We start from the raw sequence: 56013 nt of genomic DNA, 5'->3' as shown, positions 1-56013 counted from the left end.
CGCGCAGCAGGGCGAGGTTTTCCGGGCTCTTGAAGGTATTGAGCAGGTGCTGTTGCTGGGCGCTGAAGGTATCCAGCTTGGCCAGCACGCCCTGCGCCGCCGTATCGTCGCCGCTGGTCAACATGTATTGCAGGCGCGCTACCCGCAGGTTGGTCAGGTCGCTGTTGAGCTTGGTGATGTCGCTCATCCAGTTGCTGCGATCGATCAGCCCGGACACGCTGGTCCAGCCGGTCAGCGCCAGCAGGCCGGTCAGAAGCAGGACCAGGCCGAAGCCCAGCCCGAGTTTGAGGTTGATGCCGAGGTTGGCAAACCAGGTATTCATGCACGCTCTCCCGAGTGATTCGTCTTGTTCGGAATCGCCGGGCATTGTTCTTTTCCTTGAGGCCCGCGCTTCGTGGAGGCTGTATCGGCATCAAGGGCTGGAGCTGAAACGCTTTTTCACCTGGTGTGGCTGGTCACTGGCCGAACGGTCGCCGTCGCGCCGCGGCGCGATGCTCAGAGCGTCCTGGCATTGAACGTGTCGCAGCGCTCTGCCTCGCCGTTCTCGAAACCGGCCTTGAACCAGCGTACCCGCTGCGCCGAGGTGCCATGGGTGAACGAGTCGGGCACCACGCGGCCCTGGCCCTGCTGCTGCAGGCGGTCGTCACCGATGGCATTGGCGGCATCGAGGGCTTCCTCGACGTCGCCTGGCTCGAGCCAGTTCAGGCGTTTCTGCGCCTGGTAGGCCCAGACGCCGGCGAAGCAGTCGGCCTGCAGCTCCTGGCGCACCAGCAGGCCGTTGGCGCCTTCCATGCGCTGGCCACGCTGACGCGCCTGCTCGACCTGGCGCGAGACGCCCAGCAGGGTCTGCACATGGTGACCGATCTCGTGGGCGATGACGTAGGCCTGGGCGAAGTCGCCGGCCGCGGCGAAGCGGGTCTCCATTTCGCGGAAGAAGCTCATGTCCAGGTAGACACGCTGGTCGGCCGGGCAATAGAAGGGGCCGACCGCGGACGAGGCGAAGCCGCAGGCGGAATTGACCTGGCCGCTGAACAGCACCAGCTTGGGCTCGCGATACTGGGCGCCGTTCTGGGCGAACAGCGCCTTCCAGGTATCCTCGGTATCGCCAAGGATCGAGGCGACGAACTGGGCCTGCTGATCGTTGGCCGGTGGCGCTTCGCCCTGGGGGCTGGTCGATGCCTGGCGTTGTTCCATCTGCCCGGACAACTGGCCAAGCAGCTGCAACGGGTCCTGGCCGGTGATCCAGCCGATGCCGAGAATCAGCAGTACGGCACCGAGCCCCAGGCCCTTGCCACCACCAAAGCGCATGCCGTCGCCACCGCTGCCTCGGGCATCCACCACATTGTCGCTGCGCCGGCCTTTTCGCCAATCCATCAGTGTTCTCCAGGGCGTTCAAGCATATCGATGAAGGAAATGGGACAGGCAAGACCAGGTCGCAGCCTGCCTGCAGCACGATCATGCGAGTATGGACAGCCGAAGCGCTCGCGATATCCCTCGGCCTGCGCGAGAAGCGCTGCGCGGTGACATCGACGGTCGCGAGGGCCTGGACGAGGGCTTGGCCTGGCCCGTCCAGGCGTTTGGGGATCAACGACGGACCAGCAGGACGCCGCTTTCCATGTGCTGGGTATAGGGGAACTGATCGAACAGCGCACAGCGCTCGATCCGATGGCTGTCTTGCAGCTGGGCGATATTGGCCGCCAGGGTTTCGGGGTTGCAGGAAATGTACAGGATGCGCTCGAAACGCCGGGTCAGCTCGCAGGTGTCCGGGTCCATGCCGGCGCGTGGCGGGTCGACGAACACCGTGCCGAAGTCGTAGCGCTTGAGCTCGATGCCTTCCAGGCGACGGAACGGGCGCACCTCGTTGAGTGCCTGGGTCAGCTCTTCGGCCGACAGGCGCACCAGGCGCACGTTGTCCACGCCGTTTTCCTCGAGGTTGTGCAGCGCGGCATTGACCGAGGTCTTGCTGATCTCGGTGGCCAGCACCTGGCGCACGCGCGTGGCCAGCGGCAAGGTGAAGTTGCCGTTGCCGCAATACAGTTCCAGCAGGTCGTCGTCGCGCTGGCCCAACGCATCGTACGCCCAGGCCAGCATCTTCTGGTTGACCATGCCGTTGGGCTGAGTGAAGGCGCCTTCGGGCTGGCGGTAACTGAACGTACGGCCAGCGATCTCGAGCCGCTCCACTGCATGATCACGGCCGATCACCAGGCGCTTGCCCTTGGAGCGACCGATGATGCTCACGCCCAGGTCGGCGCTCAATTGCTGCGCAGCGGCTTCCCACGCCTGATCCAGCGGACGGTGGTAGCACAGGGTGATCATGCCGTCGCCGGCCAGGGTGGTGAGGAACTCGACCTGGAACAGCTTGTGGCTAAGCGCTTCGCTGGCCTGCCAGGCGGCCTTGAGCCTGGGCATCAGCTGGTTGATCCGGGCGCTGGCGATCGGGAAGTCGTCGATCAGGATCGGCGTATGCTTCTCGCCCGGGGCGAACATCGCATAGTGACGCTGGCCGTCTTGGCGCCACAGGCGGAACTCGGCGCGCAGGCGGTAATGCTCGCGAGGCGAGTCGAAGACCTGCGGCTGCGGTGCCTGGAACGGTGCCAGCAGCTCGCGCAGGCGTTCGACCTTGGCTTGCAGTTGCGAGGCGTAGGAGGAGGTATCCAGAGCATTCATGCGTTGAACCAGCCCAGCTTGATCACGAACAGGATGGAAAGGATCACCAGCGCCGGGTTCAGGTCACGGTAGCGCCCCGAGATCAGCTTGATGGCGGTCCAGGCGATGAAGCCGAAGGCGATGCCGTTGGCGATCGAATAGGTCAGCGGCATGGCCAGGGCGGTGACTACCACGGGCGCCGCCTCGGTGACGTCATCCCAGTCGATCTCGGCCAGGCCCGAAGCCATCAGCACGGCGACGAACAGCAATGCCGGCGCGGTGGCGAAGGCCGGCACGCTGCCAGCCAGGGGCGCGAAGAACAGCGCCAGCAGGAACAGCACGGCGACCACGATGGCGGTCAGACCGGTACGCCCGCCGGCGCTCACGCCCGCGGCCGACTCGATGTAGCTGGTGGTGGTCGAGGTACCGAGCAGCGAGCCGGCCATGGCGGCCGTGCTGTCGGCGATCAGCGCGCGTCCCATCTTCGGCATGTGGCCGTCCTTGCCCATCAGGCCAGCTCGCTTGGCCACGCCGATCAGGGTGCCGGAGTTGTCGAACAGGTCGACGAACAGGAAGGCGAAGATCACGCTGACCAGGCCCACGTCGAGCGCGCCCTTGATGTCCAGCTGCAGGAAGGTCGGTGCCAGCGAGGGGGGCATGGAAACCACCCCGGCAAATGGCGTGACGCCCAGCAGGATCGAGGCCAGGGTCACCGCCAGGATGCCGATAAGCACCGCGCCACGGACCTTCAGCGACTCGAGGCCGACGATCAGGAAGAAGCCCAAGGTCGCCAGGATCGGCGCCGGCTGGGCGAGGTCGCCCATGCCGACCAGGGTCGCCTCGTTGTCCACCACGATGCCGGCATTGTGCAGGGCGATCAGCGCCAGGAACAGGCCGATGCCGGCGGCGATGGCCGAGCGCAGGGGCAGCGGGATGCTGTTGACGATCCATTCGCGGATGCGAAAGATCGACAGCAGGAAGAACAGCACCGCCGACAGGAATACCGCGCCCAGCGCCACCTGCCAGGTGTGGCCCATGTGCAGCACCACCGTATAGGTGAAGAAAGCGTTCAGGCCCATGCCCGGTGCCAGGGCGATCGGGTAGTTGGCGATCACGCCCATGATCACCGAGCCGATGGCCGCTGCCAGGCAGGTGGCGACGAAGATCGCGCCCTTGTCCATGCCGGTCTCGCCCAGGATGCTCGGGTTGACGAACAGGATGTAGGCCATGGCCAGGAAGGTGGTGACGCCCGCGAGGATCTCGGTGCGCACGTTGGTATTGTGTGCTCTTAGTTGAAACAGCCTTTCCAGCATGCCTGCTCTCCAAGGCGCGATGGCGCCGTGAAATGATCGTCCCATCGACACAAGCACAGACCCTGCCAGAGGGCCGGCATTGCGCGGGGCGGAAAAAGCCGCGCATCATACCAGCAAGCTAGGCACCGGCCTATGGCCGTCAGGCCGGCTGCCGGAGCGGCCTGCGCACGCATCGCGGATCAGCCTTCATGCAGCCGATCGCGCCTGGCCAGCGTCGGGAACAAGCGGACCCACACCCCCGTGACCACCAAGGTCCCAGCGCCACCGAGCAGCACCGCCGGGACCGTGCCGAACCAGTGGGCCGTCACCCCCGATTCGAATTCCCCGAGCTGGTTCGACGCGCCAATGAACAGCCCGTTCACCGCGCTCACCCGACCGCGCATCTCGTCCGGTGTCTCCAGCTGCACGAAGGCGCCACGGATGACCATGCTGATCATGTCGGCGGCGCCCAGCACCACCAGTACCGCGAGCGAGAACCAGAAGGACGTCGACAGGCCGAAACCGATGGTCGCCACGCCGAACACGCCCACGGCGGTGAACATCACCCTGCCGACATTGCGCTCGACCGGGAAGCGCGCCAGCCATAGCGACATCAGCAGGGCGCCAACCGCCGGGGCCGAACGCAACAGTCCCAGGCCCCAGGCACCGGTCAGCAGGATGTCCTTGGCGAACACCGGCAGCAGGGCCGTCGCACCGCCAAGCAGCACGGCGAACAGGTCCAGGGAAATGGCGCCGAAGATGTCCCGGCGGCTGCGAATGAAGCGAATCCCTGCCAGCAGCGATTCCAGGCTGGCACGGCCACGCTGGGGCACTTGCTGGCGTGCCTCGAGGCTGAGGGTCAGCAGGCAGGCGATGGCGTACAGGGCCACGGTCGGGCCATAGACCCACAGGCTGCCGAACGCGTAGAGAAAGCCACCCACCGCCGGCGCGACGATGGTGGCCGACTGGGTCGCCGATGCCGAGGCGGCCACGGCGCGGGGAAACAGGCCTGGCGGCACCACGTTGGGCAGCAGTGCCTGGGTGGCTGGCATTTCGAAGGCGCGGGTAGAGCCGAGCAGGAAGGCCAGGATGAAGATCATCTCGCGGCTGACGTTGTCCGATGCGCTGCCCAGAGCCAGGGCCAGCGCGATCAGCCCTTGCATGGCCTGGCACAGCGCGGCGACCTTGCGCCGGTCGTAGCGATCGGCCACATGACCGGTATGCAGCATGAACAGTACGCGCGGAGCGAATTCCACCAACCCCACCAGACCCAGGTCCAGCACGTTGCCAGTCAGCTGATAGAGGTGCCAGCCGATGGCCACGGTCAGCATCTGGAAGCCGCTGGCGGTAAACACCCTGGCCAGCCAGAAAGCGACGAACGGGCGGTGATGGCGTAGCGGTAAGGAAGCGGATTCAGGCATCGGATTCGCGACTTCGGGAATGGGCGTTGCAGCGTAGCACCGCTTTGTAACAAAGGGTTACGCAATTTGCAGGCGAAACGGCAACCCTGCCAGGCCCCTTGGCACATCGACGCACCGTTTATCCTGCGGCATTCAACCACACGGTCTGTCGGACCATACGGGACTATTCTTGCCTCGAACCGTTGATCTGGATCAATGCGCCAGATCGCAACGATACGACCCCTGGGCCGGATTGTCGGAATCAGATCGAACAATCCGCAGGTGGCGTACTCGATAACCGTGACCAGGAAGTCATGTCGTGGCGCCCGGGCATCGGACAACCAGACTGAGGAAGCAGCATGTTCGGCTTAGAAGCACTCGATCTTGCGCGAATCCAGTTCGCCTTCACCGTTTCCTTCCACATCCTGTTCCCGGCCATCACCATTGGCCTGGCGAGCTACCTGGCGGTGCTCGAAGGCTTGTGGCTCAAGACCGACCAGCAGGTGTATCGCGACCTGTACAACTTCTGGTCGAAGATCTTCGCGGTGAACTTCGGCATGGGCGTGGTTTCCGGCCTGGTCATGGCCTACCAGTTCGGTACCAACTGGAGCCGCTTCGCTGACTTCGCCGGGGCCATCACCGGACCCCTGCTGACCTACGAGGTGCTGACCGCATTCTTCCTCGAGGCTGGCTTCCTGGGCGTGATGCTGTTCGGCTGGAACCGGGTCGGCCGCGGGCTGCACTTCTTTTCCACGGTGATGGTCGCCCTCGGCACGCTGGTCTCGACCTTCTGGATCCTGGCGTCCAACAGCTGGATGCACACGCCGCAGGGGCACGAGATCATCGATGGGCGAGTGATCCCGGTCGACTGGCTGGCGGTGATCTTCAACCCTTCGTTCCCGTTCCGTCTCATGCACATGGCCATCGCCGCGTTCGTCGCCACCGCGTTCTTCGTCGGTTCGTCGGCCGCCTGGCACCTGCTGCGCGGGCGTGACAACCCGGCCGTGCGCAAGATGCTGTCGATGGCCATGTGGATGGCTCTGGTGGTGGCGCCGATCCAGGCGGTGGTCGGCGATTTCCATGGTCTCAATACCCTCGAGCACCAGCCGGCGAAGATCGCCGCGATCGAGGGACACTGGGAGAACCCACCCGGCGAAGCGACGCCACTGATTCTCTTCGGGTTGCCCGACATGCAAGCCGAGACCACCCGCTTCAAGGTCGAGATCCCCGCGCTGGGCAGCCTGATTCTGACCCACAGTCTGGACAAGCAGGTGCCCGCGCTCAAGGAATTCGCCCCTGAGGACCGGCCCAACTCGACGATCATCTTCTGGTCGTTCCGGATTATGGTCGGGCTCGGCCTGCTGATGATCTTCACCGGCCTTTGGAGCCTGTGGCTGCGCAAGCGCGGCACCCTCTACCACTCGCGTCCTTTCCTGCACCTGGCCCTGTGGATGGGGCCGTCCGGACTGATCGCCATCCTGGCCGGCTGGTTCACCACCGAGATCGGCCGGCAACCGTGGGTCGTGTATGGCTTGATGCGCACGGCCGATGGCGTGTCCAACCACAGCTACGCGCAGCTCGGGCTGACCCTGGTGATGTTCGTGGTGGTGTACTTCGCCGTGTTCGGCATCGGCTTCGCCTACATGATGCGGCTGGTGCGCAAGGGCCCACACACCGGCGAAGGCGACGAGCGCAAGCCTGGCGGCCCGGGCCGGAAACGCACGCCTGCACGACCATTGTCCGCCGCCTATGAAGGCAAGGGCAGCGAATCGGCCAGCCTGAACGAGAGGAACTGAGTCATGGGTATCGATCTTCCGCTGATCTGGGCCGTGATTATCATCTTCGGCATCATGATGTATGTGGTCATGGACGGTTTCGACCTGGGCATCGGCATGCTCTTTCCCTTCGTCAAGGCCGAGCGTGACCGCGATGTCATGATGAACACCGTCGCTCCCGTCTGGGATGGCAACGAGACCTGGCTGGTACTGGGCGGGGCGGGGCTGTATGGCGCTTTCCCGCTGGCCTATTCGGTGGTGCTGCCGGCCTTGTACCTGCCGCTGGTATTGATGCTGGTGGGGCTGATCTTCCGTGGCGTGGCCTTTGAGTTCCGCTTCAAGGCCACCGAGGAAAAACGTCATCTATGGGATAAGGCGTTCATCGGCGGCTCGCTGGTCGCGACCTTCTTCCAGGGCGTGGCGCTCGGTGCGTTCATCGAAGGCTTCAAGGTCGTCGACCGCAGCTATGCCGGCGGCTCGCTCGACTGGATCACGCCGTTCAGCCTGTTCTGCGGGCTGGGCCTGATCGTGGCCTATGCGCTGCTGGGCTGCACCTGGCTGATCATGAAGACCGAAGGCCCACTGCAACGGCAGATGCACGACATGGCTCGGCCGCTGGCCCTGGTGCTGCTGGCGGTCATGGCGGTGGTCAGCCTGTGGACACCGCTAGCCTGCCCGCAGATTTCCGAGCGCTGGTTCAGCATGCCCAACCTGCTCTGGTTCATGCCGGTGCCGATCCTGGTCCTGCTGACGCTCTACGGCCTGATCCGGGCAGTGGCACGCAATGCCCACTACACACCGTTCCTGCTCACCCTGGTGCTGATCTTCCTGGGCTACAGCGGCCTTGGCATCAGTCTATGGCCGAACATCATCCCGCCCTCGATCTCGATCTGGGAGGCCTCGGCACCACCGCAGAGCCAGGGCTTCATGCTGGTCGGCACCTTGCTGATCATCCCGTTGATCCTCGGGTACACCTTTTGGAGCTACTACGTGTTCCGCGGCAAGGTGACCCACGAAGATGGCTACCACCACTAAAAAGGCCGACCCATGGACAAGCATGCCAGCGAAGCAGGGAAACGACCGCTCTGGAAGCGCCTGGGCTGGCTGGCGCTGATCTGGACGGCCAGCGTCGCGACCTTGGGCGTGGCGGCCTGGGCGATGCGGCTGTTCATGAGCGCGGCAGGCTTGACCACCCACTGAGGTCCGGGAGGGCCAGGCAGCCGTCATGCTGCCCGGCCCCGCAAGCAAGGCCGGGCGAGGCGCCAGGGATTACTTGCGCGCCTTGAGCACCACAAACTTCGGCGTGGCGGCGACCTGTTCGACGCTGCGGAACAATCGGGCCAGCTTGCTGTGATAACCCAAGTGACGATTGCCGACCATGTACAGCGAGCCGCCGGTGACCAGGGTTTCGCGGGCCTGCTGGAACATGCGCCAGGCGAGCAGGTCGCCGACCACTTGTTGCTGGTGGAACGGCGGATTGCACAAGACCACGTCCAAAGACTGCTTTTCCATGCAGGCCAGGCCGTCGGCGGCGTGTATGGTCACCGGCCGTGCGCCGAAGGCTGCCTGCCAGTTCTGCCTGGCCGATTGCACGGCCATGTAGGATTCGTCCACCAGCGTGTAGTCGGCCTCCGGGTTGGCCAAGGCGCTGACGATGGCCAGCACGCCATTGCCGCAGCCCAGGTCGGCGACCCGGGCCTGGCCCAGGTCGCGCGGCAAGTGTGGCAGGAACGCCCGGGTACCGATATCCAGCCCTTCGCGGCAGAACACATTGGCATGATTGACCAGTTCCAGGGCCGGCGCCTCCAGCTGGTAACGGGTCGGATAGGGTGAAGTGGTCGCCGGCCGTGGGCTGGCGCTGGCTATCAACAGGCGGGCCTTCTTCTGCGCCAGCGAGGCACTGACCGCGCCCACGTGACGCTCAAGCAGGTCGCCGGCGGCGCGTGGCAGGTGCTTGATCATCGCGCCGGCGATCACCTGCGCGTCCGGCGCCAGATGCCCGCGCAGGCGGATCAGCTGTTCTTCCAGCAACGCCAGGGTCTTGGGCACACGCAGCAGTACCCGCTCGAACTGTCCTTGCCAGGGCTCGCTGGCCGGCACGAAAGGTACGCAGTCGAAAGGCTTGCCGTTGCGCGCCAGGTTCTTTTCCAGGGCCAGCCGCGCCAGATGCGAGTCGCCGCTGCTGGTCACCGGCAGGTGTCCCGCCAAGCTGACGGCCAGCGCGCCAAAACTGTCATTGAGTACCAGGACCCTGCATTGGCCGTCGGGGCGATGCTGTGCCAGATGATCGAGCAGGTACTGGTCGGCGGCATCGAAGGCTTGCAGCGGATCGTTGGCTTGTTCCGGCTGGCGGATCAGGTCGAGTTCGGCGAAGGGGCTATTGAGCAGGGGCATGTCGGGACTCTGGACGTGTTCATCCGCCCTGGCCGGGCGATTGGAGTCCGCGATTCTACAGAGGTTTGAGGCTCGGAGTCGCCAAGCCGGTCAGATCAGGCCTTCGCTCATGGCGATGGCGATGGCGGCCGGCTTGTTGGCGGCGTTGGTCTTGCCGATCACGCTGCGGATGTGGAAATTGACCGTGCTCAGCGACAGGCTCAGGATGCAGGCGATGTCCGCGGCGGTCTTGCCGGCGGCCGACCACTTGAGCACTTCCAGCTCACGCTCACTGAGCTTGGGCAATGGCTGGCGGCGTGCCAGATGGCGAGTGGCCAGACTCGTGTGCAAGGCCTTGCACAACCAGCTGACATGGACGCTCTTCTCGTAGAACTCCGCTGCCGAGATCGCACCCTCGGGCCTGGCAACGCTCAACTGGCTTTCATGATGGTGCAAGTCGTACTGCGACTGGGTCCAGCCATGGCGCAAGCCATGCGCATGAGCCTGCTGCCAGAACGAGGGAGCCTGGGCGAACAGCGCCTCTTCCCACAGCAGCGGCAGGGTGCAGTGACGGCATGCCCGTGGGATCGGGTCCAGGCCTGACAATCGCTCCTGATAGAGCTGGTTCCAGGCGCTGGGGTAATTGTTGTATTGGGTGCTGGCCGGTCGACTTCCCGGTGCATTGAAGAAGAAGGTCCAGCCGAGATAGGGCATGTCGAGCGCTTGCACCAGCTCGACGGCCTGGTCGAACATTCGTTGCGGGTCTTGTTCGCTGGCCAGGCGTTGTATCTGCTCCATTTTCCAGTTTTGCATTCCGAACTCCCCGTACGCATGAAGGGATCCAATTCGCGGGCCTTGGGAAGTGTAGGAAAGCATTAATAAGTGAGTGTAAACATTTCGCTATTGCCTGATGCCTTTCTATTCCATCGACGACACGCCGTGGAGACCCTACAGCGTATCGGTGTTCATTCCCGGCGCTTTGCGCGAAACTGACATCATTCGATAGAGGGAGCGCAACATGACCGCCAGTGCCGACAAATTCACCCAGCAGACTTTGCTCGACGTGCAGTCGTTGACCGCGAACCTGTTCACCTTGCGGGTGACCCGTGATCCAGGCTTTCGCTTCCGGGCCGGGCAGTTCGCCCGTCTTGGCGTGACCAAGGCCGATGGCAGCGTGGCCTGGCGGGCCTATTCGATGGTGTCGGCGCCGCATGACGAATACCTGGACTTCTTCTCCATCGTCGTGCCTGGCGGGGAGTTCACCAGCGAACTCAGCCGGCTGGGTGAAGGCGACCGCCTGCTGATCGACCGGCTAGCCTTCGGTTACCTGACCCTGGACCGCTTCATCGGCGGGCGTGATCTGTGGCTGTTGGCTACCGGCACCGGGATCGCCCCGTTCATGTCGATCCTGCAGGATTTCGAGGCCTGGGAGCGGTTCGAGTCGATCAAGCTGGTCTACTCGGTACGCGAGGCCAAGGAGCTTGCCTACCTGGACCTGATCGCCGGTCTGGAAAGCCGCGACTACCTGGCCGAGCATGCCGGCAAGCTGCAGTTCATTCCGGTGGTGACCCGAGAGGCCCATCCAGGCGCACTGAACGCGCGCATCACCACCCTGATCGAGAGCGGCGAGCTGGAGCGGGCCGCGGGCGTGCAGCTGAGCCCGGAGCATTCGCGCATCATGCTCTGCGGCAACCCGCAGATGATCGAAGACACCCGCGCGGCGCTCAAGCAGCGTGACCTGCAGCTGGCACTGAGCCGTAGGCCGGGGCAGGTGGCGGTGGAAAACTACTGGTAGGCCCGGCGTGGCCCATCGGCCAGCGAGCCGGGCAGGCCAGCGCTGGCCGCGTTCACGATTGCCGATTCTGGCTCTGAGCCTTGAGCAGATCGCGGATTTCCGTCAGCAAGGTCTCCTGGGGCGAGGGTGCCGGTGGCGCGCTTGGTGCCACGGCTTCTTCACGCTTGAGGCGATTGATCACCTTCACGCCCATGAAGATGGCGAACGCGATGATGATGAAGTCGATCACCGTCTGGATGAACTTGCCGTAGGCCAGCACCACGGCCGGCACGTCACCCTGCGCGGCCTTGAGGGTGATGGCCAGGTCGCTGAAGTCCACCCCGCCGATCAACAGGCCGAGCGGCGGCATGATCACGTCGCCGACGAAGGATGAGACGATCTTGCCGAAGGCCGCGCCGATGATGATGCCGACGGCCATGTCGACGACGTTTCCCTTGACCGCGAAGGCCTTGAATTCCTTGAGCATGCTCATGGTGTATTCCCTGTAACAGTTTGAAGGTATGGCGATTCGCGCCAGGCCGCATGCATGATGTGGCACCGAGCAGTTAATGACTGCGGCCAGACTCAATAGTTTTGTCGACCTCCTGCAGGTTCGAGACACATCAGGGTCGGCTATCATGGCGGTTTTTCCGGGGAGGACCATCCATGGCCAAGGCCAAGCGCTTGTATGGCTGCACCGAGTGCGGCGCTACCTTTCCCAAGTGGGCCGGTCAGTGCGGCGAATGCGGCGCCTGGAACACGCTGGTGGAGACCATGCTCGAAAGTGGCGCCGCGGCAGCGCCTAGCGGGCGTGCCGGGTGGACCGGACAACAGGCCCAGATCAAGACCCTGGCTGAAGTCAGCGTAGAGGAAATCCCGCGTTTCACCACCAGCAGCACCGAACTCGACCGGGTGCTCGGCGGTGGCCTGGTGGACGGTTCGGTGGTGCTGATCGGCGGTGACCCGGGGATCGGCAAGTCGACCATCCTGCTGCAGACCCTCTGCAACATCGCGACCCGGATGCCGGCGTTGTATGTCACCGGCGAAGAGTCGCAGCAACAGGTGGCGATGCGCTCCCGGCGCCTGGGCCTGCCGCAGGACCAGCTCAAGGTCATGACCGAGACCTGCATCGAAACGATCATCGCCACCGCGCGTCAGGAAAAGCCCCGGGTGATGGTGATCGACTCGATCCAGACGATCTTCACCGAGCAGTTGCAGTCGGCGCCTGGCGGCGTGGCCCAGGTGCGCGAAAGTACCGCCTTGCTGGTGCGCTATGCCAAGCAGAGCGGTACGGCGATCTTCCTGGTCGGCCACGTGACCAAGGAGGGATCGCTAGCCGGCCCTCGGGTACTGGAACACATGGTCGATACCGTCTTGTACTTCGAAGGCGAGTCCGATGGCCGCTTGCGCCTGCTGCGCGCGGTCAAGAACCGCTTCGGCGCGGTCAACGAGCTGGGCGTGTTCGGCATGACCGATCGTGGCTTGAAGGAAGTGTCCAACCCATCGGCGATATTTCTCAACCGTACCCAGGAGGAGGTGCCTGGCAGCGTGGTGATGGCCACCTGGGAAGGCACCCGGCCTATGCTGGTCGAGGTGCAGGCACTGGTCGACGACAGCCACCTGGCCAACCCGCGGCGCGTGACCTTGGGCCTGGACCCGAACCGGCTGGCCATGCTGCTGGCGGTGCTGCATCGGCATGGCGGGATTCCGACCCACGACCAGGACGTGTTCCTCAACGTGGTCGGTGGCGTCAAGGTCCTGGAGACCGCGTCCGACCTGGCGCTGCTGGCGGCAGTGATGTCGAGCCTGCGCAACCGGCCATTGGCCCATGGGCTGCTGGTGTTTGGTGAAATCGGCCTGTCCGGCGAGGTACGGCCGGTGCCCAGCGGCCAGGAGCGTCTCAGGGAAGCGGCCAAGCACGGCTTCAAGCGGGCGATCGTGCCCAAGGCCAACGCGCCCAAGGAAGCCCCGTCAGGCTTGCAGATCATTGCCGTCACGCGCCTGGAACAGGCGCTGGATGCTTTGTTCGAGTGACCTATCGCGGCCGGTCCGGCATCCCGGCCGCGATAGGCCGCAAAGCGGCCTCAGGATCCGACAGTCGGCAAAGCCTCGAGCGGGTTCGAAGGGTCGTTGCTGTGCCAGTCCAAACTCTCAAACCTCCATCAACACCCCCAGCTCCCGCCTCAGCTCCTGTTCGTCCGCCAGGTTCAGTTCCACCAGGCGATGCAGGTGGGTCAGCGAGTCGATGTCGATGTGCTTGCAGACGAAGCCCAGCCGGGTGGCTTCCTGGTGGCGCAGCTCCACCTGCATCGCCACCTGCCGGTGCAGGTCGAGATGGATGATGGCGTCGAACGGCTTGCCCGGCTCGGCATCCCAGCCAGCCGGACGTTCCACCAGCAGCCCCTTGAGCGACAGGTCCAGCAGCTTCACCGGCCAGGCGCGCTCGCCCTGGCGCAGTTCCATGGGCGCGTCGAAGGCGATGCGGCGGAATCGGCGACGTTCGTCATGCTGGTTCATGTGACAGATTCTCCAGATGTTTCCATGGGCAGGACCGAGGCGCGGCGCCCCGTCGATCAGGCGGCGCGCGCGCTAGACCAAAGCAAGTGTGGCATTGGGCGATGACAGGCCCTAGACTCGATGAGCGGTCTTTTCCAATCCACCACTGGAAGTAAACCATGAACAACAATAATAGCCTGCTACGCCATGTGCCATGGCTGGTGCTGGCCGTCCTCGGAGCCTGTGCGCTAGGTGTGGTCGCCCTGCGTCGTGGCGAGGCGATCAATGCCTTGTGGATCGTGGTCGCGGCGGTGGCCATCTATCTGGTTGCCTATCGATACTACAGCCTGTTCATCGCCACCAAGGTGATGCAACTCGATCCCCGTCGCGCCACGCCGGCGGTGCTCAACAACGATGGTCTGGACTACGTGCCGACCAACAAGCACATCCTGTTCGGTCACCATTTCGCGGCGATCGCCGGGGCCGGGCCGCTGGTCGGCCCGGTGCTGGCAGCGCAGATGGGCTATCTGCCGGGCACCCTGTGGCTGATCGCCGGGGTGGTCCTGGCTGGCGCGGTGCAGGACTTCATGGTGCTTTTCCTGTCCACGCGGCGCAACGGTCGCTCGCTGGGCGACATGGTCCGCGAGGAGATGGGCCGGATCCCTGGCACCATCGCGCTGTTCGGCTGTTTCCTGATCATGATCATCATCCTCGCGGTGCTCGCGCTGATCGTGGTCAAGGCCCTGGCCGAAAGCCCGTGGGGCATGTTCACGGTCATGGCGACCATTCCGATCGCGATGTTCATGGGCATCTACATGCGCTATATCCGGCCCGGCCGGATCGGCGAGATCTCGCTGATCGGCGTGGTCCTGCTGCTGCTGTCGATCTGGCTCGGCGGCGTCGTGGCGGCCGATCCGAACTGGGGCCCGGCGTTCACCTTCACCGGCGTGCAGATCACCTGGATGCTGGTCGGCTACGGTTTCGTCGCCGCGGTACTGCCCGTCTGGCTGGTGCTGGCGCCGCGCGACTACCTGTCGACCTTCCTCAAGATCGGCACCATCGTCGCGCTGGCGATCGGCATCCTGATCATCGCTCCCGAACTCAAGATGCCGGCCCTGACCCAGTTCACCGATGGCACCGGCCCGGTCTGGAAGGGCACGCTGTTCCCGTTCCTGTTCATCACCATCGCCTGTGGCGCGGTGTCCGGCTTCCATGCGCTGATTTCCTCGGGTACCACGCCCAAGCTGCTGGACAACGAAGTCAACGCCCGCTACATCGGCTACGGCGGCATGCTCATGGAGTCGTTCGTGGCGATCATGGCCATGGTCGCCGCCTCGGTCATCGAGCCGGGCGTGTATTTCGCCATGAACAGCCCGGCCGCGGTGGTCGGTAGCGATGCCGTCTCGGTGGCCCAGGCCGTTAGTAGCTGGGGCTTTGCCATCACGCCCGAGCAGCTGGAGGCGACGGCCCGTGACATCGGCGAGCACACCATCCTGGCCCGTGCCGGTGGCGCGCCGACCTTGGCGGTGGGCATCGCGCAGATCCTGCACCAGGTGCTGCCTGGCGAGAACACCATGGCGTTCTGGTACCACTTCGCCATCCTCTTCGAGGCGCTGTTCATCCTGACCGCGGTGGATGCCGGTACCCGCGCCGGTCGCTTCATGCTCCAGGACCTGCTGGGCAGCTTCGTGCCTGCGCTCAAGCGTACCGACTCGTGGGCCGCCAACCTGATCGCCACCGCCGGCTGCGTGGCGCTGTGGGGCTACCTGCTGTACCAAGGGGTGGTCGACCCGCTCGGCGGCATCAATACTCTGTGGCCGCTGTTCGGCATCTCCAACCAGATGCTGGCCGGTATCGCGCTGATGCTGGGCACCGTGGTGCTGATCAAGATGAAGCGCCAGCGCTATGTCTGGGTCACCTTGCTGCCAGCCGTCTGGCTGCTGATCTGCACCACCGCCGCGGGGCTGATCAAACTGTTCGACCCGAACCCGGCCGTGGGCTTCCTGGCCCTGGCCAACAAGTACGGCACCGCCCTGGAGGCCGGCCAGGTGCTCGCGCCAGCCAAGGACATCGGCCAGATGCAGCACGTGATCTTCAATGCCTATACCAATGCTGGCCTGACCATCCTGTTCCTGGTGGTGGTGTTCAGCATCCTGTTCTTCGCGCTCAAGGTCGGCTACGCCGCCCTGGGCCGCAAGGAGCGCAGCGACAAGGAAACCCCGTTCCAGGCCCTGCCTGATGCGTGACCATAGAGGAATGCAGTGATGTTCAACGATCTCGGTCGACTGGGTAAGTACCTGGGGCAGGCAGCCCGCCTGATGGTCGGCATGCCCGACTATGACACCTACGTCGAGCACATGCAGACCAAGCACCCGGACAAGCCGGTGATGAGCTACGAGGCGTTCTTCCGCGAGCGCCAGGAGGCCCGTTACGGTGGCGGCAAGGGCAACCCCCGCTGCTGCTGAGTCCGTTGTAGTACCACGCGCCACGCCTTGCCGTGGCGCGTTTCATTTCGGGAGTCCAGATGTCCGTTTCCAGCCCTATCCCCGTTACCGTCCTCACCGGCTTTCTTGGCGCCGGCAAGACGACGCTGCTCAAGCACATGCTCAAGGCCGAGCACGGCCTGAAGATCGCGGTGATCGAGAACGAGTTCAGCGAGGCCGGCATCGACGGCCAGCTGCTCGGCGACGAGCCGGTGCAGGTCATGACCCTGGCCAATGGCTGCGTATGTTGCAGCATCCACGGTGACCTGACCCGTGCCTTGTACCTGTTGCTCGAGCGCCTGGATGCCGGCGAAATCGCCTTCGACCGGCTGGTGATCGAGTGCACCGGCCTGGCCGACCCGGCGCCGGTGGCGCAGACCTTCTTCATCGACGAGGAGCTGCGCGAGCGCTACATCCTCGACGGAATCATCACCCTGGTCGACGTGGCGCATGCCGAGCTGCATCTGCAACAGACCATCGCCCAGGCCCAGGTAGGGTTCGCCGATCGCCTGCTGTTGAGCAAGACCGACCTGGTCGAGCCGCAGGTGGTCCAGGCGCTGCGCGAACGCCTGGCACGCATCAACGGCCGCGCGGCGATCCGGGTGGTCGAACATGGCCGCATCGACCTGGCCGAGCTGCTCGATGTGCGCGGCTTCAACCTCAATCCGGAGCTGGGTGAAAACCTCAAGCCAAGGCTGCGCCCGGTGCTCAAGCCGGCCACGGCGGATCGCATCTCGACCTTGGTGTTGCGCAGCGAAGCGCCGCTGGACATCGATCGGCTCAGCGACTTCATGAACCAGCTGCTGGAAAACCACGGCAAGCAGTTGCTGCGCTACAAGGGTGTGCTGAACATCGCTGGAGAAGATCGCCGCCTGGTCTTCCAAGGCGTGCTCAAGCTGTATGGCTTCGATTGGGATGCCCCATGGCGGGAAGGGGAAGCACGCGAAAGCGTGCTGGTGTTCATCGCCGATGATCTGCCGGAGCAGGCGATCAAGGCGGGGTTCGAGGCGCTGGGCCAGGGCTGAGTCCGTTCGCTTTCCAGGCGCCCGGACTCGAGTCTGGCATCGGCAGGGGGGCGGGCCGCCTGGCGGCCCCGGTCCGCGTCATCGATCCTCTGCCCCAGCAGACTCCGGCCTCATTGCTTGCAGCGGGAGACAGCCGCTGCGGTCGCGTCGTGACCAGGCGCTGGCAGGTGGCCAGAAACGAAGAAGCCTGGCGCAAGGCCAGGCTTCTCGACATCGGCTGATCGTCGATCAGTTGCCGTAGACCGGCAGCTTCTTGCAGATCGCCTTGACCTTCTCGCGGACCGCGTCGATCACCGCTTCGTTGTTCAGGTCGGCCAGGATGTCGCAGATCCAGCCAGCCAGCTCGCGGCATTCGGCTTCCTTGAAGCCACGGGTGGTGACCGCCGGAGTACCGAAGCGCAGGCCGGAGGTGACGAACGGCGAACGGGGGTCATTCGGCACCGAGTTCTTGTTCACGGTGATGTAGGCGCGACCCAGGGCGGCGTCGGCGTCCTTGCCGGAGATGTCCTGCTTGATCAGCGACAGCAGGAACAGGTGGTTCTGGGTGCCGCCGGATACCACGTCGAAACCACGCTCGATGAACACCTCGGCCATGGCCTGGGCGTTCTTCACGACCTGCTGCTGGTAGGTCTTGAACTCAGGCTGCAGCGCTTCCTTGAAGCAGATCGCCTTGGCCGCGATGACATGCTCCAGCGGGCCACCCTGAGCGCCAGGGAAGACGGCCGAGTTGAGCTTCTTCTCGATCTCTTCGTTCTTGCGCGCCAGGATCAGGCCGCCACGCGGGCCGCGCAGGGTCTTGTGGGTAGTGGTGGTGACCACGTCTGCGAACGGCACCGGGTTCGGGTAGACGCCCGCGGCGACCAGGCCAGCCACGTGGGCCATGTCGACGAACAGGTAGGCACCGACCTTGTCGGCGATGGCACGGAAGCGGGCGAAGTCCAGCACCTGGGAATAGGCGGAGAAGCCGGCGACGATCATCTTCGGCTTGTGCTCGACGGCCAGGCGCTCGACTTCGTCGTAGTCGATCAGGCCGTTGCCGTCGATGCCGTACTGGATGGCGTTGTACAGCTTGCCCGAAGAGCTGACGCTGGCGCCGTGGGTCAGGTGGCCGCCGTGGGCCAGGCTCATGCCCAGGATGGTGTCGCCGGCCGACAGCAGGGCCAGGTAGACCGCCGCGTTGGCCTGGGAGCCGGCATGCGGCTGGACGTTGGCGTAGTCGGCGCCGAACAGCTGCTTGGCGCGCTCGATGGCCAGCTGCTCGACGACGTCGACGTACTCGCAGCCACCGTAGTAGCGCTTGCCCGGATAACCCTCGGCATACTTGTTGGTCAGGACCGAACCCTGGGCTTCCATGACGGCCGGGCTGGTGTAGTTTTCCGAAGCGATCAGCTCGATGTGCTCTTCCTGGCGCAGGGCTTCTTGCTGCATGGCTTCGAAGAGCTCGGCGTCGTACTTGGCAATGGTCAAATCACGGCTGAACATGGCGGTCCTCAAGGATCGGGCTGGATTGGGCGGGCATTCTAACCCATTGCCCTTGGGCTGGCATATGAATGGGTTTCATGTGGATCAACGGCGCGGCGCAAGCCGCAAGCTCCGGGAACAGGCCGACCGCGGCGCCAGTGTGGCAGACGCTACGTCCAGGCAAAGCGACACGGCTCTAGCTTGCAGCTCCGGAGCTAGTCGAAGACGAACAACGTCTCGTTGCTGAACTGGGATTCGAACTGGCGGGCAGGCATGGGGCGGCCGAACAGGTAGCCCTGCACCTCGTCGCAGCCATGCTCGCGAAGGAATTCCAGCTGCTCATGGGTTTCCACGCCTTCGGCGATCACCGCCAGGTTCAGGCTGTGGGCCATGGCGATGATGGCGCGGGCGATCTGGGCGTCCTGTTCGCCTTCGGGCAGGCCGTCGACGAAGGTGCGGTCGATCTTGAGCACATCGATGGGAAACTGCTTGAGGTAGTTGAGCGACGAGTAGCCCGTGCCGAAGTCGTCCACGGCAATGCTCAGGCCGAGGTTCTTCAGGCTGTCGAGGATCAGCATGGCCTCGTCGACCTCGCGCATCAGGATGCTTTCGGTCAGTTCCAGCTCCAGGCAGGCCGGCGGCACGCCAGTCTCTTCGAGGATCGTGGCGATGCGGGTGCCGAGCTGGCCGTCGGAGAACTGTCGGGCGGAAATGTTCACCGAGACCTTGGGCACCTTGACCTTGGCCTGGCTCCACGCCTTGAGCTGGCGGGTCGCCTCGCGCAGGACCCAGTCGCCCACATCGACCACCAGGCCCAGCTCCTCGATCACCGGGATGAAGTCGCCTGGCGGTACCAGCCCGCGACGCGGGTGGCGCCAGCGCAACAGGGCCTCGGCGCCGGTCAGGCGCTTGCCGTCGCCGCTGAACTGCGGCTGGTAGTAGAGCACGAACTCGTCCTGCTCCAGCGCATGGCGCAGGTCGCTTTCCAGCTCCAGGCGCTCGAGCGCGCTGGCGTTCATGTCCGTCTGGTAGAACTGGAAGTTGTTCTTGCCACGCTCCTTGGCATGGTACATGGCGGTGTCGGCGTTCTTCATCAGCTGGCTCAGCTCGTTGCCATCCTGCGGGCTCAAGGCGATGCCGATGCTGGCGGTGACGAAGAACTCGCGGTTCTCCAGCACGAAGGGGCGCACCAGGCTGCCGAGAATGCGCTCGGCCACATGGATTGCCCGGTTCAGCGCCACCTCCCGGGTGGCGCGCGGTTGCAGCAGCAAGGTGAACTCGTCGCCGCCCATGCGCGCCACGGTGTCGTCGTCATGCACACAGTCGAGCAGGCGCTCGGCCATGTCCTTGAGCATGCGGTCACCGGCGGCATGGCCGAGCGAATCGTTGATCGGCTTGAAACGGTCCAGGTCGAGGAACATCAGCACCACCCAGGATTTCTGTCGCTCGGCCTGTTGCAGCGCCGTGTACAGGCGATCCTGGAACAGCGTGCGGTTGGGCAGGTGGGTCAGCGCATCGTAGTAGGCCAGGCGGTGAATGCGTTGCTCGCTGGCCTTGCGCTCGCTGATGTCGGTGAAAAAGCACACGTAGCTGGCCAGGTCGCCTTCCTCGTCGAACACCGCGGTGATGCCGACCCAAGCCGGATAGTGCTCGCCGCTGCGCCGCTTGAGCCACACCTCGCCCTCCCAGCTGCCACGCTGGTGCAGTTGCTTGAGCACATAGCGCAAGTGCGCTTGCTGCTGGTCATCGACGGTCAGCATGCTTGGCATCTGGTCCAGCACTTCATCCACCGAGTAGCCGCTGACCCGGCTGAACGCCTCGTTGGCCTGGACGATGTAGCCAGCCGGGTCGGTGATCAGGATCGCCGAGGTCGAATGCTCGAAGACCGTGGCGGCCATGCGCAGGTCCTTCTCGGCACGGCGCTGCTGGCTGATGTCGCGGCCAACGCCGAGGATGCCTTCGAAGCGCTCCTGGTCGTCCCACACCAGCACCAGGCGCAGCTCGATCGGGATCTTGCGCCCATCGGCACGCAGGCAGTCGAACAAAAACAGCTGGGTAGGCAGTTGCATGTGCAGGCAGGCCAGCGCGGCCGGGTCGCCCAGCGCGGCATTGACCTGCTCGATGAAGGCCAACACGCCATCCAGTTGGGCCGGATTGGCGACGGCGGTCTGCCAGCCGTGCTCGAATATCCATTCTGCCTGGTAGCCCAGCACATTCTGCACCGAGGGGCTGACATAGTTGAGCTTGAGCTGGCTGTCGGTGGAGAAGATCACGTCGCTGATGCTTTCGGCGAGCATCCGGTAGCGCCGTTCGCTGTCACGCAGCGATTCGCTGGCCTCGATCTGTACCGTGACGTCCTTGCCTATGCCGATGATCCGAGTGACCGCGCCTGTACTGTCGCGGGTCAACACTTGTTCGCGGATGTCATAGCAGCGCCAGCTGCCATCGCGGTGACGCAAGCGCAGCTGGCAGTGCAGCGAGCCGCCCTCGGCGTTTGCCTGTTGCGCCCAGCGCAGCGACTGGTAGTGCCGGGCATCCTCTGGGTGCATGAGCATTTCCCAGAAGCGCTCGCCCATGGCGGTCAGCTCGGCACGCTCATAGCCCAGCGTATGGCCCAGATGGCGGTTGCTGAAGATCATGTTCTGGCTTTGCACGTCCTGGACGTACAACTGGTCGGGCACGGTGCGTACCACGTTCGACCAGAAGCTTTCGCGCTCGAGCAGCGACAGCTCGACCTGCTTGCGGCTGGTGATGTCGCTGATGCTCAGGATCACTGCCTGGTAGTCGCAGCGTTGCTGCGGCAGGCGAGCCATGAGCCACAAGTGCAGCTCGCCGCCGCGCGGGGCGGGCAGGCGTACCTCGAGCTCCAGCTGCGCGCGCTGTTCGATCAATGCGCCGATCAACTGCATGCCGACCCCCTCGAGGCCGTCGCCAGTGCCGATGATCAGGCGCTGCCAGGCGCCCTGGTGGCACTCGACAGTGAGCAGCTGGCGGGCCACCTGGTTGATCTCGGTGATCTTCAGCTCCCGCAGCAGCGCCCGGCGCAGTTGCGGATCCAGCGCCAGGCTCTGCTTGAGCGCGGCCGGATTGCGGACGTGGTAGCGGTCGAGCTGGCCGGGCAGGCTGGACAGGTCGAGCACGCACAGTGCCACCCCGGTGCCTTCGAAGATTTCCTGGTAGCGACGCCGGTCCTCCTGCAGGGCACGCTGTCGACGGCGCATGCGCGCCAGGGTCAGGATCGGCAGCAGGGCACAGCACAGCACCAGCAGGCACTTGCCCAGCAGACCGGGCAACAGCTGTTGGCGAACCAGGCTCGCATCGAACAGGCCACGCAGTTGCCAGGCGCTGTTGTCGAGGAAGGCCAGCACCACGCTGCCGGGCGCCTGGCCACTGTTCGGCTCGGCCACATGGCGATCGAGCACCTGGCCGCTGCGGCTGTTCTCGAGCAACCAGGAAGGCTGCAGCGGGGCGCCGAGAGGGCGCGTCAGCGCGTGCAGGTAGTCCTTTTCCAGCCGCAGCAGCCAGTAGCCGTGCCCGGCCGGCTGACGAAGCAACAGGTAGATCGACTGGCCGTCGGACGAGTTGCCATAGAGATACGGGCGGTCCTGGATCAACCCCAGGTATTCACCGACCAGGCCATGGTCGCTGGTCGCCTCGAGGCTGTCGGCCTGGAAGCGACCTGCGCTGTCGAGCCAGGCCAACTGCCGCAGCAACGGCATGCGGGCGCGCAGCTCGACCAGCAGCGAGCGTATCGCCGCTGGCGCGGGCACTTCGGTATGCGGTTGCATCAGGTTCATGGCCTGCTGGGCCTTGAGCGCCAGATGCAGGCCCAGGTGATCGGCCAGTTCCGAAGTCTCGGCCACGCTTTTTTCCCGCAGCTCTGCCTGGGTGCGCTGGAACTGGGCGAACAGTTGCCATAGCAGCAGGGCCGTCAGTACCAGCGCGAGCAAGGCGAGCGCGCCTTTGAGCGAACCGTGCAGACCGAGGGTCGGGGCAGGCTGGCCAGGACGCAGGAACGGCGGTTGGGTGAGGTTGGTCAAGCGTTGATCCTGCGATTGGGCTGGCGACGGCAGGGACAGGGCCATGCGTGGCGCACTATAAGGCCGGACAGGCAAGGCGACTAGCATGCCTTCAAATGTGGCGAAGTGCCAGTGCCAGTGCCAGTGCCAGTGCCAGTGGCGGTGAGCGTTGAGCTGCAAGCAAAAGCGGTTCCGCGTTGCAGAAGCGTAAGCTTCACGCCTCAAGTGCAGCGCCGCAGCTTGAAGCTTGGAGCCCCCACCTGTGCAAGCCAACGTCTTGGCGTAGAATGGACGACTTTGTCCATCTGCACCTATCTGATAGAGGGCTTGGTTTTGGCTCAATACGTCTACACCATGCATCGGCTGAGCAAGGTCGTGCCGCCGAAGCGGGAAATCCTGAAGAACATCTCTCTGTCGTTCTTTCCCGGCGCGAAGATCGGCGTGCTCGGTCTCAATGGCGCGGGCAAGTCCACCCTGCTGCGCATCATGGCCGGGGTCGACAAGGAGTTCGATGGCGAAGCGCGCCCGATGCCCGACCTGAACGTCGGCTACCTGCCGCAAGAGCCCGAGCTCGACCCGAACAAGAGCGTCCGCGAAGTGGTCGAGGAGGCGGTCAGCACCATCAAGGACGCCCAGGCGCGCCTGGACGAGGTCTATGCGGCCTATGCCGAACCCGACGCCGATTTCGACAAGCTGGCCGCCGAACAGGCCAAGCTGGAAGCGATCTTGCAGGCAGCCGATGGCCACAACCTCGAGCGTCAGCTCGAAGTGGCCGCCGATGCCCTGCGCCTGCCCCCGTGGGATGCACGCATCGAACACCTGTCTGGTGGCGAGAAACGTCGCGTGGCGCTGTGCCGCCTGCTACTGTCGGCGCCCGACATGCTGTTGCTCGACGAACCGACCAACCACCTCGATGCCGACTCGGTGGCCTGGCTGGAGCGGTTCCTGCACGATTTCCCGGGCACCGTGGTGGCGATCACCCACGACCGCTACTTCCTCGACAACGTCGCCGGCTGGATTCTCGAACTCGACCGTGGGGCCGGCATCCCATACGAGGGCAATTATTCGGGCTGGCTGGAAGCCAAGTCCGAGCGCCTGGCGCAGGAGTCCAAGCAGCAGAGCGCCCATGAAAAGGCCATGAAGGAAGAACTGGAGTGGGTGCGTAAAGGCGCCAAGGCTCGCCAGTCCAAGTCCAAGGCGCGTCTGGCGCGCTTCGAGGAAATGCAGTCGCAGGAATTCCAGAGGCGCAGCGAGACCAACGAGATCTACATTCCGGCAGGTCCACGCCTGGGCGACAAGGTCATCGAATTCAAGAACGTCAGCAAGGGCTACGGCGATCGCCTGCTGATCGACAATCTGTCGTTCGCCATGCCCAAGGGCGCCATCGTTGGTGTCATCGGCGGCAACGGCGCGGGCAAGTCCACCCTGTTCCGCATGATCATGGGCAAGGAGCAGCCGGACTCGGGCAGCATCGAGATCGGCGAAACCGTGCAGCTGGCCTGCGTCGACCAGAGCCGCGAGGACCTGGACGGCAGCAAGACGGTGTTCCAGCAGATTTCCGACGGTTCTGACCAGATCCGCATCGGTAGCTACGAGATCCCGTCGCGTACCTATGTCGGCCGTTTCAACTTCAAGGGCGGCGACCAGCAGAAGTTCGTCAGGGACCTGTCCGGAGGTGAGCGTGGCCGCCTGCACCTGGCCCTGACCTTGAAGGAAGGCGGCAACGTCCTGCTGCTCGATGAACCGTCGAACGACCTGGACGTGGAAACTCTGCGCTCGCTGGAAGAAGCCCTGCTGGACTTCCCGGGCGCCGCCATCGTGATTTCCCACGACCGCTGGTTCCTGGACCGTGTGGCCACCCATATCCTGGCCTACGAGGATGATTCGAGCGTGGTGTTCTTCGAGGGCAACTACACCGAGTACGAGGCCGATCGCAAGAAGCGCCTCGGCGACGCGGCCGCCCAGCCGCACCGCGTGCGACACAAGAAGCTGGCCCAGTAAGCCAGTCGACATGCACGACGATGGGGCCTTGATGGCCCCATTTTTGTGCCCGCTCGGTGTGTCTGGTTTAGCTTGTCCTGGCTGTTGGCTCTGTCTGCGGACGCTCCAGCATGTTTGCAATACTTGTATGCATTTATAGAAATGCACCAAAAATTTTCATAAAAACGACATTTTGCTCTGTTGCGGTGCAAACCGTTCTTGATACAGTCGGGAAAAAACCAATAAGTCCAATCCTCTTGGTGAGATGTACCCATGACTGAATCTGTCGACGCTTTCCTGGCCCGCCTCAAGCAGCGTGACCCTGCCCAGCCCGAATTCCACCAGGCGGTGGAAGAGGTACTGCGCAGCATGTGGCCATTCCTCGAAGCCAATCCCCACTACCTCGAAGCCGGTATCCTCGAGCGCATGGTCGAGCCCGAGCGCGCGGTGCTGTTCCGCGTCTCGTGGGTCGATGACCAGGGCAAGGTCCAGGTCAACCGCGGCTACCGGATCCAGATGAGCAGCGCCATCGGCCCCTACAAGGGCGGCCTGCGCTTCCATCCGTCGGTGAACCTGAGCGTGCTCAAGTTCCTGGCCTTCGAGCAGGTGTTCAAGAACTCGCTGACCTCGTTGCCCATGGGCGGCGGCAAGGGCGGCTCGGACTTCGATCCCAAGGGCAAGAGCGATGGCGAGGTGATGCGTTTCTGCCAAGCCTTCATGAGCGAGCTGTACCGGCACATCGGTGCCGACCTGGACGTTCCGGCCGGCGACATCGGTGTTGGTGCGCGCGAGATCGGCTTCATGTTCGGCCAGTACAAGCGCCTGGCCAACCAGTTCACCTCGGTGCTGACCGGCAAGGGCATGACTTACGGTGGCAGCCTGATTCGTCCCGAGGCGACCGGCTATGGCTGCGTCTATTTCGCCGAAGAGATGCTCAAGCGCCAGGGCCAGCGCATCGATGGGCGCCGTGTGGCCATTTCCGGATCGGGCAACGTGGCCCAATACGCCGCGCGCAAGGTCATGGACCTGGGTGGCAAGGTCATCTCGCTTTCCGACTCGGAAGGTACCCTGTATTGCGAGTCCGGCCTGAACGACGAGCAATGGGAGGCCCTGATGGCGCTGAAGAACGTCAGGCGCGGCCGTATCAGCGAGCTGGCCGGGCAGTTCGGTCTGGAGTTCCGCAAGGGCCAGACGCCCTGGAGCCTGGCCTGCGACATCGCTCTGCCATGCGCCACCCAGAACGAGCTCGGCATCGAGGATGCGCGTACCTTGCTGGCCAATGGCTGCATCTGCGTTGCCGAAGGTGCCAACATGCCGACCACGCTGGAGGCGGTCGATATGTTCATCGAAGCCGGCATCCTGTTCGCCCCGGGCAAGGCCTCCAATGCCGGCGGCGTGGCGGTGAGCGGGCTGGAAATGTCGCAGAATGCCATGCGCCTGCTATGGACTGCCGGGGAAGTGGACAGCAAGCTGCACAACATCATGCAGTCGATCCATCATGCCTGCGTGCATCATGGCGAGCAGGCCGACGGCACGATCAACTACGTCAAGGGCGCCAACATCGCCGGCTTCGTCAAGGTCGCCGATGCCATGCTGGCCCAAGGCGTGGTCTGAGCGGAGCGGAGTACCTCCGGTTCGGCGTCGCGGCGACGGCGTCATGCCCAGCATCATCGGCGGTTTTGCGGGGCCCGGTGGAGGCTCGTCCGCCGTGCCGCTCCGCCTTGCCACACCTACCGCTGATGTTGCAAGCACGGCCATTATCGGTGGGGCCTGCAGGGCCCTGCGGTGACAGCTGCGCTCATTCTCCAGCCTCGATGGCGACGATCTCGATCGCTTGTTCACCCGCCGGTCGTCGCCACGTCACTTCGTCCCCCGCTTCGGCACCCAGCAGCGCTCGGCCCAGAGGCGAGCCCCAGTTGATCAGGCCCTGGGCTGCATCGGCCTGGTCTTCTCCGACCAACTGCACGGTGTGCTGCTGGTCCTGCTCATCGACGAACCTGACGATGCTGCCTATCCGCACCTTTTCGTTGGTACCGGCCGGCGGCACCACCTGGGCGCTCTTGAGCCGTGCACGGAAATACCGCAAGTCGCGTTCGCTATCGGCCAGCCGCTGCTTGTCGGCATTATCGCCCAAGGCCAGCAGTTCGCTGCGCAGCGTATTGAGCTGCGCGACACGTTGCTGCAGTTGCGCATAGCCGCTTGCGGTGACGAGGTTGGGCTGGTCGCTGATGCTTCGCTCCACCGGCTGGTCGGCCTGAGCGGCGGCCTGGTCTTCGTTGACGAATGCCCGACTCATTGCTGCCTCCTTCGGTCAGGTTGCACACTTCAGTAGTGATACCACTTGAGCTCCAGCATCATCTCGTTCCGCGCGCTGCCCAAGTGGCTGAACTCGCGCCTGGCGCTCAGGCGCAGGCCAAGGTCCGGGCCGAGCTCCCATTGCTGGTTCAGGCTCAGGCTGCGACGCACTTCGCCATTGGTGAAGTAGTCGCCCTTGGCTTCCAGGGTCATGTTGCCCAACCCGTTGCGCCACAGCAGCCCGCCGTTGAAACCGGCCGCCGGAGCGATGAACTGGGCGAAGTCGTTGTGATGCTCCACCCGCACGGTGCCAAGGGCAAAGCCGAGCAGCTCGTCGCCCAGTTGCCAGGTGCCGCCGGCACCGCCATTGACATGGCTGACCAAGACTTCGTCATCATGCTTGCCCGGTACTCGCTCCAGGCCGCCGGCGACCTGCCAGGACCACGGCTTGAGCAAGGCGTTGCGCGGCGTCAGCGAGCGGATGGTGGCCAGGTCAAGGCGCTGTACCTGCCAGTCGTTGCCTTCGTACTGGCGCAGCTTGAGCTGGAGGATCTCGATCTGCGCGCCCAGCGGGAAACCATAGGCGTTGTCGTTCAGGTCATGATAGGCCATGCGCAGGCCATATTCGGCGTAGGCACGCTCGTCACGACTACCGATGCCGAGCTGCCAGGTACGCGACTGGTGGCCGTGTTCCGGCAGGCCCGGGCGCTCTACCTCAAGCGGCGGCGGCGGGTTGCGATTGATCGCCCGCAGCAACTCGAAGCTGCGTCTGGCACGCGCCGGGTCGCGCGCTTGACCGGTCGCCCGGTAGCGCTCCAGGCGATAGGCGGCATCCTGCACCAGTGCTTGGCGATCGCGTGGCAGGGCGGTGAAGTCAGGGCTGCGCAGGTATTCGGTATCTGCGCTCAGGGCCAGCACCTGGTGCTTTTCGGCAAGCTCCAGTGGTTCGGCGCGAGCCAGCAGCTCGCGTTCACGCGAAGGACGGTAGTGCACCTGCGACACCAGCCCCGACTGCTTGACCGCCTTGACCGTGTCGGTCGGGATCGCCGTGAGCGGGAACTGCGAGGTGAGGTCCAGACCGGGCCTGGCCACCTGCAGCAGTTCCAGCAGTCGATACGAGCAGTTCTCGTCGAAGAAGAAGTAGTCGAAGCGTACCTGCTTGAGCTCCCAGACATGTTCGACCATGCGCCCGGTTTCTTCGGGCGTCAGGTTCAGCTGGTACTCCCACAGGTCGCGGTTCTCCAGGCTGCGGTACTCGGAGAGTTTGTCCTGGTAGGGCATGAAGGCGAACAGGCCTGGATAGCCGCCCATCAAGCCCTTCCAGGCATACAGAATACTGTTGTCGCTGCCCTCGATGTAGGCCCCGAAGTTGATCGCGTAGCTGAGCAGCGCGGTGTCGTTGCTTTGCGTGTCGCTCTGGTCGATGCGCAGCAGGGTATGGCCGAACATCGACGAAGGGCTGTTCAGGTAGGCCGCTGGGAAGATCAGCACCGCGCCGTGCGGGTCGATGTCCTGGTACCAGCGGGTGAACTCCTGGCATCGAGGCTGTGGCAGGTCAGCCAGTTGCAGTTGCTCGCGCAGCCAGCGCGTGCGTGCCGGAAACACGCACTGGGCGTGCTTGTCGCCAAGCGTGGCCGGCGCGTACAACGCCTCGACGGTGGCCTGCAGCTCGCGCTCGGGATGGTGCGCGCCGTCATGGGCGAGAAAGAAGCGTTCGTCGTCCACATAGCTGCGCCAACCGCCCAGCTTGCCGGTCTCGTAGTGTCCCAGGGCAATCCAGTAGGGCGTGGCGGCCAGTCGCTGGAGGCGCGATGGGTCCAGCTGGGGTGCGGCTTGAAGCGAGGCACAGGCGCAGAGCGCCAGGTAGGCGAGGCGTTTGAACATGTCAGGCAACTAGGTCTGGAGGATGTCGCAAGGCAGGCGGTTTCCCGCCCCGGCAGGGGCGGGAAGGCCGGATCAGGCTTCGCTGGCGTACTTGGCCAGGCGCGGATCGGTCTTGAGGACGGCGAGGGTGTTGCTATGGACGTCATCGGCAGTCACGTCGGCGCTGCTGAAGATCTGCTGGAAGTGTTCGTGGGTCACCGAAGCGAAGTGCGCGCGATCTTCCGGCGCGACGCCGAGCACCACGGCGTAGGTGGTCAGGGCTTCGCCCTGGCCCTTGGCCATGTCTTCGGAAAGTTCGTTCATCATGCCGTTCATGGCGAACCAGGAGCGGCCACCGTAGGTCAGGGCAGCGTTGGTCGAGCAGCCGTTGGTACCGGACGTCATGCCGAAGGTGGCGTTGCCCGAAGTGCCGTTGGTGGTGGAAGCCAGGAAGTGGGCGGGGGTGCCGCGCTGGCCTTCGAACAGCATGTTGCCCCAGCCGCAGTCCGGGCCGCCGGGCGCTTGCGCCATGGCGTTGAGCGAGACTGCGGTGAACAGCGTACCCAGAAGAATCCGTTTCATAGCTTTGTTCTCTTTTTCAGTAGACATGCCAAAGGTCTGGTTCCAGCGATGGCGATCGCTGGATCGGCAAGCAATGTAGCTTGCCGCGCAGCTTGGAGTTTAGGCGCGATCCAAAGGTTGCGTCACCCGATGTGAAAATTTGCAGCGAAACGGCCGTTTTCGAGCTTGCCAGATAAAGTCCTCGGCAGCCTTGCAAGCCGCGCGCATGCGGCGCCAGAATGCTTTCATCTGCCCGCCGAAGTAAGGAAGCCCAATGTCCGACCCTGTCGCTGCAAGTCTGCGTCTTGCGCCAGAAGCCCTGACACGGCGTTTTTCCGCTGAACAGTTCGCTTTCTCCAGCACCGACGATCTGGAGCCTTTTCGCGGTGTCCTGGGCCAGGAGCGAGCGGTCGAGGCCCTGCAGTTCGGCGTGGCGATGCCGCGTCCGGGCTACAACGTGTACGTCATGGGCGAGCCCGGTACCGGGCGCTTTTCGTTCGTCAAGCGTTACCTCAATGCCGAAGGCAAGCGTCAGCGCACCCCCGCCAACTGGGTCTACGTGAACCACTTCGACGAGCTGCGCGAACCCCGCGCCCTGGAGCTGCCGGCCGGTAGTGCCAGCGAGTTCATCGCCGACATCAACGCCTTGATCGGCAACCTGGTGGCCACCTTCCCGGCAGTCTTCGAGCACCCCTCGTACCAGCAGAAGAAGGGCGCCATCGATCGTGCCTTCAACCAGCGCTACGACCAGGCCCTGGATGTGATCGAGCGGGCCTCGCTGGAGAAGGACGTGGCCCTGTACCGCGACGCCAGCAACGTCGCCTTCACCCCGATGAGCGATGGCAAGGCGCTCGACGAGGCCGAGTTCGCCCAGTTGCCGGAGCAGGTCCGCGAACGTTTCCATCAGGACATCGCGGCCCTGGAGGAACGCCTCAACGAAGAACTGGCCAGCCTGCCGCAGTGGAAGCGCGAGTCCAACAACCAGTTGCGCCAGCTCAACGAAGAGACCATCACCCTGGCCTTGCAGCCATTGCTGGCACCGCTTTGCGAGAAATACGCGGAAAACGCCGCGGTCTGTGCCTACCTGCAGGCCATGCAGCTGAACCTGCTGCGCACCGTGGTCGAGCAGCTGGTCGACGACAGCAAGGCCGATGCCGTGGCGCGCAAGCTGCTCGAGGACCAGTACGCGCCCAGCCTGGTGGTCGGCCACGCGGCCGACGGCGGCGCGCCGGTGGTGTTCGAGCCGCATCCGACCTATGACAACCTGTTCGGCCGCATCGAGTACAGCACCGACCAGGGCGCCCTGTACACCTCGTATCGCCAGCTGCGGCCAGGCGCCCTGCACCGCGCCAATGGCGGCTTCCTGGTGCTCGAGGCGGAGAAGATGCTTGGCGAGCCGTTCGTCTGGGATGCACTCAAGCGCGCCCTGCAGTCGCGCAAGCTGAAGATGGAGTCGCCGCTTGGCGAGCTCGGGCGCGTGGCCACCGTGACCCTCACGCCGCAGGTCATCCCGCTCGATCTGAAGGTGGTGGTCATCGGCTCGCGCCAGCTGTACTACGCCTTGCAGGACCACGATCCGGAATTCCAGGAGATGTTCCGGGTGCTGGTCGACTTCGACGAAGACATGCCCATGCTCGACGAGAACCTCGAGCAGTTCGCCCAGTTGCTGCGCACTCGCACCAATGAAGAGGGCATGGCGCCGCTGAGCGCCGACGCGGTGGCGCGCCTGGCCACCTACAGCGCCCGGCTGGCAGAGCACCAGAAGCGGCTTTCGGCACGTATCGGCGACCTGTTCCAGCTGGTCAGCGAGGCCGACTTCATTCGCCAGCTGGCCGGCGATGACAAGACCGACGCCGGGCACATCGAACGGGCCTTGCGGGCCAAGGCCACCCGTACCGGGCGGGTCTCGGCGCGCATTCTGGACGACATGCTGGCCGGGATCATCCTGATCGACACCGACGGCGCGGCGATCGGCAAGTGCAACGGCCTGACGGTGCTCGAGGTGGGCGATTCGGCGTTCGGCGTCCCGGCGCGGATTTCCGCGACCGTCTATCCCGGCGGCAGCGGCATTGTCGACATCGAGCGTGAAGTCAACCTCGGCCAGCCGATCCACTCCAAGGGGGTGATGATCCTGACCGGCTACATGGGCAGCCGCTATGCCCAGGAGTTCCCCCTGGCGATCTCGGCCAGCATCGCCCTGGAGCAATCCTATGGCTACGTCGATGGCGACAGTGCCTCGCTGGGCGAGGTGTGCACGCTGATCTCGGCCTTGTCCAGGACCCCGCTCAAGCAGTGCTTCGCCATCACCGGCTCGATCAACCAGTTCGGCGAGGTGCAGGCAGTCGGTGGCGTCAACGAGAAGATCGAGGGCTTCTTCCGGCTCTGCGAGGCCCGCGGCCTGACCGGCGAGCAGGGGGTGATCATCCCGCGCGCCAACGTTGCCACGCTGATGCTCGACGAGCGTGTGCTGGAGGCGGTGGAAGCGGGGCGTTTCCATGTGTACGCGGTGAGCCAGGCCGACGAGGCCCTGAGCCTGCTGGTCGGCGAGCCTGCCGGGGCGCCGGACCAACAGGGCCAGTTCCCCGAGGGAAGCGTCAATGCCCGGGTGGTCGAGCGCTTGCGCATCATCGCCGAGATGGTCAGCGAGGAAGACATCAAGGAGGCGGAAAAAGAGCGACTGGAAGAGGCGCTGGCGCAAGCCAGGCCGGCTTGAGTCGGTGGCGCGGCGCATGACCGTCCAGCGCCGATCGTCCTGCGGCATGTCCGCTCGACTATGCTCAGAGGCAGGACGGTCGCGAAGTCCAGGAGGCAGCAGCCTGCGTCGCGGGCTGCACCCAGGGGATCTCGGAGGGAGACGCGGTCATGCGCAACCTCAGCCTTACACGCCAGTGCCTCGGCCTGGTGACCCGCATCGAATGCAGCATTCGCCCGCTGGCCGGCGACAATGGCATGTGGACCCTGCTGTTCGCCGCCGGCATGGCTGGCGAACAGCCGTCGGCGGTCAAGGCCCAAGGCCCGTTCCACGGTCCGCAGGTGGCCGAATCGGTGCTCAATGCCATCGTCGACAGCCTGACCTTGCATGGCTACCAGGTCGCCGAGGGGCCACAGATCTGGTGTACCCATCTGCAGGCACAGTTGCGCCGGATCAATGGCGAGCGCTGTCGCAACCTTGGCGACTACCAGTTCCATCCCGAACACTGATGCCGCAGCTGCCGGGGCGTGCGATGCGCCTGGACCCAGCGGCGACACAAGGCCACGGGCTTCTCTGTCACAGGTGGCATGGCTATACTCGGCCACGCTTTTTCGCCATCTGACGAGTCTTATCCCGCATGGAACGTATCCTCGAAAACGCGATGTATGCCTCGCGCTGGCTGCTCGCACCGATCTACTTCGGCCTGTCCCTTGGCCTGCTGGCCCTTGCGCTGAAATTCTTCCAGGAGGTGGTCCATGTCTTGCCCAACGTCTTTGCGTTGAGCGAGGCGGACCTGATCCTGGTGATCCTGTCGCTGATCGACATGTCGCTGGTTGGCGGCCTGCTGGTGATGGTGATGATCTCGGGCTACGAGAACTTCGTCTCCCAGCTGGATATCGACGAAAGCAAGGAAAAGCTCAACTGGCTGGGCAAGATGGACTCTTCCTCGCTGAAGATGAAGGTGGCCGCGTCGATCGTGGCCATTTCCTCGATCCACCTGCTGCGTGTGTTCATGGACGCCCAGAACATCTCCACCGACTACCTGATGTGGTACGTGATCATCCACATGACCTTCGTCGTCTCGGCGTTCGTCATGGGCTACCTGGACAAGCTGACCAAGCATTGACCTGAGCCGCGGATCGTTCGAGGGGCAGGCCGGCACGCTGGCTTGCCCCTCGTCGTGTCCGGTCCCTGACGAGCCGTCGCGATCGTGCTAGGCTGCTCGCCCATTTCATCAAGGGCGCGGCCTGGTTGCGCCCTGCAGCGGAGCACGCCAATGTCCGAACTCAACCTGTCCACCGACGAATCCCGCGTCAGCTACGGCATCGGCCGTCAGCTGGGTGGCCAGCTGCGCGACAACCCGCCACCAGGCGTCAGCCTGGACGCCATCCTGGCCGGCCTGACCGATGCCTTCCAGGGTCAGGACAGCCGCGTCAGCGAGTCTGACCTGTCGGCCAGCTTCAAGGCCATCCGGGAAATCATGCAGGCTGAGGCCGCGGCCAAGGCTGAAGCCGCCGCCGCCGCAGGCAAGCAGTACCTGGCCGAGAACGCCAAGCGCGAAGGCATCGTGACCCTGCCTTCGGGTCTGCAGTACGAAGTGCTGGCCAGCGGCGAAGGCACTAAGCCCGGCCGCGAAGACAGCGTGCGCACCCATTACCATGGCACCCTGATCGATGGCACCGTGTTCGACAGCTCCTACGATCGTGGCCAGCCGATCGAGTTTCCAGTCAGCGGCGTGATCGCCGGCTGGACCGAGGCCCTGCAGCTGATGAACGCCGGCAGCAAATGGCGCCTGCACGTACCGAGCGAGCTGGCCTACGGTGCCCAGGGTGCTGGCAGCATTCCGCCACATAGCGTACTGGTGTTCGACGTCGAGCTGCTCGACGTTCTGTAACTGAGCTTCGAGCTGCAAGCTGAAGCGGATCGGCGGTGTCGATGCGATTGCCAATCGCCGACTCGCCGCGATCTGCTTGGCTTGTGGCTTGTGGCTTGTGGCTCGCAAGCTAGCTCCACTCAGGCCCAACCGGCCGCAACGCCCTGGCATAACAGAACAGGAACAGGTTGCGCACCAGTTCCTTGAGCACCATCGGCTCGCTCGAACTCAGCCCTGAAAGGTCCAGGTCACCCTGGTCACGCAGTTCATCGAGGGCGTCTTCTTCGAGCACGGCGCAGACTTCGCCGGTTTCGCGGTGCAGGATGCGCAGGTAGGGATGAGGTCGATCAAGCCAGGCGTCGATCAGATAGGTCATGGCTGTTCTCCTTGGATGTTCGTTCCAATGAGAATAATTCTTATTATCAGAATAGCAAGAGCCTATTGGCGATTTCTTCCGAGCGGTCTCTCGGCGGATGTCGTGATGCGCCAGGATCGCATTGCGCGATCCTGGCAGTGCCGGTCAGACCTTGCGCACGAACTCCGACTTCAGCTTCATGGCGCCGATGCCGTCGATCTTGCAGTCGATGTCGTGGTCACCGTCGCACAGGCGAATGTTCTTCACCTTGGTGCCGACCTTGACCACCAGCGAGGATCCCTTGACCTTGAGGTCCTTGATCACGGTGACGGTATCGCCGTCTTGCAGGACATTGCCCACGGAGTCCTTCTTCACCGCTTCATCGTCGGCGCTTTGCTCGGTGTCGTGGGCTGACCATTCATGGGCGCACTCCGGGCAGACCAGCTGGGTGCCGTCCTCGTAGGTGTATTCGGAGTGGCATTGGGGGCAGGGCGGCAAGGTGCTCACGGGACTTCCTCGGTAGGCGAACAAAGGCGCACATTGTATAGGGTTTTGCAAAAGGCGTCATGAATGCATCGCCAGGCAGCCAGGCGCCGGCGCTGCCAGCGTTCGTGGCGGCCGGGCGGGCATGTCCGAGAGCGCAGGGGCTCCGCCAGGCGCGGGCGTGCCCGCGAGGCAAGGAGGGGTCAGTGGGTGCGGGCGACGGCGAATTCGCTCAGTTCGACCAGGGCATCCCGATACTGGCTGGCTGGCAGCACTTCGAGGCAGGCGATGGCGCGGGCGACATAGTCGCGGGCCATGCGCGCGGTGTAGTCGAGGGAGCCGGAAGCCTCGACGGCGCTGCGAATGCTTTCCAGGTCTTCGATGCCGCCTTTCTGGATGGCCTGGCGCACCAGCGCGGCCTGCTCGGCCGTACCTTCGCGCATGGTGTGGATCAGCGGCAGGGTGGGCTTGCCCTCGGCGAGATCGTCACCGACGTTCTTGCCCAGGGTGTGCGAGTCGCCCTTGTAGTCGAGCAGGTCGTCGACCAGTTGGAAGGCCACCCCCAGGTGATCGCCAAAGGTGCGCAGCGCCTCGCGCTGTTCGTCGCTGGCGCCGGCCAGGGCCGCGGCGCTGTGGGTGGACGCCTCGAACAGCATCGCGGTCTTGCCGCGGATGACCTCCATGTACACCTGTTCGGTGGTGCTGGCGTCACGCACGCGCGACAGCTGCAGCACTTCGCCCTCGGCGATCACCCGGGTGGCGTGGGAGAGGATCTGCATCACCGGCATCGAGCCGAGCTCGACCATCATCTCGAACGAGCGCGAATACAGGAAATCGCCCACCAGCACGCTCGGTGCGTTGCCCCACAGGGCGTTAGCGGTGGAGCGGCCGCGGCGCATGCCCGACATGTCGACCACGTCGTCGTGCAGCAGGGTGGCGGTATGCAGGAACTCGATCGTCGCCGCCAGCAGGCGCAAGTCGTCGTTGCGGTGGCCCAGGGCCTTGCCGCAGAGCAGCACCAGCAGCGGACGCAGGCGCTTGCCCCCGGCCGACGTGATATAGTCGCCGATCTTCGATACCAGCGGCACGCGCGAGGTCAGCTGCTTCTTGATGATCTCGTCGACGGCGCTGAAATCTTCAGCGACCGCGCGGTAGAAGGTTTGGGGTTGCATCGGCTGCTCCATTGAGGTTGCGCGGCATGCTAGGTCGCGGGTCCCGGTGTGTCAAGGCGCGGCGGCCGGCTGGCGGGGGCGGCACTTGCAAGGAGATTGCCGGTTGCGTACAATCGCGCACCCTAACTTTCCTGGGCAGCACCTGCCTTACGCAATTGCATCGGGGCCTTTCCAGCCCTGTGCAGCCATGCCAGCCAATACTCATCTTATAAAGAGCTGGGTGAGCAGGATTATCGGAGAAATACCATGTCTTACGCAGTAATCGTTACCGGCGGCAAGCAGTACAAAGTAGCCGAAGGTGAATACCTGAAGGTCGAGAAGCTGGAAGTCGCCACTGGCGAGTCCGTCACTTTCGATCGCGTCCTGCTGGTTGCCAACGGTGACGACGTCACCATCGGCGCGCCAGTGGTCGCTGGTGCCAAGGTCGTTGCCGAAGTCGTTTCGCAAGGCCGCCACGACAAGGTTCGCATCATCAAGTTCCGTCGTCGCAAGCACCACATGAAGCGTATGGGCCACCGCCAGTGGTTCACCGAGATCAAGATCACCGGTATCCAGGCTTAATCGCCAAGATCCCTTGAATTTATTGGAGAATTGAACCATGGCACACAAAAAGGCTGGTGGTAGTACTCGTAACGGTCGCGATTCAGAATCGAAACGCCTTGGCGTGAAGATGTATGGCGGCCAGGTCATCAAGGCCGGCAACATCATCGTCCGCCAGCGCGGCACCCAGTTCCACGCCGGTTTCGGCGTCGGCATGGGCAAGGATCACACCCTGTTCGCCAAGATCGAAGGCGTGATCAAGTTCGAGAAGAAGGGCGAGTTCGGCCGTCGCTATGTAAGCGTCGTCGCGGCCTGATCGAGCTGTCGCTGGAAAAGCCCCGTCATGCGACGGGGCTTTTTCGTTTGTGCTGAGCCTCTTGCAAAGCTGTTCGCATGGGCTGCCGGCGCTGGTATCTTCGGTCTACGGGGCAGCCGCGCTCATTTTTGCAAGAGCCTCATGTTTTGAGTCAATCAGCTCGTCTGTCGACGAGAGGCGGTTTTTATGAAGTTTGTTGACGAAGTATCGATCAGGGTCAAGGCCGGTGACGGCGGTAACGGTTGCATGAGCTTCCGCCGCGAGAAGTTCATCGAGAATGGCGGCCCCAACGGCGGTGACGGGGGCGACGGCGGCTCGGTGTTCGTGGTGGCCGACGAGAACCTCAATACCCTGGTCGACTACCGCTATACGCGCCACCACGAGGCCCAGCGCGGCTCCAATGGCGGCAGCACCGACTGCACCGGCAAGAAGGGCGAGGACCTGTTCCTGCGCGTGCCGGTCGGCACCACGGTGATCGACGCCTCGACCCAGGAAGTCATCGGTGACCTGGTCACCCCCGGGCAGAAACTGATGGTCGCCCAGGGTGGCTGGCACGGCCTGGGCAATACCCGCTTCAAGTCCAGCACCAACCGTGCGCCGCGCCAGACCACGCCGGGCAAGCCGGGCGAGCAGCGCGACCTGAAGATGGAGTTGAAGGTGCTGGCCGATGTGGGCCTGCTCGGCCTGCCGAATGCCGGCAAGAGCACCTTCATCCGCTCGGTGTCGGCTGCCAAGCCGAAAGTCGCCGACTACCCGTTCACCACCTTGGTGCCCAACCTCGGCGTGGTCAGTGTCGACCGCTGGAAGAGCTTCGTCATCGCCGACATTCCCGGCCTGATCGAGGGCGCTTCCGACGGTGCCGGGCTGGGGATCCGCTTCCTCAAGCACCTGGCACGTACCCGCGTGCTGCTCCACCTGGTCGACCTGGCCCCGCTCGATGGCAGCAGCCCGGCCGATGCCGCCGAGGTCATCATCAACGAGCTGACCCGCTTCAGCCCTTCGCTGGCTGAACGCGAGCGCTGGCTGGTGCTGAACAAGTCGGACATGCTGATGGACGACGAGCGCGACGAGCGCGTCAAGGAAGTGGTCGAGCGGCTGCAGTGGGAAGGGCCGGTCCATGTGATCTCGGCGATCTCCAAGCAGGGCACCGAGAAGCTCAGCCACGACATCATGCGCTACCTGGAAGACCGTGCCGATCGCCTGGCCAACGATCCGGCCTACGCCCAGGAGCTGGCCGAGCTCGACCAGCGTATCGAGGACGAGGCGCGCGCCCAGCTGCAGGCGCTCGACGATGCCCGCGCCCTGCGCCGCAGCGGTGTCAAGAGCGTGCATGACATCGGTGACGATGACGATTGGGATGATTACGAGGACGACGAAGACGGTCCGGAAATCATTTACGTGCGCGACTGATCGGTTGCAGTACACTGAACGCCGCTCCTTCGAGCGGCGTTTTGGTATCTAAAGATCGACATAGGTTGGAAGAAGATGCGAGACAAGGTGACAGGCGCGCGGCGCTGGGTCGTGAAGATCGGCAGCGCCCTGCTGACGGCCGATGGCAAGGGGCTCGACCGTGGCGCCATGGCTGTCTGGGTCGAACAGATGGTGGCACTGCGCGAAGCGGGCGTGGAGTTGGTGCTGGTATCCTCCGGGGCCGTTGCCGCTGGCATGAGCCAACTGGGCTGGAGCACTCGACCGAGCGCGATGAACGAGCTGCAGGCCGCGGCTTCGCTCGGTCAGATGCGCCTGGTGCAAGCCTGGGAGTCGAGCTTTGGCGAGCATGGCAAGCATACCGCGCAGATCCTTCTGACCCATGACGACCTGTCCGACCGCAAGCGTTACCTCAATGCCCGCAGTACCTTGCGTACCCTGGTCGAGCTGGGCGTGGTACCGGTGATCAACGAGAACGACACGGTGGTCACCGACGAGATCCGCTTCGGCGACAACGATACCCTGGCCGCCCTGGTGGCCAACCTGGTGGAAGCCGACCTGCTGGTCATCCTCACTGATCGTGACGGCATGTTCGATGCTGACCCGCGCAGCAATCCCGACGCTTCGCTGATCTTCGAAGCCCGCGCCGACGATCCATCGCTCGACGCCGTGGCGGGCGGCACCGGTGGCGCGCTGGGCCGTGGCGGCATGCAGACCAAGCTGCGTGCCGCGCGCCTGGCGGCGCGCTCCGGTGCCCATACCATCATCGTCGGCGGGCGCATCGAGCGGGTGCTGGACCGCCTGAAGGCCGGCGAGCGCCTTGGTACCTTGCTTTCACCCGAACGCGGCATGCTCGCGGCACGCAAGCAATGGCTGGCCGGTCACTTGCAGACCCGTGGCATCCTGGCCCTGGATGCCGGCGCCGTGCAGGCCCTGCGCGAGGCCAACAAGAGCCTGTTGCCGGTTGGAGTCAAGGCCGTGCAAGGCAGCTTCCGCCGGGGCGAGATGGTGATCTGCGTCGGCCCCGACGGCCAGGAAATCGCCCGTGGCCTGGCCAACTACAGTGCCCAGGAAGCGCAGAAGATCATCGGCCAGCCCTCCGATGCCATCCACGGCATCCTGGGGTACAGCGCCGAACCCGAGCTGGTGCATCGCGACAACCTGGTCCTGGTCTGAGGGGATGTGCATGTTGAAGAAGCTGTTAGCCGTGGCCGCGCTGGCGTTGCCGGCGCTTGCGAATGCCGAGCAGATCGGCCAGGTGTCGACGGTATTCAAGTTCGTCGGGCCGAACGATCGTATCGTGGTGGAGGCGTTCGACGATCCGAAGGTCGAAGGGGTGACCTGCTACCTGTCGCGTGCCAAGACTGGCGGAATCAAGGGCGGGCTGGGTCTGGCCGAGGATCGCGCCGAAGCGTCGATCGCCTGTCGCCAGGTCGGGCCGATCCGCTTCAAGGGCGAGCTCAAGGAGGGCGAGTCGGTATTCAAGGAGCGCACCTCGTTGGTGTTCAAGACCATGCAGGTGGTGCGCTTTTTCGACCAGAAGCGCAATACCCTGGTGTATCTGGTTTACAGCGACCGGGTGATCGAGGGCAGCCCGCAGAATGCGGTGACGGCGATCCCGATCCTGCCTTGGACGAAATAGCCTCGGTGGAGGCACAAGGTCCCGGACTGCGTGGTACGCAGAGGCGGATACCGGTGTTGTCCCCCAGCTCCCGAGGCCGCGAAGCGGCCTCAGGTTTCTCCATCCTGCTGGCACGACCTGCGCATTAGCGAGCTGGCTTGCAAGCCTGCCAGCTCTCGAGGCCGGGCTACCGCTCCCGCACGATCACCGATGCGCCGAACCCTTCAGGCCATCTCGCCGGCCTCGACCTGCTCCTGGCCAACCCCTGGCGCTTCTTCCAGGCGGCTGATGTACTTCCAGTCCGCCTCGTCGATATAGATCCCGTTCGGTCCGCTGCCGCCTTCCAGGTCGATGGCCACCCGCGCCGAAACCTGCGGCTTGACGCTGGCCAGGATCGGTACGAAGCCCAGTTGCTGGCTGGTTTCGAGCAGGGCCGCCTGGTTGCGCTCGTCGATGTCGGCGGCCTCGTCGAGGTAGTAGGGCAGGCGAATACGGCTGGCCAGGTCGCGGTCCATCAGGTGCAGCAACAGGTACATGTTGGTTAGCGCCTTGATGGTCATGGTGGTGCCGTTGGACGCGGCCCCATCGATGTCGGCGTGGATCACCGGCTGGCTGTTGACCTTGGTGATCTCGAACGCCAGCTCGAACAGGTCCTTGAGCCCAAGCTGGTTATGGTTGGCCGCCACCAGCCGTGCCAGGTATTCCTTGGCCTGCTCGTTCTTCTGGTCCTGATCCGCGCTCTGGGTCAGGTCGAAGACCGACAGCGTCTCGCCTTCCTCGTACTGCCCGGCGCTGTGGATGATCTGGTCGATGTGCCGCAGGGCTTCCTTGTTCGGTGCCAGTACCACGCGGAAGCTTTCCAGGTTGGAGACCTGGCGCTTGTTGATTTCGCGGTTGAACAACGCCAGCTGGTGTTCCAGGCTGTCGTAGTCGCTGCGGATGTTGCGCAAGGTCCGGGCGATGTCGGTCACTGCCGCGCGACGCGCCTTGGCCAGGGTCAGGGCTTCGTCGCTGCGGTGGGCATAGGCGTTGATCAGCAGCTCGAGACGACGCTCCAGGTCGTCCTCGCTGTCGAACTTGGCCACGCCCTTGAGACGCACCTGGGCGTACAGCGCCTCGATCTGGTTGTCCACGCGTTGCAGGCTCTGCCAGCTGTCCTGGTAATCGTTGAGCAGTGGCAGCAGGTTGTCCATGGAGTCGTCCAGCGCTTCCATGAACGGCGTGCCGGGCGGTAGGTCGGCCGGCAGCAGCTGGCGACGACGCAGCGCATCGTCGAGGGTGCGCTGTCGGGCTTCGAGGTCGGCGAGCTGGCGCGCGACCAGCTGCAGCTTGGCCGAAAGCTGCTGGACGCGCTCGGTGAAGGCATCGCTGGAGCGCTTGAGTTCGTCCTGCGCGGCCTCCAGCTGGGCCAGCTGTTCGATCTTCTGCGCCTCTTCGACCGCCAGCGTCTGCGCGCGCCGATAGTCCTCGAGTGCCTTTTGCGCGTCGAGCACCGCCTGGTAGAGCGTTTCGGCCTGGGCCTTGCTCGCCGAGCGGTCGGCGGTCACGCTCTGCTGGGTCCTGAGCTGCCTGAGTTCCTTTTCCAGACGGTCCTTCTGCTCGCGCAAGGCGGCGCGATCAGCCAGGGCCTGCAAGGCCGGTGGGTCGATGTGCGACAGGTCGATGGCCAGGCCCGGCGCGACGAAACGCTCGCCCTTGAAACCTGCGAGTAGCGCCTGGAGCGACTTCACCCATTGTTCGCCGTCTTCGAGCTCGATGCCGTTCGCGCCCAGCGGCAGGCTGAACAGCGCACCGTTGAACAGCCGCATCAGGCGCTCGACATCCTGCTGGGAAAACTCCTCGCGCAGCCGGGCATAGCTGTTGTTGTCGGCATGCTCGAGCTGTTGCCTGACCGACTTGAGGCGGCTCTCCAGGTCGCGGACCCGCTCGCCAAGGTCTTCGGCGCTGAACTGCCGAGACTGGGCCAGGGCGCCGGCCAGTTCGTCATGGGCGTCCTTGGCTGCCAGCAGCTGCCGCTCCAGCACCTTGGCATCCTCGACCAGGGCGAAGCGATGCCTGAGCCCCGCCAGTTCGCCAAGCCAGCGCTGGAGGCCGGCAATCTCGCGCTCCAGGCGCATCAGCTCCTGGGTGCTGTTGCGCTGGTCGTTCTGCAGGCGGTCCTGTTCGTTGCGATAGTGCTCGCTCTGGATGAGCAGTTCTTCCTTGCGCGCCATGGCGTAGTCCTGCCAGGTGCCCAGCAGGTTGTCGAGCAAGGGCGAGATGCGATGCAGCTTGCCGCGCAGGACGTCGCGCTGGGCGACGCCGCCGGCCAGTGCCTCGATCAGCGGGCCGGCGGCGACCAGGGCACTATAGTCCTGCTCCATGCGCCGTACGTCGCGGAAGGCTTCCTCGCAGGCTGCGATGTAGTCGACGCTGCCAGAGCGCAGGCTGTGCTCGAAGGCGTCGAGGAACAGCTGCTTGAGCTTGGCGGCGGTGATCTCGCGCATGTGCAGCAGGTTGATGAACAGCGCGCGGAAGGTCTTGAGGCTCTGCTCGCTGGTCGAGCGCAGCGGGATCAGCGTCAGGTCCAGCGGTACCGAGGTATGGCCACCGACCAGCAGGCGGCGCAGCTCGTCGGGCTTGACTTCGTGGGCCTTCAGGCCGTTGCGCTCGAGGCTGGCGAACAGTTCCTTCTGCCGCAGGCAGGTGTCGTCCTTCTGGTAGTGGGTCAGGTCCAGTTCGCCGGCATAGGCGAAGAATTGATGGCCGAAGCCGCCGCCCGGACCACGGCCCACGACCCCGACCACATGCGGGCCATGCGGCAGGTTCAGCTCGCAGAGGATGTAGCTGGTGTCACTGGCGAAATAGAAGCGCCGCGACTGCTCGAGGCTGTACTTGCCGAAACTCATGTCCGACATGCGCGCCAGGATCGGGAACTGCAAGGCGTTGATCGAGGCGGACTTGCCCAGGTTGTTGGCGCCGTAGATCGACAAGGGCTCTTCCAGGGGGAACAGGCCGAGGCTGTAGCCGGCGGTATTGAGCAGCGCGAAGCGGCGGATGCCGTAGCGTTCCTGGCTCATGCGTCGATCTCCCGTCGTTCGCGGATGGCCCGGGCCAGCGCGTCCTGCTCGCTGTCCTCGGACAGGACACTGTCGTCATCCTCGCTCAACATCGGCGTCGGCAACGGCAGGTCGCCGTGCAAGGTCGCCGCCAGGTCGCGGTCCTGCTGGACCGACAGGCAGACGTCGAGGAAACGATGCATGGGTGGCAGGAAGCGGTAGATGCCACCTTCTTCGTGGGCGAAGCCCAGCTGGGTCATGCGTCGCAGGATCTTTTCCTCCAGCTCCTCGACCGATTGCACTTCGGCTTGCAGAAACAGGTCGCGGTACTTGTCCAGCAGCGAAGGCAGCTCGTCGCGCCCGACGCTGCCGCCGTCGATCACGGCGATCGGATCGCGTCCCTGGTCGGCCAGGTGTTCGACCAGGATGAAAGTGAACAGCGACAGCCGCTGGGCGGTCTTGTTGACCTGGGCCGCGGCTTGCTCGGGCACGAAGTAGTAGAAGCCGCGGGTATCGCAGACCAGTTCGAAGCCCAGGGCCTTGAACAGGCTGCGGTACTGGTCCTGGAAGTTCGACAGCTGGGCGTACGACTCCGGATCGCGGCGGCTGATGTGAAAGCCCTTGAGCAGCTCGCGGAAGATCGGCGCGAGCTGGGACAGTTCGGAAAGATCAAGATGCATGGGCAGTGTCTGGCTTGGATTCTGGCGGGCAGGTGCGACTGGAGGCCAGGGCGAACGAGCGCAGGCTGACCTTGTGGTGGCAAGTGGTGTATTCGCGCCGTTCGAGGCGCTGGCGGCTGAAGCGTCTTTCCCGCGACAGGCGCGAGAACCAGTACAACAGTTCGTCGGTGGCGCCGTCCGGTTCCTGCTCCAGCAGCCAGAGCATCAGGTCCGGCAAGGGCAGGGCATCCTCGCAGCGCTGGAGCATTTCCCTGACCGTGCGCGGGGCGCGGGTCTGCTGGTCGCCTTCGCTCTTGTGCGCCTTGGGAAAGCGCGCTGGCTTGGGCTCGAAGCGGGCCAGCGCATAGACATAGGCCTCGACCTGGCTGGCACTGCCAAGGAAGGTGCTCTGCGGCCGAGTGAACAGGGGCAGCGCCGCCTGGGGCACGGCGTCCAGGCCTTTGCGCCGGATCACCGACAAGGCCAGCGCCGCGCCACGCGTCACGGCATTGTGCCGGCGCGCCTCTTCGCGCAGCGGCAACAGCAGTTCGCGGGCATGGCGCAAGGTCAGCTGGGCGCTGGTCTGCATCTCGAGGATGCGCGCATGGGTGCGTACCAGCATGTCGTCATCCACCAGGTGACCGAGCCGGGCCTGCTCGCCCAGCAGCTTCAGCAACACCGTCTCGACCTTGCGTACACCTTGCTCGAAAGCGCCATCGGCGTTGACCAGCTGGATCATCGGCTCGACGTACTCGTCCCAGGTCGCCAGCACCTCGGCATAGCGCTGGCGCAGCGGGATCTGGCGATTGCTGGTCTTGGCCCGCTCGGCCACGGCGACCAGGGCCTGCTCGTCGTTGTCGAGCTTCTTCAGCACATCGCGCACGCGCATGTCCAGCAACCGCAGCTGACGCGCCAGGTCGTCGCTGTCGCGGTTGTCGAAGGCGTCCTGAATATGCCCGGCCAGGCGCTCCAGGTGGCGCAGGTAGGCCTCGATCTCCAGGCACAGGCCCAGGCGATGCTCGCGGCGCAGGTAGGCGAGGAAGTCGTGGATCTGGGCGTTGAGCTCGAAGCGATTGGGACTCTTGGCCACCGGGACGAGGATGTCCAGGCGAATCCAGGTATCGAGCAGCTGGGTGATGTCCTGCGCGGTGCTTTCGACCTGTTGCCGTGCCAGTTGCTGGCGCAGCTCGACCAGGCTCAGGGTACCCTGGTCGAAGCGTTCGCACAGTGGCTCGAGCAAGGCCCAGTGTTCGGCTAGGGCGCGCAGGACGCGCTTGGGTTCGATCATTGGCGGTCGACTCGTTGCCGGGTGAAAAAGGTCGATTGTACTGCATCGGTGGGACCGGGGTTCATGCCATGGTCGACTGCCGGTCGGCCAAGCCGTCGCGGCGTCTGGCGAGGCGGCCTGCAGGGTCCGCCGAGCGTCGCTGCCATGGTCTTCGCGATACGCTAGAATGGCCGGCCGTTTCCCTTTTTCCGGATGACCGTGCCGTGCTGACCGAGCCTCGCCGCCGCGCCTACTTGAATGCCATGCAGGTGGTGCACTGGCTGCCGCGTGCCGAATTGCCGTTCGCCGCGCCGTCGCGAGCAGCGCTGCTGTTGCCCGTGGCGGCCGCCGCGATGCCGCAGCCGCAGGGCCTGCCGCCGGCGAGCCAGGCGCCGGCGATGCCCCAGGCACGTAGCAGCGAGCGGCCGAAGATCGACATTGCGCGACCGCTGGCCAAGGCCGTGCCCAAGCCGCCCGCCGAGCAGGAGTCGGCGCCTGTGCCCGAACGGCCTGTCCAGGCGCCGCCGCCGCGCTTCGCCTTGCAGCTGTTGCGCGCCGGCCGTTGCCTGCTGCTGGTCGAACTGGCGACCGGCCAGGCCTTCCAGAGCCGCGATCCATCCTACCTGCTGCTCAAGGACATGCTGCGCGCCGCCGGCTTGCCGGACGCGCCGCAGCTCATTGGCGAGCCGGTCCGCTGGCCATTGCTGCTGCGCGGCAACCTGGACCAGGGGCCGGAGGCGGCGCGCGACTTCGTCCAGAGCTTCATCCAGGCGCGCCTGGAAGAGTCGCCTTGCGCCTGCCTGTGGCTGGTTGGCCTGCCGGCCGTGCGCTTCGCCGGCCAGGTCGACGAGCAGGCCTATTACCGCGAACTGTCGATCGATGGCCTGGGCGCTGCCTGGGCGTTGCCCGGCCTTGAACTGTTGATGGACGAGCCGCAGCGCAAGGCGGACGTCTGGCAAGCGATGCGCCGGCTGATGGCGCGCTGGAAGAGCGTTGAATGAGTGAATCGATCAGCTTCCGCCCGATGACCGAGGCGGACCTGGATGCGGTGTTGAAGATCGAATATGCCGCGTTCAGCCATCCATGGACCCGTGGCATCTTTCAGGATGCGCTCAAGTCCTACGAAGTGTGGCTGATGTTCGATGGCGAGCAGCAGGTTGGCCATGGCGTGATCAACGTGATCATCGACGAGGCGCACCTGCTCAACATTACCGTCAAGCCCGAGAATCAGGGGCGCGGCCTTGGCTTGCGCTTGCTCCAGCACCTGATGGCGCGGGCCTGGCAGCTCAACGGTCGCGAATGCTTCCTGGAAGTTCGTGCCAGCAACCAGGCGGCCTACCGGCTGTACGAACGCTACGGGTTCAACGAGGTCGGTCGGCGCCGGGACTACTATCCCGTGGCCGGCGGTCGTGAAGACGCCCTGGTGATGGCCTGCACCCTGCTCGAGGAGTGACCTTGCGCCAGGGCCGTGCAGTCTTACCGCAGTACCCTTGAAGAGGCACGACCATGCACGACCTGCAGGAACTGATCGACAACAATGCACGCTGGGCCGACGCGATCAACCAGCGCGACCCGGACTTCTTCGCCAAGCTGGCGCGCCAGCAGACCCCCGAGTTTCTCTGGATCGGCTGTTCCGACGCGCGCGTGCCGGCCAACGAGATCGTCGGCATGCTGCCGGGCGACCTGTTCGTCCATCGCAACGTCGCCAACGTGGTCCTGCATACCGACCTGAACTGCCTGTCGGTGATCCAGTACGCGGTGGACGTGCTCAAGGTCAGGCACATCCTGGTCACCGGCCACTATGGGTGCGGCGGTGTGCGCGCGGCGATGCAGGATCGCCAGTTCGGCCTGATCGATGGCTGGCTGCGTTCGATCCGCGACCTCTACTACGAGAAGCGCGGCGAACTGGCCAAGCTCGATGACGAGGAGGCGCGGGTCGACCGCCTGTGCGAGCTCAACGTGATCCAGCAGGTGGCCAACGTCGCCCATACCAGCATCGTCCAGAACGCCTGGCATCGCGGTCAGGAACTGTCGGTGCACGGCTGCATCTATGGCATCAAGGATGGCCGCTGGAAGAGCCTGGATACCACCATCAGCGGGTTCGCCCAGGTGCCGCCGCAGTATCGGTTGCGACCGGTCTAGGTGGTGGCTCGGCCCCCTGGTGTTGCGCATGCCTGCGGGTCGGTGCTTGTGATAGGTCGGCGCTGGAACGCCGGACCGGCCGCGATGGCCCGCAGAGCGGGTCTCGGGATCTGACGGCACTTCGGTCTGCCAGGTCCCGAAGCCGCTGCGCGTCCTGTCGCGGCACTGCGGTCGCTATACACACAGACAGGGCCGTCGCCATGAACCCCAGCATCAAACCCTTGCTCCTCAGCCTTTTCCTGCTTGCCCCGCAGTGCGCCTCGGCCGATGAGCGGGACCTGTGGATGTTCGCCCGGTGGGCCGGCGACAACCCGACGCGCCCATTCCGGGACATGCTGGTAGAGGCCCGACTCTATGGCGTGGTACCGATTCACCAGCTGTTGCGTTCGGCCTCGGACTGGCGAACATGCCGGGCAGCTCCTTTTGCGGTGCCGCCGGCCAGCCAGTGGCCGGCCGTGCGGAACACGCTGCGACTGCTCAGGACGCTGTCCGACCAAGGGCTGTTGCGACAGTTCGAAGTGGTCTCGGCCTATCGCGATCCGCGCCTGAATGCGTGCGCGGGCGGCGCGCCGCACAGTGCGCACATGCGCGCCTTCGCCGTGGACGTGCTGTTACCCGAAGGGGCCGATCCCAGCCTGCTATGTCGGTTCTGGCGGCAGCAAGGCAGGGCGTGGAGCATGGGCCTGGGCCGCTATCCATCCGGGCGGATCCATGTCGATACGGCAGGTTACCGTACTTGGGGCGCATGCCAGCCATGACGCTCCAGGCCTTTTCCAAGGCAAAGAAAAAGGGCCTACCTTTCGGTAAGCCCTTTTCAATATGGTGGCTACACAGGGACTTGAACCCCGGACACCGGCATTATGAATGCCGTGCTCTAACCGACTGAGCTATGTAGCCAAGTGGCGCGCATTATTCGCCTGAAACGCGAAGCTGTCAACACCCTTGGTAAAAAAAATACGTCCGATCAACCGGTTAGCCGGAAATCCCTGGCGCGCCAGCAACCACTGCCAATGCCTGCACATGTGGACGCTTGCGTCGAGCTGATATCGAGCACGCTTTCCATGCCTGTGCTCGACAACAGGTAAAAAGAGTGGTTTTGTGTCGAGTTGTTTCGCGATACTTGGATCCCGATCAAGCGGACGGACGTTTCCCAATGGCCATGAGCAGTACCCAGACCACGACAGCCGCCAACGCCACGCCTGCCCAAGGCAGCTCGCTGGTGATGCGCATCATCGCCTTCTGCGCCCTGGCGCATCTGATCAACGACCTGATCCAGGCGGTATTGCCAGCGATCTATCCCATGCTCAAGGCCAACTATGACTTGAGCTTCGCGCAGATCGGCATGATCACCTTGACGTTCCAGATCACCGCGTCGCTGTTGCAGCCCTGGGTCGGCTTCTATACCGACCGCAGGCCGACGCCGAACCTGCTGCCGATCGGTACCTTGTGCACCTTGGTCGGCATCCTCATGCTGGCCTTCGTCGGCAGCTTCCCGATGATCCTGCTGGCTTCGGCGCTGGTGGGCATCGGCTCGTCGACCTTCCACCCGGAGACCTCGCGCATCGCGCGGCTGGCCTCGGGCGGGCGCTTTGGCCTGGCCCAGTCGAGTTTCCAGGTCGGTGGCAACGCCGGCTCGGCGTTCGGCCCGCTGCTGGCGGCGGCCATCGTGATTCCCTTCGGCCAGAGCCATGTGGCCTGGTTCGGCCTGGCCGGGCTGTTCTTCTTCGGCGTGACCTTGCTGCTGCGTCGCTGGTACAAGGATCACCTCAACCAGTTCAAGGCACGCAAGGGCCAGCAGGCCAGCCACGGCTTGTCCCGCCAACGGGTGATGCTGGCGCTGGTGGTGCTCGGCCTGCTGGTATTTTCCAAGTATTTCTACATGGCCAGCCTGACCAGCTATTACACCTTCTACCTGATCGAGAAGTTCGACCTGTCGGTGGCCAGCTCCCAGTTGCACCTGTTCCTGTTCCTCGGCGCGGTGGCGGCCGGGACCTTCTTCGGTGGCCCCATCGGTGACCGGATCGGCCGCAAGGCGGTGATCTGGTTCTCGATCCTTGGCGTTGCGCCGTTCACCCTGGCGCTGCCGTATGCCGACCTGTTCTGGACCACCGTGCTGAGCCTGGTGATCGGCTTCATCCTGGCCTCGGCGTTCTCGGCCATCGTGGTCTACGCCCAGGAGTTGGTGCCTGGCAATGTCGGTATGGTGGCGGGGATCTTCTTTGGTCTGATGTTCGGTTTCGGTGGCATCGGCGCGGCCTTGCTGGGCTACCTGGCCGACCTGCACGGCATCGAGTACGTCTACGGCCTGTGCTCGTTCCTGCCGCTGTTCGGCCTGTTGGCGGTGTTCCTGCCGTCGACCGGCAAGCGCCGAGGGTGATTGACGAGGCGGCCGGCGCTGGCCTAGAGTGCCGCCTCCTCATTCCCTGAAACCGACCGCAATGCCACGTTCGAGCCATCTCCGCCCGGATTGCCAGCCTGACGCCCGCATGGCCTGTCATGCCTGGCCGCGCGACACGGTGCTCAAGCGTCGACGCAGCGTGCTGTTCGCCTTCACCTTCTCGCCTCATCTTCCCTGATCTGAGCGACACGCTCGTGCCATCGCCTGCCTGGCGCATCCGGGCGGCGAGGTCCTGCATCTTTCGAAGATTTCCGGCCTAACGGGCACCGGTTGCAGGTGCATCGGCCAAGAGGAGTGGTAATGAACATGCGTTTGCTGGCGGGCCTGTTGTTCGCCGTGTCGGTCGTCGGTTTCAGCTTGGGAGCCAGCTTGCCGCTGGTATCGCTACGCCTGCTCGAAGCGGGGGCGAGCACTCTGCAGATCGGTATCGTGTCGGCGATTCCAGCCGCTGGCATGATGCTCTCGGCCTTTCTGGTCGATGCCTGCTGTCGTCATCTGAGCCGGCGCAACATCTACCTGGCGTGCTTTAGCCTGTGCACGCTCAGCATCGCCTTGCTGGAGTGGGCGTTCGATTCGATCTGGCTGCTGGGGCTGCTGCGCCTGGCCCTGGGCCTGGGGATGGGCATCGCCATCATTCTGGGCGAGTCCTGGGTCAACGAGCTATGTCCTGAGCATAATCGCGGCAAGATCATGGCGTTGTACGCCACCAGCTTCACCGGTTTCCAGGTCCTGGGACCGGCGCTGCTGGCCTTGCTCGGCCCGAGCAGCCCGTGGCTCACCGGCCTGGTCACCGGCTGCTATGGCCTGGCACTGCTGTGTATCGTGCTGACGGTACCCGCCGACCGTGCCCAGCATGGCGAGACAGGTGAAAAGAGCTTCACCCTTGGCGGTTTCTTCCGGGTGGCCCCGGCCCTGTGCGTGGCCGTGCTGTTCTTCTCTTTCTTCGACGCCGTGGTGCTGTCGCTGCTGCCGGTGTATGCCACCGGTCACGGCTTCGCCGTGGGCGTGGCCGCGCTGATGGTGACCGTGGTGTTCGCCGGCGACATGCTGTTCCAGCTGCCGCTGGGCTGGCTGGCCGACCGGGTCAGGCGCACCGGGCTGCACCTGGCGTGCGGCATCATCGCCATGCTCATCGGTGTCGGCCTGCCATGGCTGCTGCAGTCTACCTGGCTGCTGTGGCCGCTGCTGGTGCTGCTCGGCGCGGTGGCCGGCGGCATCTACACCTTGGCGCTGGTGTTGATCGGACAGCGCTTCAAGGGCCAGGACCTGGTGACCGCCAATGCCAGCGTCGGCTTGCTCTGGGGCGTCGGCAGCCTGGCCGGCCCCTTGCTCAGCGGCGCGGCGATGAACATGGCCCCGCATGGACTGCCCCTGGCACTGGCACTGATGGCTGGCCTGTTCGTGTGCTTCGCCCTGCCGTCGTATCGCGGGGCGCAAAGCGCCAGGACGGCAGCCGAATGAGCTGTGCGCCGTGCGCTGACCTTTCCCCGCAAAGTTACCTGAAGGCGGCCGCGTTCCTCGCCGCGCTCGACCAGGACTGGGCGCGTCATGTCGATGCGGTCGGCCCCTGCCTGCACCATGCCACGCCTGGACGTGAGCCTTACGAGGCGCTGGTGCGAGCCATCGCCTACCAGCAGTTGCATGCCCGCGCCGCCGAAGCCATCCTCGGCAGGCTGCTGGCGCTGTTTCCCGATGGCGAGTTCCCGACCCCAGGCCAGCTGCTGGCCAGCGATCCCCAGGCGTTGCGCGCGTGCGGCTTCTCGGCGCGCAAGCTGGCGACCATCCGCGGCATCGCCCAGGCACGGCTCGATGGTCTGGTACCGGCACGGGACGAGGCGCTGGGGTTGTCGGACGACGCGCTGATCCAGCGCCTGGTCATGCTGCCCGGTGTCGGTCGCTGGACCGTCGAGATGGTATTGATCTACTGCCTGGGCCGCTCGGACATCCTGCCGGTCGACGACTATGGCGTGCGCGAAGGTTATCGACGCCTCAAACGGCTGGACAAGGCCCCCACGCCGGGGCAGATGCGCCTGCTGGGCAGCACCTGGAGCCCGTACCGAACCGTGGCCGCCTGGTACCTGTGGCGGGCCTGAATGGCTTCCGCCGATTCGGGCAAGCAGGCCGGTCGTGTGCTACCTGCCAGCTTGCGCCTGTTGACAGCATCGCGGTGCGCACGCTTCGCACCAGGCGACCTTCCAGAAGGCCGCTGGGCACCCGCTTATACTTGTCGTCAGATGCCCCACAAGAAACGGGATGAACGTCGCCGCCGAGGCGCCGATGCTGGGCTCACCTCGCCAACGGTACTCGCCATGACCTTTCACGCCCGCTATGCCACCGATGTCGAACGCTGGATCGCCGTGCAGCACCGCGACTGCGCTGGCGCGGGTCACTTCGTCTATGCCGTGCGCAGCACCGGGATCTATTGCCGCCCTGGATGCAGCGCACGCCTGCCTCGGCGCGACAACGTGGCATTCTTCGATACCGCCGAGCAGGCGCGGCAGGCAGGTTATCGGGCCTGCCGGCGCTGCTGGCCCCGGTTGCCACGCAGCGAATGGGTCGTCCAGGCCTGCCGACTGATCGAAACCAGCGTCGAGCCTGTCGGGCTGCAGACCCTCGGCAGGCAGTTGGGGCTGAGCCCCTGGCATCTGCAACGCCAGTTCAAGGCCGAGACCGGCCTGACGCCCAAGGCCTATGCCGAGGCCTGGCGAGCCCGCCGCCTGCGTCACAGGCTGGCCGTGGAGCAAGGTTCGGTAACCGAGGCGATCTATGCTGCCGGCTACGTCTCCAGCAGCCGTTTCTATGAAGGCGCCACGCAGCGCCTGGGCATGCGCCCGAAGCAATACCAGGCTCGCGGCGCTGGCGCGACCATCCGTTTCGCGGTCGGCCAGTGCTCGCTCGGGGCCATCCTGGTCGCCCAGAGCGAGCGGGGCATCTGCGCGATCCTCCTGGGGGACGAGCCGGAGCCCTTGCTGCAGCAGTTGCAGGACCTGTTCGCCGAAGCCGTGCTGGTCGGTGGCGATGGCGAGTTCGAAAAGCAGGTCGCCGAAGTGGTGGGGTTCGTCGAACAACCGGCCGTGGGCCTGCATCTGCCATTGGACATACGCGGTACGGCTTTCCAGGAGCGCGTCTGGCAACTCCTGCGCCAGATCCCTGCCGGTCGTCGGCTCAGCTACGGCGAGCTCGCCGAGCGTCTCGGCATGCCTGGCGCGGTCCGTGCTGTAGCCGGCGCTTGCGCGGCCAACCGCATAGCCGTGGGCATTCCCTGTCATCGGGTCGTACGTCGCGATGGCCAGATCAGCGGCTATCGCTGGGGTGTCGAACGCAAGCAATTGTTGCTCGAACGGGAAGACGGGCATTCCTGAATCTGGCAAGCCGCGTAGAATCCCCCGCCAAATCGCAATGCAAGAGGAAATTTCGATGAGGCGTATACGCCTTGACCTTTTTTGCGCAGGGCTTTTCGCCCTGCTGCTGTCAGTGGCGCTGCCGGTCTGGTCGGCCCCCGATGCCACGCCCCGGACGCCGATCAGTGAGCTGCCAGTGCTCGCCGAGGACGCCAGCCTGGCTCAGTTGAGCGACCGCCTGGACCTGATCCGCCAAGGCGTCTCGAGCAATGCCAACGATGACCTGCTGGCCCAGCTTCGCCAGGCGGCGCTGCAAGTGCAGCGCCAGGCCGAGGCATCGGGCACCCAGCGCGCGGCGGATGTCGCGCACCTGGACGACCAGCTCAAGGTGCTCGGCCCGGCGCAGCCGGATGAAGCCGATACGCTGACCCGCCAGCGGCGGGACCTGAGCAGCCAGAAAAAGAACCTGCTGGCCGAACAGCAACAGGCCGAGCAACTGACCCAGTCGGCCCGTGACCTCTCGACCCAGATCGTCAATCTGCGCCGCAGCCAGTTCAATTCGCAGATCACCAGTCGCGCGGCCAGCCCGTTGAGCCCGGCATTCTGGTCGAGCCTGATCCGCCCGACCGAGGAAGATCTCGCGCGCCTGCGCGACCTGCGTGCCGAGGCGGCCGATGCCGTGGCCAGCGCCTTGAGCGCGGAGCATCGCACGCTGTTCCTCGGCAGCCTGGTGGCGGCGATCCTGGTGTGGACGCTGGTTCGGCGGGTACTCGAGCGGCTGCTGGCCGATGCCATGATCCGCTGGCTACCGGAAGGCCGGCTGCGGCGCAGCGCCTTGGCCCTGAGCGTGGCCCTGGCTACCCTGACCACCATCGGCGGCTCGGTGTCGCTGCTGCGCTGGGGCCTGGAAAGCAGCGCGACCCTTGGCACCAACATGGCGACCCTGATCGACCATGTTCTGACTCTGGTGGTGTTCAGTGCCTTCATCGCTGGCCTCGGCCGCGCCATGCTCATGCTGCAACGGCCGACCTGGCGCCTGCCGTCGATTCCGAACCAGGTCGCCTGCGCCCTGGCCTGGTTCCCGCAGCTGCTGGCCCTGGCGCTGATGGTGCTGTTGACCCAGGAGCGGATCAACAGCGTGATCGGCACCAGCCTGGCCCTGACCGTGGCCACCAACGGCTTGACCGCCCTGGTGGTGTCGTCGCTGTTCGCCGCCGCCCTGGTCCGTTACCGACGCGTGCGTCGCCGGTACCAGCTGGGGCGTCCGGCCGGCCTGGCCGGGCTGCTGCCGTTCGTGCTGGCGGTCTGGGTCGGGGCGATCCTGCTGGCCTTGCTGGCAGGCTACCTGACGCTGGCGTATTTCCTGGCGTCCAAGCTGCTATGGGTCAGCGTGGTGGTCACCTGCACCTATCTGCTGACCTGCGTGTTCAGCGACCTGTGCGAAACCCTGTTGTCGCCGCAACAGTCCGAAAGCCCAGCGCTGGCCGCGGCGATCGGTCTGGCACCGCGTCACCAGGCCCAGGCCAGCACCGTACTGGCAGGGGTCGGCCGTACCCTGCTGCTATTCACCGCCGCGCTGCTGGTGTTCCTGCCATCGGGCACCAGCCCAGGCGAGCTGTTGCTCAGCCTCGCCGAGTGGGATGGCAGCGGTGGGCGCGTGCTCGGCAACCTGAGCATCATGCCGCAGGACATCTTCGTCGCCGTGGTGATGTTCTTCGTCGGGCTGTTCGCCATCCGCGTGGTCAAGCGCTGGCTCAGCGAACGCCTGTTGCCGCAGACCGACCTGGATGTGGGCATGCGCGCCTCGCTGGTGACGCTGGTCGGCTACCTGGGCTTCCTGGTTCTGGCGATGCTGGTGATGTCGACCCTGCACATCAACCTGAGCAGTCTGACCTGGGTGGTCAGTGCACTGTCGGTAGGCATCGGTTTCGGCCTGCAGGCCATCGTGCAGAACTTCATCTCCGGGGTGATCCTGCTTACCGAGCGCCCGGTGAAGGTCGGCGACTGGGTCAGCTTGGCTGGCGTGGAGGGCGACATCCGCCGGATCAACGTACGCGCCACCGAGATCCAGATGGCCGACCGTTCCACGGTGATCGTGCCCAACTCGCAGTTCATCTCGCAGAACGTGCGCAACGTGACCATGGGCAACGCCCTGGGCGTGGTCGGCATCACCCTGACGCTGCCGCTGGACACGGACGCCCAGCACGTGCGCCAGCTGCTGCTCGACGCCTACCGCGAGCACGAGGCGATCCTCGAGACGCCTGCGCCATCGGTGTCGTTCAAGGACCTGACCAGCGCCGGCATGGTGCTCAGCGCCAGTGGCTACGTCGCCGGGCCGCGGGTGGTCTCCGGCACCCGCAGCGACCTGCTGTTCACCATTCTTGGGCGACTGCGCGAGCAAGGCATCGCACTGTCCGCACCGCAGAGCATGGTGCTGCTGCAGGATCGCCAGGAAGGGGCAGGGGAGACCGCCTGAAAGCATGCGAGCCCATGCCGGGCTCGCACTGGCAGGAAGGATCAGCCTTCTTGGCGTAAGGCAGGCCGGGGCATTCGTTCCAAGATGAAGCTGGAGACTCAACGTGTCGTAGCGCCGCCGCCGGGGTGCCGGACCGGCCGCGCCTACAAGCGGTTGTGCTCACTGGCGAAACGGGAGCCTGCCGCCGCGAAGCAAGCTTCCAGCGCTGGGGTGAAGTGCGTGCAGTTGATCCGCGCATGGCGCCGATAGTCGCGCGTCACGGCGAATGCGGAGCCTGGCATGAGCAGGATGTCGCGTTGCTCCAGGTAGTGCCTGAAAGCGCCCAGGTCGGCAAGTTCCGGGTGATGGGCCCAGAGGAACATGCCACCTGCCGGCGTCACGTCGAATCGCCAGCCGTGCCGGCCGAGCGTCTTCTGGGCCAAGGTCTGCTGGGCGATGAGCTTCTGCTGGATCTGCTTCATGTGCCCGGCGTAGGTACCGTCGGCCAGGATGGTGTTGACGAAGCGTTCGCAGAACGCCGGAACCGCCACGCAAGTCAGCAGCTTCAGACGTGCCAGCGGTTCGATCAACTCCGGCGAGCAGGCGATGTAGCCCACCCGCAAGGAGGCCGAAAGGCACTTGGAGAAGCTACCGATGTAGACCACCCGGTCCAGCCCGTCCAGCTCGGCGAGCGTCTGGTGCACGCCTGGACAGAAGTCGCCGTAGACGTCGTCCTCGACCACCCGCAAGTCATGCTCGACGGCCAGGCGCAGTACCTGGAACGCATTGC

The 56013-nt window shown here is 64.8% G+C and carries 49 protein-coding genes, 1 tRNA gene and 1 pseudogene (2 of these 51 cut by a window edge); 29 read left to right on the top strand and 22 right to left on the bottom strand.

What is annotated here, in order from left to right; translation table 11 throughout:
* The 5 genes and pseudogenes from ACY8GK_RS12615 to ACY8GK_RS12595 form a co-directional block, all read right to left on the bottom strand.
* Positions 1–187: pseudogene (locus ACY8GK_RS12615) on the bottom strand (methyl-accepting chemotaxis protein) (its annotated part extends 743 nt beyond the left edge of the window); the annotation flags it as partial.
* 308 nt (positions 188–495) lie between these two features.
* Entirely contained in the window at positions 496–1374 is an 879-nt protein-coding gene (gene ypfJ, locus ACY8GK_RS12610; RefSeq protein ID WP_462401373.1) for a KPN_02809 family neutral zinc metallopeptidase, read from the bottom strand.
* A gap of 210 nt (positions 1375–1584) precedes the next feature.
* A complete protein-coding gene (gene trmA, locus ACY8GK_RS12605) occupies positions 1585–2667 on the bottom strand; it encodes a tRNA (uridine(54)-C5)-methyltransferase TrmA (protein WP_196176885.1) in 1083 nt (360 codons plus the stop codon).
* Positions 2664–3959 (bottom strand): NCS2 family permease, encoded by a 1296-nt coding sequence (locus tag ACY8GK_RS12600; RefSeq protein WP_196176887.1) that lies wholly within the window; start codon positions 3957–3959, stop codon positions 2664–2666. Before ACY8GK_RS12600 ends, trmA begins: the two co-directional genes overlap by 4 nt.
* A 179-nt stretch (positions 3960–4138) precedes the next feature.
* Complete coding sequence (locus tag ACY8GK_RS12595; RefSeq protein ID WP_196176889.1) at positions 4139–5359, bottom strand: MFS transporter; 1221 nt, start codon at positions 5357–5359, stop codon at positions 4139–4141.
* 338 nt (positions 5360–5697) lie between these two features.
* On the opposite strand from ACY8GK_RS12595, the gene ACY8GK_RS12590 reads away from it, so the two are divergent.
* Genes ACY8GK_RS12590 through ACY8GK_RS12580 form a run of 3 tightly spaced genes read left to right on the top strand, consistent with a single transcriptional unit; the run spans position 5698 to position 8313 of the window.
* Positions 5698–7134, top strand: a complete 1437-nt coding sequence (locus ACY8GK_RS12590; protein WP_196176891.1) for a cytochrome ubiquinol oxidase subunit I — start codon at positions 5698–5700, stop codon at positions 7132–7134.
* A 3-nt stretch (positions 7135–7137) separates the two neighbouring features.
* Complete coding sequence (gene cydB / locus ACY8GK_RS12585) at positions 7138–8148, top strand: cytochrome d ubiquinol oxidase subunit II (protein WP_462401372.1); 1011 nt, start codon at positions 7138–7140, stop codon at positions 8146–8148.
* A 12-nt stretch (positions 8149–8160) separates the two neighbouring features.
* Entirely contained in the window at positions 8161–8313 is a 153-nt protein-coding gene (locus ACY8GK_RS12580; RefSeq protein WP_196176895.1) for a DUF2474 domain-containing protein, read from the top strand.
* 69 nt (positions 8314–8382) lie between these two features.
* On the opposite strand, the gene ACY8GK_RS12575 is transcribed toward ACY8GK_RS12580, so the two are convergent.
* Together ACY8GK_RS12575 and ACY8GK_RS12570 are read right to left on the bottom strand one after the other, a co-directional pair.
* Positions 8383–9507 (bottom strand): methyltransferase, encoded by a 1125-nt coding sequence (locus ACY8GK_RS12575; protein ID WP_196176897.1) that lies wholly within the window; start codon positions 9505–9507, stop codon positions 8383–8385.
* A 90-nt stretch (positions 9508–9597) separates the two neighbouring features.
* Entirely contained in the window at positions 9598–10299 is a 702-nt protein-coding gene (locus ACY8GK_RS12570) for an autoinducer binding domain-containing protein (protein WP_462401371.1), read from the bottom strand.
* A 205-nt stretch (positions 10300–10504) separates the two neighbouring features.
* Here ACY8GK_RS12570 and ACY8GK_RS12565 point away from each other — a divergent pair, with 205 nt between their 5' ends.
* Positions 10505–11281 carry a ferredoxin--NADP reductase gene (locus ACY8GK_RS12565; protein ID WP_462401370.1) on the top strand — a complete coding sequence of 259 codons (777 nt, stop codon included), beginning with the start codon at positions 10505–10507 and terminating at the stop codon, positions 11279–11281.
* A gap of 52 nt (positions 11282–11333) precedes the next feature.
* On the opposite strand, the gene mscL is transcribed toward ACY8GK_RS12565, so the two are convergent.
* Positions 11334–11753 carry a large-conductance mechanosensitive channel protein MscL gene (mscL, locus tag ACY8GK_RS12560; protein WP_196176903.1) on the bottom strand — a complete coding sequence of 140 codons (420 nt, stop codon included), beginning with the start codon at positions 11751–11753 and terminating at the stop codon, positions 11334–11336.
* Between the two features lie 173 nt (positions 11754–11926).
* On the opposite strand from mscL, the gene radA reads away from it, so the two are divergent.
* Positions 11927–13294, top strand: coding sequence for a DNA repair protein RadA (gene radA, locus ACY8GK_RS12555; RefSeq protein WP_196176905.1), 1368 nt, complete (start codon positions 11927–11929; stop codon positions 13292–13294).
* 117 nt (positions 13295–13411) lie between these two features.
* Here radA and ACY8GK_RS12550 read toward each other — a convergent pair whose 3' ends face one another.
* Positions 13412–13777 carry a PilZ domain-containing protein gene (locus ACY8GK_RS12550; RefSeq protein ID WP_462401369.1) on the bottom strand — a complete coding sequence of 122 codons (366 nt, stop codon included), beginning with the start codon at positions 13775–13777 and terminating at the stop codon, positions 13412–13414.
* A 158-nt stretch (positions 13778–13935) separates the two neighbouring features.
* On the opposite strand from ACY8GK_RS12550, the gene ACY8GK_RS12545 reads away from it, so the two are divergent.
* The 3 genes from ACY8GK_RS12545 to yjiA are packed head-to-tail and all read left to right on the top strand — an operon-like array spanning position 13936 to position 17264.
* Positions 13936–16002 carry a carbon starvation CstA family protein gene (locus ACY8GK_RS12545; RefSeq protein WP_196176909.1) on the top strand — a complete coding sequence of 689 codons (2067 nt, stop codon included), beginning with the start codon at positions 13936–13938 and terminating at the stop codon, positions 16000–16002.
* 18 nt (positions 16003–16020) lie between these two features.
* Positions 16021–16221 (top strand): YbdD/YjiX family protein, encoded by a 201-nt coding sequence (locus ACY8GK_RS12540; protein WP_196176911.1) that lies wholly within the window; start codon positions 16021–16023, stop codon positions 16219–16221.
* 59 nt (positions 16222–16280) lie between these two features.
* Positions 16281–17264 (top strand): GTPase, encoded by a 984-nt coding sequence (yjiA, locus tag ACY8GK_RS12535; protein ID WP_196176913.1) that lies wholly within the window; start codon positions 16281–16283, stop codon positions 17262–17264.
* 228 nt (positions 17265–17492) lie between these two features.
* Here the strand turns inward: yjiA and glyA are convergent, their stop codons facing one another.
* A complete protein-coding gene (gene glyA / locus ACY8GK_RS12530; protein ID WP_196176914.1) occupies positions 17493–18746 on the bottom strand; it encodes a serine hydroxymethyltransferase in 1254 nt (417 codons plus the stop codon).
* Between the two features lie 194 nt (positions 18747–18940).
* Positions 18941–22765, bottom strand: coding sequence for a sensor domain-containing protein (locus ACY8GK_RS12525; RefSeq protein WP_462401368.1), 3825 nt, complete (start codon positions 22763–22765; stop codon positions 18941–18943).
* 312 nt (positions 22766–23077) lie between these two features.
* Here ACY8GK_RS12525 and ettA point away from each other — a divergent pair, with 312 nt between their 5' ends.
* Together ettA and gdhA are read left to right on the top strand one after the other, a co-directional pair.
* The gene (gene ettA, locus ACY8GK_RS12520) at positions 23078–24745 is read left to right on the top strand and encodes an energy-dependent translational throttle protein EttA (RefSeq protein ID WP_462401367.1); all 1668 of its coding nucleotides are present in this window, start codon (positions 23078–23080) and stop codon (positions 24743–24745) included.
* Positions 24746–24997: 252 nt separating this feature from the next.
* Positions 24998–26338: an NADP-specific glutamate dehydrogenase gene (gene gdhA, locus ACY8GK_RS12515; RefSeq protein ID WP_196176920.1), complete on the top strand. Its 1341-nt coding sequence runs from the start codon at positions 24998–25000 to the stop codon at positions 26336–26338.
* A gap of 184 nt (positions 26339–26522) precedes the next feature.
* Here the strand turns inward: gdhA and ACY8GK_RS12510 are convergent, their stop codons facing one another.
* The 3 genes from ACY8GK_RS12510 to ACY8GK_RS12500 all read right to left on the bottom strand — a co-directional run bounded on the left by ACY8GK_RS12510 (position 26523) and on the right by ACY8GK_RS12500 (position 29464).
* Entirely contained in the window at positions 26523–27020 is a 498-nt protein-coding gene (locus tag ACY8GK_RS12510; RefSeq protein ID WP_462401366.1) for a GreA/GreB family elongation factor, read from the bottom strand.
* Between the two features lie 29 nt (positions 27021–27049).
* Positions 27050–28903: an Lnb N-terminal periplasmic domain-containing protein gene (locus ACY8GK_RS12505; RefSeq protein ID WP_462401365.1), complete on the bottom strand. Its 1854-nt coding sequence runs from the start codon at positions 28901–28903 to the stop codon at positions 27050–27052.
* Between the two features lie 72 nt (positions 28904–28975).
* Entirely contained in the window at positions 28976–29464 is a 489-nt protein-coding gene (locus ACY8GK_RS12500; RefSeq protein WP_462401364.1) for a DUF3015 domain-containing protein, read from the bottom strand.
* 253 nt (positions 29465–29717) lie between these two features.
* Here ACY8GK_RS12500 and ACY8GK_RS12495 point away from each other — a divergent pair, with 253 nt between their 5' ends.
* The 4 genes from ACY8GK_RS12495 to ACY8GK_RS12480 all read left to right on the top strand — a co-directional run bounded on the left by ACY8GK_RS12495 (position 29718) and on the right by ACY8GK_RS12480 (position 34029).
* Positions 29718–32156, top strand: a complete 2439-nt coding sequence (locus tag ACY8GK_RS12495; RefSeq protein ID WP_462401363.1) for a Lon protease family protein — start codon at positions 29718–29720, stop codon at positions 32154–32156.
* A 149-nt stretch (positions 32157–32305) separates the two neighbouring features.
* Positions 32306–32644: a PA4575 family protein gene (locus tag ACY8GK_RS12490; RefSeq protein WP_196176929.1), complete on the top strand. Its 339-nt coding sequence runs from the start codon at positions 32306–32308 to the stop codon at positions 32642–32644.
* Between the two features lie 128 nt (positions 32645–32772).
* On the top strand, positions 32773–33261 hold the full coding sequence (locus tag ACY8GK_RS12485; RefSeq protein WP_196176931.1) for a TIGR00645 family protein: 489 nt from the start codon (positions 32773–32775) through the stop codon (positions 33259–33261).
* 150 nt (positions 33262–33411) lie between these two features.
* Positions 33412–34029, top strand: coding sequence for an FKBP-type peptidyl-prolyl cis-trans isomerase (locus ACY8GK_RS12480; protein ID WP_196176933.1), 618 nt, complete (start codon positions 33412–33414; stop codon positions 34027–34029).
* Between the two features lie 109 nt (positions 34030–34138).
* On the opposite strand, the gene ACY8GK_RS12475 is transcribed toward ACY8GK_RS12480, so the two are convergent.
* The 3 genes from ACY8GK_RS12475 to ACY8GK_RS12465 all read right to left on the bottom strand — a co-directional run bounded on the left by ACY8GK_RS12475 (position 34139) and on the right by ACY8GK_RS12465 (position 36018).
* Positions 34139–34384: a PA4570 family protein gene (locus ACY8GK_RS12475; RefSeq protein WP_196176935.1), complete on the bottom strand. Its 246-nt coding sequence runs from the start codon at positions 34382–34384 to the stop codon at positions 34139–34141.
* Between the two features lie 144 nt (positions 34385–34528).
* Positions 34529–34870, bottom strand: a complete 342-nt coding sequence (locus tag ACY8GK_RS12470; protein WP_196176937.1) for a zinc ribbon domain-containing protein YjdM — start codon at positions 34868–34870, stop codon at positions 34529–34531.
* Positions 34871–35049: 179 nt separating this feature from the next.
* Positions 35050–36018, bottom strand: a complete 969-nt coding sequence (locus ACY8GK_RS12465; protein WP_462401362.1) for a polyprenyl synthetase family protein — start codon at positions 36016–36018, stop codon at positions 35050–35052.
* A gap of 246 nt (positions 36019–36264) precedes the next feature.
* Between ACY8GK_RS12465 and rplU the strand changes: the two genes are divergently transcribed.
* The 5 genes from rplU to ACY8GK_RS12440 all read left to right on the top strand — a co-directional run bounded on the left by rplU (position 36265) and on the right by ACY8GK_RS12440 (position 39944).
* A complete protein-coding gene (gene rplU, locus ACY8GK_RS12460) occupies positions 36265–36579 on the top strand; it encodes a 50S ribosomal protein L21 (protein ID WP_196176941.1) in 315 nt (104 codons plus the stop codon).
* 37 nt (positions 36580–36616) lie between these two features.
* A complete protein-coding gene (gene rpmA / locus ACY8GK_RS12455) occupies positions 36617–36874 on the top strand; it encodes a 50S ribosomal protein L27 (RefSeq protein ID WP_196176943.1) in 258 nt (85 codons plus the stop codon).
* A gap of 186 nt (positions 36875–37060) precedes the next feature.
* Entirely contained in the window at positions 37061–38284 is a 1224-nt protein-coding gene (gene cgtA / locus ACY8GK_RS12450) for an Obg family GTPase CgtA (protein ID WP_196176945.1), read from the top strand.
* 75 nt (positions 38285–38359) lie between these two features.
* On the top strand, positions 38360–39478 hold the full coding sequence (gene proB, locus ACY8GK_RS12445; protein ID WP_196176947.1) for a glutamate 5-kinase: 1119 nt from the start codon (positions 38360–38362) through the stop codon (positions 39476–39478).
* Between the two features lie 10 nt (positions 39479–39488).
* Positions 39489–39944 (top strand): CreA family protein, encoded by a 456-nt coding sequence (locus ACY8GK_RS12440; RefSeq protein WP_462401361.1) that lies wholly within the window; start codon positions 39489–39491, stop codon positions 39942–39944.
* A gap of 203 nt (positions 39945–40147) precedes the next feature.
* On the opposite strand, the gene mksF is transcribed toward ACY8GK_RS12440, so the two are convergent.
* From mksF to mksB, 3 genes are read right to left on the bottom strand one after another with little or no spacing between them, the layout of a single operon-like run.
* Entirely contained in the window at positions 40148–42982 is a 2835-nt protein-coding gene (mksF, locus tag ACY8GK_RS12435; protein ID WP_462401360.1) for an Mks condensin complex protein MksF, read from the bottom strand.
* Positions 42979–43641 (bottom strand): Mks condensin complex protein MksE, encoded by a 663-nt coding sequence (gene mksE, locus ACY8GK_RS12430; protein ID WP_462401359.1) that lies wholly within the window; start codon positions 43639–43641, stop codon positions 42979–42981. Before mksE ends, mksF begins: the two co-directional genes overlap by 4 nt.
* The gene (gene mksB / locus ACY8GK_RS12425; protein ID WP_196176954.1) at positions 43631–44908 is read right to left on the bottom strand and encodes an Mks condensin complex protein MksB; all 1278 of its coding nucleotides are present in this window, start codon (positions 44906–44908) and stop codon (positions 43631–43633) included. Before mksB ends, mksE begins: the two co-directional genes overlap by 11 nt.
* A gap of 203 nt (positions 44909–45111) precedes the next feature.
* Between mksB and ACY8GK_RS12420 the strand changes: the two genes are divergently transcribed.
* The 4 genes from ACY8GK_RS12420 (at position 45112) to ACY8GK_RS12405 (ending at position 47787) form a co-directional block, all read left to right on the top strand.
* Positions 45112–45888 carry an energy transducer TonB gene (locus ACY8GK_RS12420; protein ID WP_196176956.1) on the top strand — a complete coding sequence of 259 codons (777 nt, stop codon included), beginning with the start codon at positions 45112–45114 and terminating at the stop codon, positions 45886–45888.
* Positions 45885–46340, top strand: a complete 456-nt coding sequence (gene rimI, locus ACY8GK_RS12415) for a ribosomal protein S18-alanine N-acetyltransferase (RefSeq protein WP_196176958.1) — start codon at positions 45885–45887, stop codon at positions 46338–46340. Before ACY8GK_RS12420 ends, rimI begins: the two co-directional genes overlap by 4 nt.
* 53 nt (positions 46341–46393) lie before the next feature.
* Complete coding sequence (gene can, locus ACY8GK_RS12410; protein WP_196176960.1) at positions 46394–47029, top strand: carbonate dehydratase; 636 nt, start codon at positions 46394–46396, stop codon at positions 47027–47029.
* A gap of 200 nt (positions 47030–47229) precedes the next feature.
* The gene (locus ACY8GK_RS12405; RefSeq protein WP_462401358.1) at positions 47230–47787 is read left to right on the top strand and encodes a YcbK family protein; all 558 of its coding nucleotides are present in this window, start codon (positions 47230–47232) and stop codon (positions 47785–47787) included.
* A gap of 62 nt (positions 47788–47849) precedes the next feature.
* Here the strand turns inward: ACY8GK_RS12405 and ACY8GK_RS12400 are convergent.
* A tRNA-Met gene (locus tag ACY8GK_RS12400) sits at positions 47850–47926 on the bottom strand.
* Positions 47927–48182: 256 nt separating this feature from the next.
* Here ACY8GK_RS12400 and ACY8GK_RS12395 point away from each other — a divergent pair.
* From ACY8GK_RS12395 to ACY8GK_RS12370, 6 genes are all read left to right on the top strand, one after another.
* Positions 48183–49406, top strand: a complete 1224-nt coding sequence (locus tag ACY8GK_RS12395; protein ID WP_196176964.1) for an MFS transporter — start codon at positions 48183–48185, stop codon at positions 49404–49406.
* Positions 49407–49467: 61 nt separating this feature from the next.
* Positions 49468–49605: a hypothetical protein gene (locus ACY8GK_RS12390; protein ID WP_196176966.1), complete on the top strand. Its 138-nt coding sequence runs from the start codon at positions 49468–49470 to the stop codon at positions 49603–49605.
* 122 nt (positions 49606–49727) lie between these two features.
* A complete protein-coding gene (locus ACY8GK_RS12385) occupies positions 49728–50888 on the top strand; it encodes an MFS transporter (RefSeq protein WP_196176968.1) in 1161 nt (386 codons plus the stop codon).
* Positions 50885–51520 carry a DNA-3-methyladenine glycosylase family protein gene (locus tag ACY8GK_RS12380; RefSeq protein WP_196176970.1) on the top strand — a complete coding sequence of 212 codons (636 nt, stop codon included), beginning with the start codon at positions 50885–50887 and terminating at the stop codon, positions 51518–51520. The genes ACY8GK_RS12385 and ACY8GK_RS12380 overlap by 4 nt, the downstream gene beginning before the upstream one ends.
* Positions 51521–51736: 216 nt before the next feature.
* A complete protein-coding gene (gene ada / locus ACY8GK_RS12375) occupies positions 51737–52789 on the top strand; it encodes a bifunctional DNA-binding transcriptional regulator/O6-methylguanine-DNA methyltransferase Ada (protein ID WP_462401357.1) in 1053 nt (350 codons plus the stop codon).
* Between the two features lie 55 nt (positions 52790–52844).
* Entirely contained in the window at positions 52845–55244 is a 2400-nt protein-coding gene (locus tag ACY8GK_RS12370) for a DUF3772 domain-containing protein (RefSeq protein ID WP_462401356.1), read from the top strand.
* A gap of 143 nt (positions 55245–55387) precedes the next feature.
* Here ACY8GK_RS12370 and ACY8GK_RS12365 read toward each other — a convergent pair whose 3' ends face one another.
* A protein-coding gene (locus tag ACY8GK_RS12365; protein ID WP_462401355.1) for an aminotransferase-like domain-containing protein crosses the window boundary here: on the bottom strand, positions 55388–56013 show its final stretch. It continues 751 nt past the right edge of the window; 626 of the gene's 1377 nt are visible here — the last part of the coding sequence; its start codon lies beyond the right edge, outside the window — the gene reads right to left on this strand; its stop codon occupies positions 55388–55390.

It is taken from the genome of Pseudomonas sp. Marseille-QA0332, from assembly GCF_054950175.1.
This window is presented reverse-complemented; position numbering and strand designations above follow the sequence as displayed.

What these genes read in the sequence shown, in the direction of transcription:
- ada (WP_462401357.1), top strand. Translation starts at nt 51,737, where the DNA reads ATGACCTTTCACGCCCGCTATGCCACCGATGTCGAACGCTGGATCGCC.
- rpmA (WP_196176943.1), top strand. Translation starts at nt 36,617, where the DNA reads ATGGCACACAAAAAGGCTGGTGGTAGTACTCGTAACGGTCGCGATTCA.
- radA (WP_196176905.1), top strand. Translation starts at nt 11,927, where the DNA reads ATGGCCAAGGCCAAGCGCTTGTATGGCTGCACCGAGTGCGGCGCTACC.
- rplU (WP_196176941.1), top strand. Translation starts at nt 36,265, where the DNA reads ATGTCTTACGCAGTAATCGTTACCGGCGGCAAGCAGTACAAAGTAGCC.
- proB (WP_196176947.1), top strand. Translation starts at nt 38,360, where the DNA reads ATGCGAGACAAGGTGACAGGCGCGCGGCGCTGGGTCGTGAAGATCGGC.
- ypfJ (WP_462401373.1), bottom strand. Translation starts at nt 1,374, where the DNA reads ATGGATTGGCGAAAAGGCCGGCGCAGCGACAATGTGGTGGATGCCCGA.
- ACY8GK_RS12510 (WP_462401366.1), bottom strand. Translation starts at nt 27,020, where the DNA reads ATGAGTCGGGCATTCGTCAACGAAGACCAGGCCGCCGCTCAGGCCGAC.
- ACY8GK_RS12475 (WP_196176935.1), bottom strand. Translation starts at nt 34,384, where the DNA reads ATGACCTATCTGATCGACGCCTGGCTTGATCGACCTCATCCCTACCTG.
- ACY8GK_RS12500 (WP_462401364.1), bottom strand. Translation starts at nt 29,464, where the DNA reads ATGAAACGGATTCTTCTGGGTACGCTGTTCACCGCAGTCTCGCTCAAC.
- ACY8GK_RS12595 (WP_196176889.1), bottom strand. Translation starts at nt 5,359, where the DNA reads ATGCCTGAATCCGCTTCCTTACCGCTACGCCATCACCGCCCGTTCGTC.
- trmA (WP_196176885.1), bottom strand. Translation starts at nt 2,667, where the DNA reads ATGAATGCTCTGGATACCTCCTCCTACGCCTCGCAACTGCAAGCCAAG.
- ACY8GK_RS12505 (WP_462401365.1), bottom strand. Translation starts at nt 28,903, where the DNA reads ATGTTCAAACGCCTCGCCTACCTGGCGCTCTGCGCCTGTGCCTCGCTT.
- ACY8GK_RS12395 (WP_196176964.1), top strand. Translation starts at nt 48,183, where the DNA reads ATGGCCATGAGCAGTACCCAGACCACGACAGCCGCCAACGCCACGCCT.
- ACY8GK_RS12590 (WP_196176891.1), top strand. Translation starts at nt 5,698, where the DNA reads ATGTTCGGCTTAGAAGCACTCGATCTTGCGCGAATCCAGTTCGCCTTC.
- ACY8GK_RS12405 (WP_462401358.1), top strand. Translation starts at nt 47,230, where the DNA reads ATGAACCCCAGCATCAAACCCTTGCTCCTCAGCCTTTTCCTGCTTGCC.
- gdhA (WP_196176920.1), top strand. Translation starts at nt 24,998, where the DNA reads ATGACTGAATCTGTCGACGCTTTCCTGGCCCGCCTCAAGCAGCGTGAC.
- ACY8GK_RS12440 (WP_462401361.1), top strand. Translation starts at nt 39,489, where the DNA reads ATGTTGAAGAAGCTGTTAGCCGTGGCCGCGCTGGCGTTGCCGGCGCTT.
- ACY8GK_RS12390 (WP_196176966.1), top strand. Translation starts at nt 49,468, where the DNA reads ATGCCACGTTCGAGCCATCTCCGCCCGGATTGCCAGCCTGACGCCCGC.
- ACY8GK_RS12380 (WP_196176970.1), top strand. Translation starts at nt 50,885, where the DNA reads ATGAGCTGTGCGCCGTGCGCTGACCTTTCCCCGCAAAGTTACCTGAAG.
- mscL (WP_196176903.1), bottom strand. Translation starts at nt 11,753, where the DNA reads ATGAGCATGCTCAAGGAATTCAAGGCCTTCGCGGTCAAGGGAAACGTC.
- ACY8GK_RS12600 (WP_196176887.1), bottom strand. Translation starts at nt 3,959, where the DNA reads ATGCTGGAAAGGCTGTTTCAACTAAGAGCACACAATACCAACGTGCGC.
- ACY8GK_RS12385 (WP_196176968.1), top strand. Translation starts at nt 49,728, where the DNA reads ATGAACATGCGTTTGCTGGCGGGCCTGTTGTTCGCCGTGTCGGTCGTC.
- ACY8GK_RS12490 (WP_196176929.1), top strand. Translation starts at nt 32,306, where the DNA reads ATGCGCAACCTCAGCCTTACACGCCAGTGCCTCGGCCTGGTGACCCGC.
- glyA (WP_196176914.1), bottom strand. Translation starts at nt 18,746, where the DNA reads ATGTTCAGCCGTGATTTGACCATTGCCAAGTACGACGCCGAGCTCTTC.
- rimI (WP_196176958.1), top strand. Translation starts at nt 45,885, where the DNA reads ATGAGTGAATCGATCAGCTTCCGCCCGATGACCGAGGCGGACCTGGAT.
- ACY8GK_RS12495 (WP_462401363.1), top strand. Translation starts at nt 29,718, where the DNA reads ATGTCCGACCCTGTCGCTGCAAGTCTGCGTCTTGCGCCAGAAGCCCTG.
- ACY8GK_RS12570 (WP_462401371.1), bottom strand. Translation starts at nt 10,299, where the DNA reads ATGCAAAACTGGAAAATGGAGCAGATACAACGCCTGGCCAGCGAACAA.
- mksF (WP_462401360.1), bottom strand. Translation starts at nt 42,982, where the DNA reads ATGAGCCAGGAACGCTACGGCATCCGCCGCTTCGCGCTGCTCAATACC.
- can (WP_196176960.1), top strand. Translation starts at nt 46,394, where the DNA reads ATGCACGACCTGCAGGAACTGATCGACAACAATGCACGCTGGGCCGAC.
- ACY8GK_RS12565 (WP_462401370.1), top strand. Translation starts at nt 10,505, where the DNA reads ATGACCGCCAGTGCCGACAAATTCACCCAGCAGACTTTGCTCGACGTG.
- ACY8GK_RS12480 (WP_196176933.1), top strand. Translation starts at nt 33,412, where the DNA reads ATGTCCGAACTCAACCTGTCCACCGACGAATCCCGCGTCAGCTACGGC.
- ACY8GK_RS12545 (WP_196176909.1), top strand. Translation starts at nt 13,936, where the DNA reads ATGAACAACAATAATAGCCTGCTACGCCATGTGCCATGGCTGGTGCTG.
- ACY8GK_RS12540 (WP_196176911.1), top strand. Translation starts at nt 16,021, where the DNA reads ATGTTCAACGATCTCGGTCGACTGGGTAAGTACCTGGGGCAGGCAGCC.
- ACY8GK_RS12485 (WP_196176931.1), top strand. Translation starts at nt 32,773, where the DNA reads ATGGAACGTATCCTCGAAAACGCGATGTATGCCTCGCGCTGGCTGCTC.
- ACY8GK_RS12550 (WP_462401369.1), bottom strand. Translation starts at nt 13,777, where the DNA reads ATGAACCAGCATGACGAACGTCGCCGATTCCGCCGCATCGCCTTCGAC.
- mksB (WP_196176954.1), bottom strand. Translation starts at nt 44,908, where the DNA reads ATGATCGAACCCAAGCGCGTCCTGCGCGCCCTAGCCGAACACTGGGCC.
- cgtA (WP_196176945.1), top strand. Translation starts at nt 37,061, where the DNA reads ATGAAGTTTGTTGACGAAGTATCGATCAGGGTCAAGGCCGGTGACGGC.
- yjiA (WP_196176913.1), top strand. Translation starts at nt 16,281, where the DNA reads ATGTCCGTTTCCAGCCCTATCCCCGTTACCGTCCTCACCGGCTTTCTT.
- ACY8GK_RS12370 (WP_462401356.1), top strand. Translation starts at nt 52,845, where the DNA reads ATGAGGCGTATACGCCTTGACCTTTTTTGCGCAGGGCTTTTCGCCCTG.
- ACY8GK_RS12575 (WP_196176897.1), bottom strand. Translation starts at nt 9,507, where the DNA reads ATGCCCCTGCTCAATAGCCCCTTCGCCGAACTCGACCTGATCCGCCAG.
- cydB (WP_462401372.1), top strand. Translation starts at nt 7,138, where the DNA reads ATGGGTATCGATCTTCCGCTGATCTGGGCCGTGATTATCATCTTCGGC.
- mksE (WP_462401359.1), bottom strand. Translation starts at nt 43,641, where the DNA reads ATGCATCTTGATCTTTCCGAACTGTCCCAGCTCGCGCCGATCTTCCGC.
- ACY8GK_RS12465 (WP_462401362.1), bottom strand. Translation starts at nt 36,018, where the DNA reads ATGCAACCCCAAACCTTCTACCGCGCGGTCGCTGAAGATTTCAGCGCC.
- ACY8GK_RS12580 (WP_196176895.1), top strand. Translation starts at nt 8,161, where the DNA reads ATGGACAAGCATGCCAGCGAAGCAGGGAAACGACCGCTCTGGAAGCGC.